Here is a 57,495-nt window from a genome sequence, read left to right on the forward strand (position 1 = left end):
CGACATTGTTCTCTCACGAGGTTTCGAGGCTCGTCGCTTGCGCTCCTCGCACCTCAACCGGCGGGGGGGCTCGCACCTCAACCGGCGGGGGGGTGGGCTCGCACCTTCAACCGGCGAGAGGGGGTTCGCACCTCAACCGGCGAGAGGGGGCTCGACCGACGGGCCAGTGCGTCAGTCTGGAAGATACAGTGCGAGGAGTTCGGCCAGCCGCGCGCCGACGGCGCGATCGTCGGTCAGCGGCGCGACGATCGCGGCCTGCGCGGCCTCGGGCAGCGGCAGTCCCGCCTCCGTCAGCCGGGCGGCAGCGATCAGCACGCGCGTCGAGGACACCTCGCGGATACCGGGCACATCGAGGCGCCGGATCGCCTGGGCGAACCGGACCAGGTCGGCCGCCACCTGACGGCTCGTCCCGCTTTCGGCCGTGACGATGCCGATCTCCACCTCCTCACTCGGATAGTCGAATTCGATGCCGACCATCCGCTGCCGGGTCGAGTCCTTCAGGTCCTTGAGGACACTCTGGTAGCCGGGGTTGTACGACACGACGAGGCAGAAACCGGGTGCGGCGGTGAGTGTTTCACCGAGCCTCTCGATGGGCAGTTCCCGACGGTGGTCGGCGAGCGGGTGCAGCACCACGGTGGTGTCCTGACGCGCCTCCACCACCTCGTCGAGATAGCAGATCGCACCGGTACGCACCGCCCGTGTCAGCGGACCGTCCACCCACTCGGTGTCGCCACCGCGCAGCAGGTACCGCCCGACGAGGTCGGCGGTGGTCAGGTCGTCGTGGCAGGCGACGGTGATGAGCGGGCGGCCCAGGTCATGTGCCATCGCCTCGACGAATCGCGTCTTCCCGCATCCTGTCGGCCCTTTGAGGAGGACCGGAAGCTGTTGCGCGTAGGCTGCTTTGAACACCCTTTCCTCATTGCCGACGGGCTGATAGTACGGACGTTCACTGGTCATCGAGATGATGATCCTTTCTGGTACTCGGCGGATTTCAGTGCCGAACGAAACAGCCGGGTGATGACGGGTGCCAGCAGATCGGGCCGGGGCACCGCGGCGTGGGCGGCGGTGCCGAAAACCTCCCGCAGGTCGCCGGAACCCGTCGTGGCGCCGACGGTCAGGCACAGACATCCAGTGCCCTGCGACCGGACCTCGGCGAGTGCCCGGCGTACGTCCTGCGCGCCGTAACCCAGGTCGTAGCCGTGATCGAACGCCAGGCCGTCGGAGACGACGACGAGCAGCCGCCGGGTGGTTCCGGCGTGAGCGTCGATGATGGCGGCGCCGTGCCGGATCGCCGCGCCGAGCCGGGAGTAGCCGCTCGGGGCGAGCGCGTCGAGTCGGCCCAGCATCGGCAGGTCGCTGCGTTCGTCGAAGGTCTTGCAGGCGTGAATCCGGACGTCCCGCCGGCCCTGCGACGAGTAGGTGTACACGGCCACCCGGTCCCCGAGCCGGTGCATGGTGGTGGCCAGCGCCGCGACGGCGGCGCGCTGATGCTCGTGCACCCGGATGCGGCCCACCCCGAGTTCGGCGGCCGACCCCGAGATGTCAAGAAGGATCAGCGCCGACAGGTCACGGCGGCAGCGGACGGTGGCGAGGTAGAAGGTGTCGCCGGGGTCGGTCCCGGCCAGTACGTCCACCCGGCTCTCGACGGCGGCATCGATGTCGATGTCGTCTCCGTACCGTTGCCGGTGCCGGGTGTCGATTCCGGCCCCAAGCCGCGATAGTGGCCGCTGCAATCCCAGATCCGCTGCCGTCGAGTCGGTTCCGTGAATGTCGTCGGCGGCGATCTCGCGCACCGTGCACCAGTCCGGGCGGTGGCGGCCGAGGCGGGCATCCCATTCGGGATACCGGAACGTCATACCGCGGGGGCCGTCATCGGCTCCGGCGGTGCCCGCGGTGGCGGCATCGGGGCTGGTGGACAGTCGGCGGGCCGCCGGGTTGGGTGCGCCGCCGCGCGAGGTGGAGTCGCCGCCGATCGGTCCGTCGGTCGTGACCCGACCCGAACCGCGGATGAGCTTGCGCATCAGGCGGGCACCGAATGAGCTCCCCGGACCGTCGAGAATCAGATCCGGGGTCTCGGGAATGTCCTGATCGGGACGCTGTGGGGACGACTGTTCGCCGGCGCTTCCGACCCCACCGTCGTCCTGGTTGTGCGCCCGCCCACCGGATCGCTCTGTTGTCTCAGCGGATTCGTTACGTCGGACCATGGTGAGAACGTCGCGGGGACGCAGTTCCCCCATCGCGAAAGCCGCCTCGGGAATCGGGCCACGGGATCGAGCACGCTCGAGCGACTCGGCCGATGATCGAGCATGAGATTCGGCAATGACCATGTGCTGCAACGAGCGCGGCAGCAGGTGGCCGAGTCCGGCGACCGCGCGCGGCCCCTCGATGGCGAGGTACCGCGCGCGGATGCGGGACTTGCGCAGCAGGGGCCGCATCAGGTCCGCCGACAGGCTGCCCGAACCGATCAGCGCCGCCTGCACCACCACCGTCTCGACGAGGACGGCCGGGTCCAGGTCCGGGTCGACGGTGATGGTATGGCCGTCCGACCAGGCCGGCTCACCCGCCGGGCCCGCGACCACCTCGACGGCCCGGCCCGCGAGCGCCGAGGCGATCAGCCCGTACCGGGCGGGATCTGTTGCGCCCGGTACGGACTCACCGGACAGATGCACTATCCGTCCGTCCGGCACCGGTCGGATTCGACGGTTACCGACGTCGGCCGACCATCGGGCTGCCCGATCTGCCAATCGCTGGCCTTACCCGGCGTAAACGGTCCCTGTGCACCCTGGGATTCGTAATAGCCCTTGGGGTCCCACGTCTTGGCCTCCGGATACGGCCACGGACAGGCAACGGTGTCCGCGGCACCCGTGGCGCGGACGAGCCAGAACACGGAGCTGAAGGTCATCATCGCGGTCGTGATCGTCACCAGCATCACCAGGAACGTGGCTAGCGTGGGTCGCTTCGCGTGCAACCGGAATCGCTGGGCGATCTTCTCCGCCTGCGACTTTCCGGTGTCATCGCGGTAGAGCAGCACCGACGCCGGGATCATGATGATGGTGATCAGCACACTGGCCATCAGCATCGGGAACTGGCTGTTCTTGCCGACGTCAATGGAACCGAACTCGATGACGTGGGAGTAGGTGAGGAACTGGGTCCGGGTCAGCAGAACCTCTTGTGCCGCATCCCAGACCGCGCCGATGACGAAGGTCATCAGTGCGATGGAGATCAGCGGATGACGCCACACGAACGCGTCGGGGCCGCGGCGGCGCTGAATCGCCTTGAGCAGCGGCATCGCCAGGAAGTACGGCAGCAGCACATACGGGGCGTAGATGACCGATGTCAGCGGCATGATGATCGGAGAGATATTGAGCCACGGTATATCTCGCGGGAAGTGCCACAGATCGGGGTTGTAGACCAGGCCGATCATCCAGTTGTTGATCGGATCCCACCAGAACAGGGTGGAGGAGACCAGGACCATCAGGATCGTGGGATGACCGGGGTGCCGCCGCCACACCAGCGCCGACACCACAATCGTGATGGCCAGCAGGACTGCGCCGAGGACCTGCCCCCAGAACACGAAGTCGATGGCCGACCACAGCGGTTCCACGGGCGGCGGCTTACCGGCTCCGTCCGGGTTCACGTTGTCGGGCGAGGCCGGCCCGTTGCGCTGCGCGGTCGCCAGGATCAGGACGGTCAGCGCCAGGAACAGGACCCAGCCGGTGATGGCCTTCCACGACAGCGGTTTACGCCCACCGCCCGAGGGGATCGGTGGTGGCGCCCCCGATGCGGGCGGTTCGATGATCTCCGGCGTCGACTCGTGACTCTTCGATGTTGTCATGCCACTCCCGCTGGTCGCGATCTGGTAATGCTCGGGCGTTCGCTCGGCCCGGCAGGTGATGTGTCGGCGATCACTCGCCTCGGCAGCGAGTGTAGACCAGTATGTTCAGAAAGTGAACTATTCAGATTTCGCAGTAGTACTATCGCTGTCGTGAGCGACATCATCGATCCGGCCGACACCGACATGATCGCGTTCCTCGGCGCCGCCTTCGACGTGCAGCGTGTCGTGGCAGGCCTGTTGCTGCCCGTCGCCCGGCAGCATCAGCTCACCGAACGCACGCTGACCATCATCGTCCTCGTCCACGCCGGCCTGGACCGGCCCAGTCTGCTGGTCGACTTCCTGAGCGTGTTGCCGAGCACGATGAGCTCCGACGTCGACAAACTGGTGCGCGCCGGACTGATCCGCCGAGTCCCGTCCCCGGACGACCGTCGCGTCACCCGGCTGGAGGTGACGCAGGCAGGTATCGACCTGGAGCAACGGGTACTGAAGGAACTGCACACCCATTTCAGCGCGCGGGTCGCCGGGGTGTCGGTCGAGGAGTTGCGTACCTGCGTCAGCACCCTGCAGAAGATCAGCGGCGGCCCGCACCCCGACCTGCCCGATGAGATCTGCCGACCCTACGCAGATTAGGGCGCCAATCCGTACACCCGCACGTCGGCGGCCTTGACCACTAGTTCCACCGACAGACCCGGCACCAGACCGAGGTCGGCGACCGCGGCCCAGGTGACCTCCGCGGCCACCGATTGCCCGCCCACATCGCAGCGCACCAGGGCATGCTCACCGCGCGGTGCGACATCGACGATGGTGCCGCGCAACACCGTTCGCGGTGATCCGGGCGCGGCACGCAGATATACGGCCACCGCTCGCGGTGAGAACGCCGCCGCGCCCCGCTCCCCGATCACCATCGGCGCGGACGCGGTGCCGCTGACCCGTTGACCGGACTCGCCGACGACCCCGACCGGATCATCGGCGCTGTCCACGGTTCCGGTGAACAGATTCAGCCCCGACAGGGTGGCGGTGAACCGGCTTGCCGGACTGGTCAACACCTCCCTGGTCGGCCCGGACTCGACGACCACTCCGCCGTCGAGCACCAGCACGTCGTCGGCAAGACTCACCGCGTCGACGAGGTCGTGCGTGACCATGACGGTGATGCGGGTGCGGTCGGCCAGGATGGACCGCAGCAGCGCCCGCAGCCTGCCGGCCACATCCACGTCGAGTGCCCGGAAAGGTTCGTCCAGCAACAGAATCCGTGGCTGCGCGGCGAGCGCCCGCGCGATCGCCACCCGCTGCGCCTGCCCACCGGACAACTGGCCCGGCTTCCGGTCGGCGAGTTCGGCCACCTCGGTGGCCGCCATCCACTTGTCCACCCGGTTCGCGACCTCGGCCCGGGACAGATGCCGCGCCGACGGCGCGAACGCGATATTCGACCGCACACTCAGATGCGGGAACAGCCCCGCGTCCTGCGACAGCATCCCCACCCCCCGCCGGTGCGCCGGCATCGTCGTGTGACTGTCCCGAAACACCCTCTCGCCCAGCGCGATCCGGCTCCCCTCATCTCCTGGCAGCAGCCCGGCGAGCACCCGCAGCAGCGTCGTCTTGCCCGCCCCGTTCGGCCCCACCACAGCCGTCGTACTCCCCGCCGCGAACCGTCGCTCAACCCGCAACGGCGGCACCATATTCCGGATATCAACCTCGAGATCACCCACCACGCACCCCCGCTCCCTCCGCCAGTTGAGGCGCGAGCAGTACCGGCGCTCCCGTCGCCAGTTGAGGCGCGAGCAGTACCGGCGCTCCCGTCGCCAGTTGAGGCGCGAGCAGTACCGGCGCTCCCGTCGCCAGTTGAGTCGCGAGCAGTACCGGCGCTCCCGTCGCCAGTTGAGTCGCGAGCAGTACCGGCGCTCCCGTCGCCGGTTGAGGTGCGAGGAGCGCTAGCGACGAGCCTCGAAACCCCGCAACAGAACAATGTCGTCTCACCGGGTTTCGAGGCTCCTCGCCCAGCGGCTCGTCACACCTCAACCAGCGACGGGATCGGTCATCCACGTGGGGACACCTTTCCGCGGCGGCTGTGCACCCCGACCACCACGATCAGCGAGATCAACACCAGCACAAGGGACATCGGGATGGCCTGTTGCGGGTCGTCGATGGCGGCGACGTAGATGGCCAGGGGCGCGGTCTGGGTGATGCCGGGCGCGTTGCCGGCGAAGGTGATGGTGGCGCCGAACTCGCCGAGCGCCCGCGCGAACGACAACACCAGACCGGCCAGCACCGACGGGGCGATCAACGGGACGGTCACCTTCCACAGCACCCGCGTGGGCGAGGCCCCCAGTGTCGCCGCCACCTCCTCATATCTGGTGCCCGCCGTCCGCAACGCACCCTCGACGCTGATCACCAGAAAAGGCAGCGCCACAAAGGTTTGCGCCAGAACCACGGCCGTCGTCGTGAAGGCGATGTCTATCCCGGCCTCCCGCATCGGCGAACCGAGAATGCCGAGTCTGCCGAACGTGTACAGCAGCGCGAGACCCCCCACCACCGGTGGCAGCACCAGCGGCAGCAGTACGAGGGACCGGACGATCCGCACCACCGGCCCGTCGTGGCGCGAAAAGATCACGGCCATCGGCACTCCCAGCACCACGCACAGCACGGTGGTGGCGGCCGCGGTCTGCAGCGACAGCCGCAACGCATCCCGTGACGACTGCGACGTCACCTGCTCGGCAAAGGTGTCCCACGGGGTCTTCAGCACCAGCGCGAGCGGCGGGAGCACGATGACGGTGAACCCCACCGCCGCGATGAGATACACCCACCACGGTGCGGGCGGCCGAAGGCCCCGCAGCCGCGTCACGGCTTGCCGAATCCCGCGTCCCGCAGGATCTTCTGGCCCGCCGCACCGGTGACGAGTTCCACGAACTCCTTACCGAGCGCCTCGTTGGCCGCCCCGGACACCGTCGCGATCGGGTACTTGTTGACCACCTCCGCGAACGCCGGGTCGGTCACCGTCGCCACCTTGTCGCCTGCCGACTCGGCGTCGGTGACGTACACGAGCCCGGCGTCGGCCTGCCCACTGGTGACCTTGGTGAGCACCGCCGTCACCGACTGCTCCTCTGATGCGGCCTTGACGGTGACGCCGGTGTTCTTCTCGACGGCGTCGGTCGCGTTCCCGCACGGCTGCGCCGACTGGCAGACCACGGTGGTGACTCCGGCCTTGTTCAGATCGGCAATGGAGGCAATGCCTTTCGGGTTGCCGGGCGCGGTGACGATGACGAGTGTGTTGGTGGCGAAGATCGTCGGGCCGGTTGCCTGGTCGCCGAGCTTGTCCATGTTCTTCTCGTCGGCGGAGGCGAACACGTCGGCGGGGGCGCCCTGCTTGATCTGGTTGACCAGCGTCGACGACCCGTCGAACGACAGCGACACCGTCACCCCGGCGTGCTGCTTCTCGAACTCGCCGGCGATCGCGGTGAAGGTGTTCTTCAGCGACGCCGCCGCGGACACGTTGAGAGTCACCGGACCCGATGGTGCGGCACTCGACGACGACGCGTCGTCCCCGTCGCCGGACGAGCATCCCGCCACGGTCAGCACCGCAGCCACGACTGTCACGGCGAGCCGCTTCCTCATCGTTGTTCTCCTTTGACCTCGACGATCACTGTCGTCGCCTTGACCACGGCTGTGGCGACACTGCCCGGCTCCAGCCCGAGTTCCCGTACCGCGTCCGAACTCATCAGCGAGGTCACCTCGAACGGGCCGCACTGCAGGGTCACCTGCGCCATCACCGCGTCGGTCCGCACGTCGGTGACCAGCCCGGTGAACCGGTTGCGGGCCGACCGCAGTACCCCGGCGCCGTCGTCGGCCGGTTCCTGCGCCCGCCTGCGGGCCAGTTCGGCGAGCGCCGCACCGTCGACGGTGGTGACGCCCTCGCCGCCGGTGGCGGGCAACTCGCCCGCGGTGATCCAGCGCCGCACGGTGTCGTCGCTGACGCCGAGCAGCGCCGCAGCCTCACTGATCCTGATCCGGGACATACCGGTCACTTTATCCGTATTCACGGAACATGAAGGAGTTAATATCCGATCATGCGGGTTTCCGCCTTCGCACAGTGCATGAAGGCATGAGTGAGCAGCCGATGCCAGGGGCGTTCGGCCCGGAAAATAGGTCGCGGGATGTCCGCTATGCGGCCTACCGTTGATGCCCATGAACAGCCCATCCCGATCGACCTTCGCCATCGAAGCCGACAACCTGGTGAAACGGTTCGGCGACTTCACCGCGGTGAACGGCGTCAGCTTCGCCGTCCCCGAGGGTTCGGTCCTCGGGCTGCTCGGCCCGAACGGCGCCGGCAAGACGACCATCGTCCGCATGCTGGCCACACTGTCCCCGCCCACCAGCGGTTCCGCCCGGATCGCCGGTTACGACGTCGAACGCGAACCCGACCGGGTCCGTCGCAGCATGGGCCTGACCGGCCAGGCCGCGACCGTCGACGAATACCTGACCGGCCGCGAGAACATCCGGCTCATCGGCGGCCTGTACGGCATCGGCCGCAGCGACCTCGCGCGCCGCTCCGACGAACTGCTCGAGCAGTTCTCCCTCACCGACGCCGGCGACAAACAGGCCCGCTCCTATTCGGGCGGCATGCGCAGGCGCCTGGACCTGGCGGTCAGCCTGATCGCCGCCCCACCGGTGCTGTTCCTCGATGAACCCACCACCGGCCTCGATCCGCGCAGCCGCAATGAGCTCTGGGACGTGTTGCGCGCCTTGGTCAACGACGGCACCACCCTGTTGCTCACCACGCAGTACCTGGAGGAGGCCGACCAGCTCGCCGACGACATCGTCGTCATCGACAAGGGTGAGGTGATCGCGCACGGCACCCCGCTGCAGCTCAAGGAGCAGGCGGGGGCGGCCAGTCTCGAACTCACGGTGACCGACGCCGACGACATCGATGCCGCCGCGGCACTGCTCCGCAAGACCGGCAGCGAGGTGTTCGTCGACCGCAATGCCCGCCGCATCACCACCCCGGCGGGCGGTCTCGGCGACCTCACCCGCGTGGCCGGCTGGCTCGACGAGAGCAACATCGCCGTCGACGATCTGGGGCTGGCCCGGCCGAGCCTCGACGACGTGTTCCTTGCCCTGACCGGCCACCGCGCCGAAGACGAAAACACTACCGACACAAACGAATCGGAACTCGCCGCGAGCGGGTCCGGTTCTGGGGAGAAGTCACGATGACCAGCGAATCCACCACCGCCGCAGCGGTCTCGGACCGAACTGTGAACCGGCCCGAGATCCGGCCGACGAGTCTGTGGCGACAGTCCGGACTCATGGTGTGGCGCAACCTGATCTACACCAAACGCATGCCCGAGATGCTCTCGGACGTCACCATCCAGCCGATCATGTTCGTGTTGCTGTTCGCGTTCGTGTTCGGCGCCGCCATCGACGTCCCCGGCGCGTCGTACAAGGAATTCCTGCTGCCCGGCATCATGGGGCAGACCATGATGTTCACCGCATTCATCGTGGCCTCCGGCCTGACCGGCGACCTGGAGAAGGGCATCATCGACCGGTTCCGGTCACTGCCGATCCAGCGCTCGTCGGTGCTGGTGGGGCGGGCGCTGGCGAGTCTGCTGCACTCCTCGATCGGTATCGTCGTGATGGCCGTGACCGGTCTGCTCATCGGCTGGCGGATCCGCACCAACCTCATCGACGGAATCGTCGGATTCGCGCTGGTGCTGCTGTTCGGGTTCGGCATGATTTGGTTCGGCATCCTCGTCGGCTCGTGGCTGCGCACCATCGAAGCGGTCAACGGGTTCTTGTTCTCCACGCTGTTCCCGCTGAGCTTCCTGTCGAATGCGTTCGTGCCCACCGAACCGATGCCCAACTGGCTGGAGACGATCGCCGAATGGAACCCGATGTCCTCGCTCGTGCAGGCTTTGCGGGTGTCGTGGGGCAACGGCCCGGAGATGCCCGATGCCGCTCTGCCGCTGCAACATCCGGTACTGTCGACGGTCATCTGGTCGCTGGCGCTGACCGCGGTCTTCGCCCCGTTCGCGCTGCGCGCCTATACCCGCCGCACGTCCGACTGAACGGGCGCGCCGGTCAGCTCGTGGCGATGGAGATGTAGTAGCTGAAGCCGTGACCGCCCGGGCCGACGCAGCTGAACGACCCGTGAAATCCTGTGCTGCAACTGGATCCGGCGTAGGACACCTTGGATCCGGAGGTCGCCCCGGATCCGCTGGGCACCCCTACCTTGTCGATGGACGGGTTGCCTCCGGGCAGGGTGAACGGTGTACCGATTCCCAGTCCTGGATGCGCGGGCAGCCACGGGCTGTCGATCAGGATCTGCCGCACCCCGAACGGGAGGTAGATGCTCACCTTCCCGATCCCGAGGGACTGCTGCACGGGGACCGACCCGTTCAGGTCGCATCCCACGTTTCCCGAGGGTGCGATCGCACAATTGAATCCGGCCGCCGAGAAGTAGACAGGGCCTCGGGGCGCGGCGTCGGCCACTCCCGCGCCGGCGACGGCGGCGCCTCCCGCCAGAGCCACCGCCGCCGCACCCGCCACCATTCGCCGAACTCTCATCGATGACCTCATGTCCACTCCCATCGCCTCTGCCCCTCGCTGGTTGAGGCGCGAAGAGCCGCTAGGCGATGAGCCTCGAAACCCGGCGAGTCGACAACGTCCGGTCACCAGGTACGTCGGAATCTCAGACCTCTGTGTTACAGGTCATACCGGCCGACCTACCTCAGGCGGTGAGAGCGATTGCCTCGAGCGGATCGGTGTAGATGGCGTCGAGCGACACCGCGCCGGCGGCCTGCTGCTGCACCGTGGTGCCCGACCGGGACACCCGCACGTCGCGACGTTCGGCGACGGACGTCTCCCGGACCGCCTTGGCGAGGGTCGGCAGCGTTGCCGGGTAGTCGGTGAACGCCTGCCCACCGAGGATGATGTGGTCGGGGTTGAAGATGTCGGCGATCAGCGCGACGGTCCGGCCGAGCACCTCGGCACGCTCTTCGAGCAGTGCGCGGGCGGTGGGATCGCCACCCCGGGCCAGTTCGTGTACCTGCTCGACGTCGTGGACGTCGAGACCGTTGGCGACGGCGGCGTCGACGATGCCGGTGTCGGAGGCCGTGTCTTCGAGGCGTCCGGTGCGGCGCGGGTCGAGCAGCCGGGTGCCGCCGACCGGGAAGTGCCCGATGACCGGCGGTCCGGCGGCCGGGGTATGCACGGTGCCGTCGACGCTGAACGCGATGCCCACCATTTCGCGGGCGTAGAAGTACAGGAAGCTGGAGCGCTTGTCGTCGGGGTTGACGACCAGTTCGGCGGCGGCCATCGCCTCCACGTGCGAGGCCACCGACACGGGCAGCCCGAGTGATTCGGCGATCACCCGGCCGACGGGCGCGCCCTCCCAGCCGAGACGCGGATGGTCGACGATGCCACCCTCACCGACCCTGCCGCCCATCGCGACGCCCGCCCACAGGACGCGGCGCCCGGCCCAACGGCCGACGAAGCGTCGGGCGCTGGCTCCGATGGCCTGCAGCGTCTGCTCCGGGTTCTCGGCGGTGGGGGTGGCGATCTGAATGGCACCGACGACCCGATGCAGCAGGTCGTAGGTGGTGATGGCGGTGACCTTATAGCCGATGTGGATACCGACGGTCAGGAAGTCGGTGACATTCAGTTCGAACGGCAGGCGCGGCCGGCCGATGGCGCCGGCCGGTGCCAGATCGGCGCGTTCGCGGATGAGTCCGGCCTTGAGCAGGGCACCGACCTGCCGGTTGACGGTCGAGATCGACAGCCCGGTCTGTGCGGCGGCGTCGTCGCGGAACACCGGACCCGACAGGCGGGCGGCGCGCAGCACGAGCGCGGCCGGTTTGCTGGGAAGCTGCAGCTGAGGCGTCGCGATATGAATCTGGCCTGCCCCCCTTCCCGGAACCGCCCCGTCGGCGAGCGCACGCCGCAGGGGTGTGCTCGATTGTCCCGCATCGCGGGGCGTGGCGGTACGCGGGCGCGCCGGACTCGATCCGTACGCGAGGGGGCGGGTCTGCCGGGGGGTGCGCGGCAGGGTGGTGAAGCTCTCAACGGTACTGGCGCGATCAAGGGTTGCGGTCATGGCTGTGGTGTCCTTGCTGAAGGGCCACACCTGCGCGGTCAACGACGATGTTCACACCGATGGGTGCGGGCACGGTTGAGCGGGCGCCGGCGGGCGAATGTACTGACGGGAGTGCGCGGTAGCGCGCAGGGCGGGACGATCAGTGCATTCGACAGCAACACAGCGGGCGGACCAACGGCAGCCGACAGCCCATGGCGACGGTCACGGCGGTGACATCGCGGGTGGGGTGGCTACGGCTCGTCATGGACCACAAGCTAGCACGCGCCCGGCCCCGATGTATCCCCCCGTTCCCGCCGCGAACGCGGCACGGGGTTTGACGCCGGCTGGGTGGAAATAGGCTTTCACCGGCCCTGTTACCCCCGGGCAAAGGGGCTGTCCCCCTTTGCGTTCACCCTGAACTTAACCGGCCGTGCTTTCCAGAATCCCGTCGATGTCAGGGCGGGTGACGGTAAGAAGCGCGATCACGATCCCGATGACCACCCCGATCAGGGTGTCGAGCACCCGGTCGACGGCGATCGACGGATCGAGTCCGACGCTCAGCGCCGTCATCATCAGCGCCATCGGCGTCACGACGGCCGAGGTGATGGCATAGTTCCAGGGCGCGCAGATCTCGGCGATGATCTGCAGAACGATGATCGCGACGATCGCTCCCCACTGTCCGAGCGGCAACGCCAGCAGCGCCGCGGCGATCACGCCGCCCACGACGTTCCCGACCAGCCGCGCGATCCCCCGCTGCACCGTCCGGTGGTAGCGGATCCCCTGCATCGCGGCCACCGCACCCATCGACGCCCACAGCGGATGCGACAACCCGATCGCCACCGCAACCGCACCACTGATCCCCGACGCCACCACGATCCGCAGGGCGGTATGCACCTGATCGGCGTGCGGCCGACGCGTCAGACACGTCCACACGGACTCATAGGCCACCTGCGTCGCGGCCGGACCCCCTTCCTTGACCCCCGAAACAGCCCCTCCCGGACCACCCTCCTTGACCCCCGAGACATCCCCTTCCGGACCAACCTTCTTGATCCCTGACTCCGAAGCGCCAGAGGAGCGACCAACCTTCTTGATCCCTGAGGCCGAAGCACCAGAGGAGCGACCAATCATCTTGATCCCTGAGGCCGAAGCGACGGAGGAGCGAGGGTCACGAAGGGTCCGGCGAGCCGACAGCCATGACGCCACCACCCCCAACCCCCGCCGAACAACCCCCACAATCCACGGCGACATCGAGGCCGCAACCCCGCACACCACCCCGATCACCGTCGCCACCGCAACCCGACCCACATCCCCGAAGTCCTGCGCGAACCCCACCGACCCGGTCGCCCCGAACACGAACACCACCGCCCCCGGCCCGGTGACGTGCAGCGCCCCGATCAGCAACGACGCCACCCCACCGAGCAGTGACAGCACGGCGATCTCGGTCCAGATGCTCGCGGACATCGCACCGAGCACCGCCCCGCACACCAGCGAGACGACGAGCCCCACCCCCATCACGACCAGCCGACCGAACCGCACCCGGTACGGGTCGGGCCGGCAGAACGCGGACACCAGCGCCCCGAGCGCGGCGAATCCGGCGAGCGAGAACTGCCCGAGCAGCCCACCCACCACGAGCACCACCCCCACCGCGGCCCCCACCCGCAGCGGAACACCGAGCGACGCCTTGGACAGGTCGACCCGCAACGTGTCGGCCAGCGCCGACGGGTGCGCAAGGTTGCGTGCCGCGAACCATCGCGGCCGAGGGATATGGATGTCCATGAGAAGATACTTTACCACTATTTCACCAGTGAACTAGTTTTGTTCTAGACTGGCCTGGTGAACACAGCGTCCGGGGACATGGTCGACCAGATCCAGGCGGAGTGGGCCTCGACCTACCCCGAACTCGACTCGATCCCCGTCGGCGTGTTCGGCCGCATCACCCACATCGCGACCCTCATCGAACATCGCATCGACCGCATGCTGGCGGCCCACGACATCAGCCGGTCCGAACTCGACATCCTGGGCGCCCTCGCCCGCGCCGACCGTCCGCTGCGGGCCTCGGAGGTGGTCTCGACGACGGCGCTCAGCGGCGCGTCGATCACCAAACTCAGCGACGCCCTCGTCCGCCGCGGCCTGCTGCGCCGCGATCGTTCCTCCCGCGACGGCCGCGTCGTCCTGCTGGTCCTGACCGACGAGGGACGCGCGTTGGTCGATGAGGTGATGCCGCTGCGGATCGCCGAGGAGGGCCGCCTGCTGGCCGAACTCTCCGAGGTCGACCAGGCCACGCTCGTCGACCTGTTGCGCCGGGTGAGTGCCCTGCTCAGCGACTGATCCGGCTCCGGAACCATCCGGTCCGGAGTTTCCGAAACCCCGTTGACCAGCATCTTCTCCGAAGTTACCGGAAATTTGCTTGGTTAAATATCCGGTTCGTTGTGCAATGGTTTCGTCCACAACACGAGGGGTTGAACGACCATGGCACCACAGGCCACACAACACCGCACGACCACGCCGGGAAAGTCGGCACTCGCCGGCGACCTGCTCGTCTTCGGCATGGTGATCGCCCTCGTCGCGATCACCCTCATCTTCGTGATCGCGATCGGCGGCACCCCGGCGTAGTCCGCAACAGACGATCTGTCCGGAATCCAGGTGCCGCAATCTCGGCACCTGGATTCCGTTTTGTGTGCTTACCCTCAGCTGGGGTCGTACACAGCCAACGCCAGTTGTTCGGCGACGGCCTGAACATTGCGGTCGTGACTGACCACCACAAGGTCGTCGACACCCGACCTGACCGCCGACGCGAGGTGTATCGCATCAAGGGTCTTCACGTGAGGGCCGATGGCCTCGGCCGCGATCAGCACCGCGTGGTCGAGCCGCATGATGCCGACGTAGTCCAAGATCAGGTCCCGCTCGCGCACGTCATGGCCCTCCCGGCGCAGCACCCTGGTCAACTGCGTCTGCAGGAGCCGGGACGAGATGATGCGGTGGGACGCGTTCTCGACGGTGTCGTCGAACCACCCCTGCGCCGACGGTGAGTCGCCGAAGAGGATCTTCACCGCCATAGATGTATCGAGGTAGAAGGTCGTCACCAATCGCCCTTCATCTCGTCGACGAGCTGGTCAACGGATTCGGCGGTAGTGAGCGGCGTGCGAGGGATGTCGCGGGTACGGGCACCGCTCGTCTTCTTCGGCGGCGCGATCATCGGAGCCGCGCTGGGCACGATGACACCGATCTCCTCGCCCCGTTCGGTGAGCGCGTACGGCTCCCCGTTCTTGACGTCCTGGATCATCTGCGACGGATTCTGCCGCAGTTGCCGCACCCCGATGGTCTTCATCCACCCACGGTACTCCGATGATCTACATAGATCTACATATTTGGATCGCTACAGTAGCCGATGTCGACCACCCTCAGTTCGGCCACGGCCACAGCCGACACGTCGACCCGGAAACGACGCGCATCGAGGTCGACGACTGCACGAATGGATGACCTTCCGAAAGTGGAAGCCCACGCCGGGGGACAGCAGGTGACCGACGATGCAGGATTCCTGAAGGCAGTCTCAATGCCGCTCAGTCGATGATCTGCTCGACAGAGCCGGCTCCCCGCACCAGCCGGATGCTCCACTCACCGATCTGCTCGGTGGTCGCATGCTCGATCCGACCCCGGACCTCTGCATCGAGCTCGCCGAACTTGAGGGTAAGCATGTCGATCAGCAAGCTTGCGCGACCCGAAGCAATCCCCTGCACGATTCCCCGGGCCTCACCGCGAGCCTCACCTTGGGCGATGAGCTGATCTGCTGTTGTCATGGCAACCTCCTCCGCAACGGGTCCGACCGTTGCAGCGAACCGAACCAGCACGTCGACCGGCGTGACACTGACTCTTAAAATGTAGCTGAATACGCCGACCAGCCTCTGGCGGTCGATTTCTGACAGATCCTCGATCCAGTCCTTCAACCACCGCGTGACGTCTGGGTCATCAGTGGCGTTCGCGAACAATGCGAATGCCACCCGGGCGGTGCTGGTCAGTGGACGCGCACGCAACGCAGCTGCGTCGACCTCCGTCAGATCGTCCAACAGAAACCTGAAGCGTGGGATCAGGTCACGTGCAGCCTCGCCCAGACCGTCATCGATATCAAGCAGCCCTGCGATGTCGGTGACCGCCGACCATCGACGGCGCCCCTGATAGATCACCAGCGGCACGATCAGCGGCAACGGGCGCCGGCCGGATGATGCTGCGTGTCGCGCCAGGTGCCGTTCCCAGATACGCACCATGTAGACAAGCATCCGAAACGCCATCAGCGGATCTGGGCTGCTCTGGTGCTCGATCAGCACATACAGATACGCATCCCGTCCGCTGACCGTGGTTGCGAACAACACGTCGGTCTGGCGATGCCTGAGTACCTCATCGACGAAGGTGCCCTCCTGCAACACCAGGCCGTCAAGGTCGATCCTCGCAGCCAAGTCCTGCGGCAGAACCGATCTCAGCTCTGATCCCGCATGCTCCGGATCGCTGAATACGAGACGAAACAGTCCGTCGTGTGGCTGTCCCCCGGCGGACGCCTCCCCATCGGTCGCCATCGCCACACCATAACGACGGCCTCCGGCAACGTCACGGACGGAATCCACAGCGGGAGTCCGACGCCGGGACACGGCACCTCAGATTCCGAGGCGTTGGTGCCCTCACCGTTCACGGGTTCCCCCGGGATCGGTGAGGCTGACCGGCATGACCAGGGTGATCAGGCCGCCGTCGTTGGCCGAACGCACCGTGACCGGCCGGTCGGGGGTGCGCAGGTCGAGGAGGAGGTCGTCGCCGAGGGTGGTGGTCACGGCGGGATACAGGGTGGTGACGGCGAAGGCGATCGCCATGGGCGGACCGGCCACGGTCGCGGGGAGGATCGTGGGCGATGCGTCGCCACCGGCCGGGGCCACCGACAGGGCTGACTCTCCGATCGTGATCGTGATGTGTTCGCTGTCAAGGGTTTCCAGCAGCCGACGAAGGCCGGTTCCCGAGATGATCACCGACGTCGCCGGATCTGACAGCCCTGACAGCATGAGCCGGTAGTCGGGGTACGGCTCTGTTGTTGTCCGGCAATGCAATCGGCTGTCACCGCCAGTGAGGGTCAGCCCGGCCGCCGAATGATCCAGTTCAAGTGTCGGGCAGCGCCGGATAGTCGCCAGTCCCGCACGCAGGTCGTCGACCGATACCGTTGCGGCCCAACCGGTGTCCCCGGTAGCCGCGACGGCCAGGGTACGTATCGCCAACCTGACGCGATCGGTCGCCACGAGCGTGAGAGTTCCGGTTGCGCAGTCAGATTCGATGCGAACCGTGTTCAGGATGGCGTGGTTGCGGTCATCGACGGTTGCGGTGAGAACCTGATCGACGGCCGCGGCGAACACCGGACCACGCACGCGGACCGGTACGTCGCGATGCGCTCCGGCAAGGTCGGCGATGATGGCGGCACCACGGTCGCGGGCCAGCGTGGTGTCGTCGGACAGTTGCCTCAAATGGTCGTCGACAAGCCTGGCGGCCTCGGCCGGTTCGGCGTCGAGGATCTGTGCGACAGCACTGAGCGGGGTACCGATCTCGCGCAGCCTGCGCAGCAACCGTGCCTGGCCGACCTGCCCGGGTGCGTACCGCCGATAGCCGGAGACCCCGTCGACGTCGGCCGGCGGCAACAGGCCCGAGTCCGCGTAGAAGCGCAACGCGCTCGCCGTCAGGCCCGTCGCGCGAGCGAACTCGCCGATGGTCATCAGAGATGGTTCCAGATCAGTCATGGCCACATCCTCAGGTCTCACCCAACGCGAAGGTCAAGCCCGGCAGTTGCAACCGCCCCGGGCGGCAGGCAATAGGGTGACGGGTATGGGTGCTATCTATATCGTCCGCCACGGACAGGCCGATCCGAGTGCGTATGGCGTGGCCGAAGCCGCCGACAGCTCGGCGCCGATCGGCAGTCTCACCGACACCGGGGTGATGCAGGCCAAGATGAGCGGGGCGTTGCTGTCGTCGCTGATCCCGAAGGTCGACGCCGCGTTCACCGGGACGCTGCCGCGCCAGCAGCAGACGATCGCCGCCGTGCTCGACAGCTTTCCGGGGGCGCCCGCGCCGGTGGTCGAGGCCGGCTGGGACGAGTACGAGATCCCCGACTTCGGCAGTGCCGCGACCATCGACGACTTCCGTGACGGTGCCGCCTATCAGCGGATGCTCGACGCACGGCTCGGCGAGTGGATCGACGGCTCACTCGTCCTCCCGGACGGCAGCACCCACGAGACGTACGCCGACTATCGGGACCGCATCCGCAACGCGGCCCGCGCCGCCCACGCCGCCGCCGGTTCCGGACAGAACGTGCTGGTCGCGTCGTCGGCGGGCACGATCGGCGCGCTGATCGCGGAGCTGTGGCAGGTGCCCGACGCCCGCTGGCCGGTGCTGGCGCGGACGATGGTGAACGCGTCGGTGACCAAACTGATCGCGGGCCGCAGCGGCCTGTCGGTGGTGTCGTTCAACGAGCACGCCCACCTCGCCGACCGCGACGGCGGCATCGCCACCTTCCGGTAGCCGCTTACCTCGCCGACTGACGCAGGCGCCGGCGCCAACATACAAACCTCAGTGTTACTATCATCAATGTTAGTAACTTGGAGGTTAGTATGTTTGTCGGACGGAGCGCGCAACTGGCCCGGCTGGGCGGACTCCTGCGGCACGTACGCGACGACGGGGACGCCAAACCCGGGAAAGCACTACTCATCCGTGGCCGGCGGCGCGTCGGCAAATCACGGCTGGTGGAGGAGTTCGTCGAGCACATCGACGTCCCTCACCTGTTCTTTGCCGCGACGGGACGACCGGTGCGCGACGAGCTCAGGCTGTTCGCCGAGGAGGTCGTGGCATCCGATCTGCCCGGAGCCGCGGTCTTCGACGGCGTCGAACTCGCGAGTTGGGACGCGGCGTTTCGACTTCTGGCCTCAGCACTACCAGACGACGGCAGCGTCGTCGTCCTCGATGAGGTCCCCTATCTGATCGCCGCAGATGACGGGTTCGAAGGAACCCTGCAACGGGCATTCGACCGTGAATTGGCCCGCAAACGCGTCCTGCTCATCGGCATCGGCTCCGATCTGGCGATGATGGAAGCACTCAACGAGTACGGTCGGCCATTCCACCAGCGCGCCACCGAAATGGTCGTCCCCCCGCTGACTCCCGCCGAGGTGGCCGAGATCCTCGACCTTCCGGCTGCGGATGCCTTTGACGCGCAACTGATCACCGGCGGGCTCCCGCTGATCTGCAACGAGTGGCCGGCCGGTATGCCACTGATGGATTACCTCGATCAGGCGCTGCGCGACCCGACGTCCGCACTGTTGGTCTCGGGCGAACGATCGCTGGCCGCCGAGTTCCCGTCCGACGCACAGCCGCGTACCGTCCTGGCAGCGATCGGCAGCGGGGAACGCACGTTCACCAATATCGGTCGCGCCGCGGGCAATACGCCGCAAGCCTCACTCAACCGCTCGCTGGCCATATTGCTGGCCAAGAGAATCGTCGCGGCCGATGAGCCGCTCTCGACGAAGTCCGGAGCGAGGGACAAGCGATATCGGATCGCGGACCCTTACCTCCGGTTCTGGCTCTCATTCCTCGGACCACACCTCGACGAAATCGAGCGTGGACGGGGCGACCGTGTCCACGCACGTATCCGCAACTCCTGGACATCGTGGCGGGGGCGTGCGATCGAGCCCACCATCCGCGACGCTCTGGAACGCCTGGTGCCCACCGTCATACTCGATGAGTACGATGCTCCCGGCGTGGTCGGCGGCTACTGGACACGCACCAACAACCCGGAGATCGACATCGTTGTCGGCGACCGCACCCCGAACACCAAGCGCATCATCGCTCTCGGCTCCATCAAGTGGCTGGAGAACGCACCCTTCGACCGCCACGACCTCGGTGCGCTACAAGCGCACCGTACTCAGCTTCCGGGCGCTGCGGTCGACGCCCCGCTCATCGCGGTCGCACGATCAGGGTGCACCGTCGTGGGCGTCACCCACTTCACACCGGAGGAACTGATCACCGCCTACTAGCCGAGTTGCCGGAGGCCGTTGGCGATGAATTCGGCGGTGGCCTCTGCGGCTCGCTCGGCACCGTCGGAGGCCGCACCGGCGAGGGCTCGGTGGGTGATGCCCTCGCCGATCACGCCGAGTTTCAGGTTGGCCAGGGCGAGGTAGAAGTCCCAGTCGCCCAGGTCGATTCCGGCGAGTTCGGCGTAGCGGGAGGCGATGGCGTCGGCCGACGGGTAGCGGTCGCTGGTCCAGGCGGCGTCGAAACCGAGGACGGTGTCGAAGACCGGGGTGCGGTAGACGCACATCAGCGCGATGTCGGTGAGCGGGTCACCGAGCGTGGACATCTCCCAGTCCACCACGGCCCGAACGGTTCCCGGATCGCCCTTGGCGAGGATGGTGTTGTCGACGCGGAAGTCGCCGTGCACGATGGTGTTTCGCGACTCGGCGGGCACCCGCTCCGACAGCGCGGCCACCAGGGTGTCGAGATCGGGAAGGTCGCGAGTCTTCACATGCCCCCACTGCCGGGCCCACAGCTTCACCTGACGACCCGCGAAACCCTCAGGCCTGCCGAAGGATTCGAGACCCACCGAGGCGTAGTCGACGGCGTGCAGCGACGCCAGCGTCGAGACGAGCGCCTCACAGTTGCGGGCCACGTCGTCGTCGGAGAGCGCGGCGAGATCCTGCGCCGAACGCACCACCAGACCGTCGACATACTCGACGACGGTGAACGGCGCCCCGATCACCTCACCCTCGGGGTCGACGGCGACGGTGGTGGCCACCGGCACCGACGTGCCCTGCAGGGCGTGGGTGACGGCCCATTCGCGGTTCATGTCGTGTGCCGACGGGGTGAGTCCACCGGTCGGCGGACGGCGCACCACCCAATTCGACTTGCCGTCGGACACACCGAAAGTCAGGTTGGACTTACCGCCGCTGATGAGGTCGACGGTCAGCTCGCCGGCGACGTCGACGCCCTGGTCGACGAGGAAGGCGCGCAGCTTGGCCGCGTCGAGAGCGGGGTGACTCATGCGCCCGCCCCCTTCGCCTGCTGCGCCTTGCGCCACCGGCCGACGGTGCGCCGGGCGATGGCCCAGCGATGCACCTCGGACGGGCCGTCGTAGATGCGGAACGGCCGCAGTTCGGCCTGCAACCGGGCCAGCGGCAGATCCTCGGACACCCCGAGCCCGCCGCACATCTGGATACTGCGATCGACGATCCTCAGATATGCCTCGGCGGCAAAGGTTTTGGCGATCGACGTCTCGTTGGAGGCGTGCCGGCCGGCGTCGAGTTCGTGGCAGGCCCTGATCAGCAGCGCCCGCGCGGCGGCGAGGTCGATCTCGTTGTCGGCGATCATCTGCTGGATCATGCCGAGGTCGGCGAGCTTGCCGCCGAAACCCTCACGCTGCGCGACATACTCGACGGCCACGTCCTGGCAGCGCACCGCCGACCCCATCCAGCGCATCACATGCGTCATACGGGCGGGCCCGAGCCGCACCTGCGCATACCGGTAACCCTCGTCCACCTCGCCGAGGATGTCCTCGTCGGGAACGAACACGTCACGGAAGCTGACCTCGCAGTGCCCGCCGATCATCGCCTTGTCGGTGGTGTGGATGTGCCGCTGCACGGTGATGCCGGGGGTGTCGGCGGGCGCCAGGAACATCGTCGCGCCGCCGCGGTCGCCGGGCGATCCGGCGGTGCGGGCCATGATGATGAAGAATCCGGCACCGTCGGCGCCGGTGATGAATCGCTTGTCGCCGTTGATCTTCCATCCGCCGTCGACCTTGACGGCCTGGGTGCGCAGCGCGTCGGGATCCGATCCCGCACCCGGCGACGGTTCGGTCATGGCGAACGCCGAGCGGACGATGCCGCGGGCGAGCGGTTCGAGGTAGAGGGTGCGCTGGCGGTCGTCGGCGATGTGGGCGAGCATGTGCACGTTGCCCTCGTCGGGGGCGCCGATGTGCAGGGCGACCGGCCCGAACGTCGAATAGCCCGCGGCCTCGAACACCGGCGCCCGGTCGGACATGGTGAGGCCGAGCCCGCCGAACTCGACGGGTGCGTGCGGGGCGAACACCCCCGCCTCACGGGCGGCGTCGTTCAGTCTGCGGCGTAGATCGTCGCCGCCGGCGGCGGTGACATCGCCGTGGAATTCGTTCTCGACCGGCAGCACGTGCTCGCGGACGAAGGCCGACGTCTTGTCGACGAGGTCGGTGACGGACGTGTCGTAGGTCAGGTCTACAGGCAACGGGCTACTCCTGGTACAGCATCCAGACCGAGCGATCGCTCGGTGATTTGTTACACCATGCCAGGCCGCCGCCGGAACGTCAACGACGAACGCTCAGTCCCCTGTGTACTCCACCAGACAGCGCGCCATGTGCAGATTGCGCCGGATCAGCTCGTCCGCGGCCACCTCGCCGTCGACGTTGAACCAGGTGGACACCCCGACACACATCGTGGCCACCGCCCGCGCGGCGTCCTTGGGATACCGGGTGGCGAAGTCCCCGGACTCGACGCCGGCGAACACGATCTCGTCGACCATCCGTTGCTGCCGGTCCCGGTACCCGATATAGGTCGGCTTGTAACCGGCGTCGAGGCTGCGGATCTCGGTGGACCCGACGAAAGCCTGCGCCTGACGGTACATGTGGAACCGCAGCAGCGACTCGACGACGGCGTCGAAGCGGGCGACCGGCTGGTCCCCCGCCTCTGCGACGGCCTGTTCGGAGCGCGTGAGCAGGTCCGTCATCGTCCGTTCCAGCAGACCCTGCAGCAGCGACTGCTTGGACGGGTAATGGTGATACAGGCCCGGCACCGACAGGTTGGCGCGGGAGGCGATCTCCCGCACCGACGTGCCGTGGTAGCCGTGTTCGGCGAAGGTGTCCAGCGCAGCGGCCAGCGGAACGGGCAATTCGGTCGCTCCGTAGTCCCGCCAGCCTGCCGGTTCGGTCACGGCCACGTCCCGATCGTCGGTGCCCAGATCTTCCTTACCCGGTCCGTCAATCGTGCTGCTCATGCGTACAAACATAGACGCAACCGACGCGCCGACCGAACACTAGCTCTGTTCCCGGGCCTTTCGGAACCAACCCGTTACACCTCCGACAGGGCACTCCGATCCAGGTCGGTGACCGCTGTGTGCCCCGACAGACCCAGCGTGAGGTCGAGCTCGGCGATGATGTTGGTGACCACATCCCGCGCACCATCGGCGCCGTCGATCGCCAGGCCATACATGTGCGGGCGGCCGATGCACGCGGCGTCGGCACCGAGGGCGAGCGCCTTGAAAACATCGGCACCCGTATGGATTCCGGAGTCCACGAGCACCTTGATACGGCCGTCGACGACGGGCGCGATGGCGGCGAGCGCGTCGACGGCGCCGATGGATCCGTCGACCTGACGACCCCCGTGGTTGGACACGATGATGCCGTCGACCCCTGTGTCGATCGCCTGGCGCGCGTCGTCGGGATGCAGGATGCCCTTGAGGACGATCGGCAGATCGGTGCGCTCGCGCAGCCCGGCGATGTCGTCCCAGTTGAGCGACGGCCGCGAGTAGATCGACAGGAACGTCTGCACCGACTCCATCGACTCGGGCGCGGTCAGGTTCTTGAGGAAAGGTCCGGGGATGTTGCGGGCAATCGAGACGAGCGTCCGGATCGCACCCGGCGTGACCTCGGGTTTCTGCTTGTCGACCACCGCCTTGAGCCGCCTGGCGACGATGTCGCGGAACGTGGGGTCGGAGGTGTACTGGTCGATGCCCTCGGCACGGGCGAACGGCAACGACCCCAGGTTCAGGTCCTGCGGCCGCCAGCCGAGCATCGTGGTGTCGAGGGTGACGGCGATCGCCGAGGCCCCCATCGCCTTGGCCCGGGCGAGGAAACTGTCGACCAGATCCTCATCGACCGACCAGTACAGCTGGAACCAGCGCGGGGATCCGGGGCGGATCCGGTCCATTTCCGCCGCAACATCTTCCATCGGCGCGCTGCCCTGGTTGGAGAAGATGTACGGCACCCCGAGCTGGGCCGCGGCCCGGCCGATGAGCACGTCGGCGCGCCTGCGCACCAGCGCACCGGCACCGACCGGGGAGAACAGCACCGGCGCGGGCAGCGTGTCACCGAACAGTTCGATGCCGGTGTTGCGCACCGACACATCACGCAGCACCCGCGGCACGATCACCCGCCGGTCGAGCGCCGCCCGGTTGGCGGTCATCGTCGTCCCCTCGCCCGCACCACCGGCGATATAGGCCCACGCCCGCTCGCTCATCGCCTTGCGGGCGCGGCGCTCGAGTTCGGCATGATCGGTGGGCACCTTGGGCTTCCGGCCGTGAATCCCGTTGACGTAGATATCGTTCTGCCGAATGCGCCCCACACCGGGCGATGCCTGCTCTGCCATCGTGCCATCGTATCGCCGGGCCATCACCGGGTCATCGGATCCGCAGTCCCTGGCACCGGCCGGCAACAGGTGCTGCTCGGGCGGCAGAACTACTGTCGGCGACGGATCCGCTGTCGGCTACGGAACCGTTAGGGACTGCAGAACTGTTTGGCCGCCACCTGGCCACCGACCAATGTCCGCTTGCCGTCCGGCGAGATGAACGGACTGTCGTCCCAGTACAGGGCCAGACATCCACCATCGGTCACCATCCTCCCGGCACGCTTCAGAGCCTTCGGCGCCACCTTCGCGAGGGAACTGTACGGTTTCGGAGCGATGGCCGCGGCCACCGGAAGGATGCCAGAGTCACGCACGAAGGCGGTCTGAGTACGGGTGAGCAGTGTCGCATGGTCCCACACATGACTGTTCAGCGGATGCGGTTTGCCGGACTCATCATTTCCGGGATACCAGCGAACATTCGCATACTGAGTGGGAAAGGATTTCGGCTTTTCGGCAAAGGAAACCCTCACCCAGCCATTCTCGGCGTTCAGCGCCTGTGTGGGTGCGGCCACCGCCGTAGCCGCACCCACACAGACCCCGAAAGCACACACCAGCGAACTCGCCGCGCCAAGAATTCTCTGTCGGTTGACCGATCTCATCGAACGTACCCTTTCATTCATCAGGTGGTTACGCATAACACCCGGACTTTGCAAAAACCTGTACGAATGCCTGACGCTGACGTCCGTCCGGCGCTGTGAATGGCTCGTCCTGCCAAAAGAGCGCCAAGCATCCACCCGCGTTGATCAGCGAGGCACCGAGCGGCAGCACGAACCTGGCCATACCGGCAAGCTCACTGTATGGCTTGGGCGCTACCTGCTGTACCACCGGCAGCACCCCCGAGTCGCGCGCCAGAACCGTCTGCGTGTGGGTCAGCACAGTCACGTGATCCCAGACGATCGAATTCCAGGGCGAAGGCTTCCCCGAAGAATCCGAACTCGGCGCCATACCCCGGTCGGCGAGAATCGTCGGAAATGGATCGTCTTTCATTGTTTTCTGCTCCGGAGCTGCCGCTGCCGGCGATGCCGAACCCACGACCACACCCACCGCGGCAGCCACCGAGCTCAATGCCACCGCCAGTGTGCGAGACCTACCGATACTCATAGCAAAGAATCCTCTCGTCCACGGTCGGGTACGACGGTCACGTACTCGATTGCCGCGATCAGAGAACTCTAAGCCGCAGAGTTTCGATGGTCTCCGCAAGGAACGAACAGACCCGAATCTTGACCCGTTGGGGCTACGTCTATTTCATAGCCGTACGAACGTCAACCGGGCACCGGAAGAATCAACACCATTCCCATGGCGAACATTTTCAATTCAATGACGGCACGGGCGGCAGACCGGCCGGCATGAAAGTAGTCCGGACTCGCCACCCGTCGTATCGCCGCCTCAGACTGTCGCGATGAGCATTGCTCCCATCGCGAACATCACCGCCGCGACAACCGCGTCGAGAAGCCGCCAGGCCCGCGCCGACGCGAAGAACCGGGACAGTTTGCCCGCACCGTAGCCGAGGGCACAGAACCAGACGATGCTGGCGACGCAGCAGCCGATGGCGAACGCCCACTTGGCGTTTCCGTGACTGTTGGCGATGGCGCCGAGGGTGAGCACGGTGTCGAGGTAGACGTGCGGGTTGAGCCAGGTGAGCGCGAGCGCCGTCGCGATCGCGGCCCAGCGACTCGCCGCACCGGTCTCCTCCGCGCCCGCCTCCAGGGTCTCGGTGCCGCGCAGCGCCCGCCGCGCGGCCAGCACCCCGAGGGCCAGCACGTACGCGCCGCCGGCGAGCTTGGCGAACGTGACCGCACCGGGATGGGCAGCCACCAACGCGCCGAGACCGGCCACCCCTGCGACGATGAGCACGACGTCGGAGACCGCACATACCGCCACCACCGCCGGTACGTGTTCGCGGCGCACCCCCTGGCGGAGTACGAACACGTTCTGCGGGCCGATGGCGATGATGAGCCCGGCCCCGGTGAGCAGGCCGGCGAGGGCAGTAAGGAAGTACGTCGTCACGTCCACCAACGCTAGGCACAGCACACTCTGAAAGACAGCGAATGTTTCTTACGAATGATTAGCTGTACTTATGTTGGAGTTCGGGCAGGACAGTCTGCTCACCCTCGCCGCTGTGGTCCGCGAAGGCACCTTCGACGCCGCCGCCGAGGCACTGCACATCACGCCGTCGGCGGTCAGCCAGCGCATCAAGGCACTCGAGGCGCAGGTCGGGCGGGTGGTGGTGCGGCGAACCAAGCCGGTGACAGCCACCGCCGACGGTCAGGTCCTGGTGCGGCTCGCCCGGCAGTGGGAGTTGCTGACGGCCGAAGCGCACACCGAACTACTCGGCGGCACGGGCGAGCGGGTGCACCTGCCGATCGCCGCGAACGCGGACTCGCTGGCCACCTGGCTGCTGCCGGTCCTGGCCGACTTGCACCGCGACCACGCCGTCGCCGTGGAGGTGATGCGCGACGACGAGTCCCGCAATGCCGATTTCCTGCGGTCGGGCGAGGTTCTGGGCGCGATCACCTCCGCACCCGCCGATATCCGCGGCTGCACCGTCGTGAGTCTCGGAGCGATGCGCTACCTGCCCGTCGCCACCCCTGACTACGTCCAGCGGTACTTCCCGGGCGGCGTCGACGAGCGATCGCTGCGGCAGGCACCTGTCATCCGCTTCGACCGCAGCGACGACATCCAGTGGGCCGCGATCGCCGACACGGTGGGCGGGCATGTCAACCCGCCCACCGTGTACATCCCGGCGTCGACCGAGTTCAACCGTGCCGTCGAACTCGGAATCGGCTGGGGCACGGTACCTTCCGAGCAAGCCACGCCCGCGCTCGCGGACGGCCGGCTGGTCCGGCTGCCGATGAGACCCGTCGACGTGCCCCTGTTCTGGCAGTACTGGAAGCTCAGTTCGCCTGTGCTGCAATCACTGACAGACCTCATGGTCGCCGCGCGCGGCGACTGACACCTCGATGCCCGGCTCGTCGCGCAGTGGGTGTTCGATCTCGTCGCGCCACAACCGGGCCGCCAAGTAGAACACCAGCGCGCACGGCACGGGCAACAGTCCCGCCAGGATGAACGTCGCCGGGTAACCGATCGCGTGGCTGACCGGGGCGACGATCGCCATCGACACCGGCAGCAGCGCCACCGACACGAAGAAGTCCAGGCTCGCCACCCGTCCCAGCAGGTGCGGCGGCACGCGACGTTGCAGCAGCGTCCCCCAGATCACCATCGGGCCGTCGAACAGCACACCGAGTACGAATGCGGCGGCCACGAACATCCAGGTACGGTCGGCGAACGCCATGATGACGAGCGGAACGCTGGACACACCCCAGACACCGAGCATCAGCGTCAGGTAGCGGCGCGGCATCGGGATCGACGCGAATGTCAGCGAGGCGATCGCGGCGCCCGCACCGAACGCCATCAGCACCAGCGAATGGTCACCGGCGTCGCCACCGGCCCGGTCGCGGAGCGCGAACGGCACCAGCACCTCGATCGGTCCCATCGTCGCCAGCACCAGGACGGTGGCGAAGAACAACGTGGCCCACAGCCACGGGGTGCGTAGCATGTACCGCACACCCTCGGCGATGTCGGAGACCGCTGCCCGCGCCCCGAAGCTGTCGGCACTCCCCACCGGTTCACGTCGGTGGGTCACCGGTCCCATGGCTACGTAACACCAACCCGACAGCGCCGACGCGATGCCGGCGAGGACGACAGCCTGCCCCGGAGCTGCCATACCGATGACGACACCGGCGATCATCGGGCCCGCCGCCTGATTGAACACGGGCCGCATGAAACCTTCGACGCCATTTGCGGCCTGCAGGTGTGCGGCCTCGACGACATTGGGCAGCAGCGCCGAGTACGCCGGGTAGTACATGCCGGTGGTGATACCGCTGAGCAGGGCCGCGAACAGCAGATGCCCGAACGTGAGGACCCCGGCCATCGCCGCCACCCCCACCGACGCGAACGCCACCAGTTTGGTGGCCTCCAGGCCGATCGTGATCAGCCGCTGCGACACCCGGTCGGCCAGCACACCTCCGGCCAGGGACGACACCAGCATGCCGACGGCGGTGGTGGCCGAGACCAGCGACACCTGCGCCGGACCCCCGCCGAGGTCGATGACCTGCCAGACCACGGCGATCAGCCAGATCCCGTCGCCGAACAACGCCAGCGCCAGGCCCGCGGCCAGCCACCGGTACTGCCGCGTCCCGAACGGGCGCAGCACCTTGGGTAGGTCGGCCTGCGAAGTCATTGGTCGAGTGTGGCCCACCACCGGCCCCGATGACCAACGATTTTCGCCGCTCTCCTCCTCGCTGGTTGAGGTGTGACGAGCCGCCAGGCGAGGAGCCTCGAAACCCGGTGAGACGACATTGTCCGCTTGCGAGGTTTCGAGGCTCGTCGCTTGCGCTCCTCACACCTCAACCAGCGATGGGAGTCAACTGGCGCGGCGGCTCGTCCGTTTCGCGGGCGCCTTCTTTTCCGGTTCCTCCGGCGCCTCATCGGGTTCGCGTTGCGGGGCCCGGTCCTTGACCGAGGCGCGCAGGGCGGCGAGCAGATCGGCGACCTCCGAATCGTCGTCGGTGTCCGCTTCCTCGATTTCCGGGAACGCCTCGCCGCCTTCGGATTTGGCCTCGATCAATTTGCTGAGCTCGTGCTGGTATTTGTCCTCGAACCGGCTCGGATCGAAATCGGTGGCCATCGTCTCGATGAGCGAGGCCGCCATGTCCAATTCCTGGGGACGCAATTCCACGTCGGTGTCGAGGAACTTGAATTCGGGGGGCCGCACCTCGTCGGGCCACAGCAGGGTTTGCAGCGTCATGACGCCGTCGATGATCCGCACCACCGCGAGCCGGGTGCGGTTGCGCAGGGTGAATTCGGCGACGGCCAGCCGGTCGGTCTGCTCGAGCGCCTTGGCCAGCAGCGTGTACGCCTTCGGCGATTTCGACGCCGGTTCGAGGTAGTACGGTTTGTCGAAATAGATCGGGTCGACCTGCTCGCGCGGCACGAACTCCAGAATCGAGATCTCCGGGGACCGGTTCACCGGCAGCGTCGCCAGGTCTTCTTTGGTGACGATCACCGTCTCCCCCGAGTCGGCCTCGTAGGCGTTGGCGATTTTCGCGTAGTCGACCTCAGTGTCGGTGCCTTCGCGGACGCGGCGGTACCGGATTCGGGTGCCGTCGGCGGAATCGACCTGATGCGATTTGCGGTCGTGGCTTTCCGTGGCCGAGTACACCTTGACCGGAACATTCACCAGACCAAAGCTGAGATCGCCCTTCCAGATCGAGCGCATGTCGGCCATTGTGCCACCAGAGTCAATGGTCTGTCGCCCGATATGCCCTGCCCGAAAGGCGCACAATGGACCTCATGGCGGGCGACACCCTCGATATCGACGGCCGCACAATCGCTGTCACCAACCTGGCCAAGGTGCTGTATCCGCTGGTCCCGCCCGACGTCGCCGGAACCCGCAAGTTCGAGGTCATCGACTACTACAACCGCATCGCCGACGTGCTGCTGCCGCATGTGCGGGGCCGCATCATCACCCGCAAACGCTGGCCCGGCGGGGTCGGGTCGGCCGCGTTCTTCGAAAAGCATCTGCCGGAGGGCGCGCCGGCGTGGCTGCCGCGGTACACCGTCGAACACAGTCAGCGGTCCATCACCTACGCGATGGCCGACGACCGCGCGGCGCTGGTGTGGCTGGCGCAGATGGCGGCGCTCGAACTGCACGTCCCCCAGTGGCGGGTCCCCGTCGCCGATGAGCCGATCACGGCGACCCGGCTGGTCCTCGACCTCGATCCCGGCCCGGGGGTGCCGCTGCACGAATGCGCGCAGGTCGCGCTGCTGATCCGGCAGATGCTCGACGCCGCGGGTCTGCGGTCGTTTCCGGTGACCAGCGGCGGCAAGGGCATCCACGTGTACGCCCGTCTCGACCGTCCGGTGTCGCCGGATTCGGCGCGCACGGTGGCCAAACAGATCGCGACCGGTCTGGCGGCGGCCTATCCCGACACCATCACGGCGTCGATGGCGAAGAATGTGCGCGAGCACCGGGTGTTCATCGACTGGAGCCAGAACAGCGGATCCAAGACGACGCTCGCGCCGTACTCGTTGCGCGGCCGGGAGCGGCCGTGGGTGGCGGCACCGCGTACCTGGTCCGAGTTGTCGGAGCCGGACCTGCGGCAGTTGCTGTACACCGAGGTGCTGGACCGGGTCGAGGAGTCCGGGGATCTGCTGGCGGGACTGGACGAGCCGTTGCCGTCTCACGGGGTTTCGAGGCTCGTCGCTGACGCTCCTCACACCTCAACCGGCGAAGGGGACGCCGGGAAAGGGGAAATTGGCGAACGGGGTACCGGCGAAGTGAACAGCTCACCGACGTCGGTCGACGACAACACCCCACCCCCGCCGGTTGAGGTGCGAGGAACGAGCCTCGAAACCTCGCAGGCCGAGAATGTCGCCGATCTGTCGGAGTACCGGAGCAAACGCGACGAGACGAAGACACCCGAGCCCTTCGGTGACGACACCCACCGGCGGACCGCGCGCGAGGGACCGATCTTCGTGATCCAGGAACATCACGCCCGGCGGCTGCACTACGACTTCCGGCTCGAACACGACGGGGTGCTGGTGTCGTGGGCGGTGCCGAAGAATCTGCCGACCGATCACGACCAGAACCGGCTGGCCGTGCAGACCGAGGACCATCCGCTCGACTACGCCGAGTTCTCCGGCGACATCCCGGCAGGCGAATACGGCGGCGGGCATGTGGAGATCTGGGACAGCGGCACCTACGAGCTGGAGAAGTGGCGGGACAAGGAGATCATCGTCCGACTGCGCGGACGCAAACTCCAGGGCCGGTACGTGCTGATCAAGACCGGTGAGAAGAACTGGCTCGCCCATCTGATGCACGACGAACCGCGCCCCATCAAGGCCGACCTGCGTGATCCGCGGCCGATGCTGGCCGTCGACGAACCAATCGACGGACTCGACGCCCGCGACTGGGCGTTCGAGGGCAAATGGGACGGGTACCGGGTGCTGGTGCGGTCGGTGGGCGGCGAGTTCCGGCTGTCGTCGCGGTCGGGTCTGGACATGACCGCCGACTTCCCGGAGTTGCGCGGCATCGTCGACGAACTCGGGCTGCTCGATGTGGTGCTCGACGGTGAGGTGGTGGCGATCGACTCGTCGGGCCGCACCAATTTCACGATCCTCGCCTCGCGGAGCACGACCGCCGAACCGTACCGGCTGCGGTTGCTGCTGTTCGACGTCCTGTATCTGAACGGCAAGCAACTGCTCGACGTGCCCTGGTCCCAGCGCCGGCAGTTGCTGGAGGAACTGGCGCCGCTGTTCCGGTCGTCGCCGTATACGGAGGTGCCGGCGCTGCTGGACGGGTCCGGTGCCGACGCCGTCGCGCACAGCCGCGAACACAACTACGAAGGTGTGGTCGCCAAGCTGCGTACCTCCGTCTACCAGCAGGGACGCCGGTCGACGCAATGGCGCAAACACAAGAACTGGAACGACATCGAGGTGGTGATCGGCGGCTGGCGCCCGGGCCGGGGCAACCGCGCCGACACCATCGGGTCGCTGCTGCTCGGGCTGCCGGAGGAGACGGGCCTGCGATACGTCGGCCGCGTCGGGACGGGTTTCACCGACGCCCAGCTGCGGGTCCTCGCCGACGAGCTGAAACCCCTGGAGATCCGGATGTGCCCGTTCATCGACTCGATCGACCGGCCCGTCGCGTCGACGGCGACGTGGGTGCTGCCGAAGCTGGTCGGCGAGGTGCGGTTCATGGACTGGACGTCGACGGGGCATCTGCGGCATCCGAGCTGGCGTGGCATCCGGCGCGACAAACTGCCCGGCGATCTGTAGCGCCGCAAACCATATCGTCCCGCGTAACCACCGATGTGCTTTGGCGAAGTCGGAGGACTAGGGTGTCTGGGGTGTCCGGCGTGTTCGTGGTCGCCCACATCAGCGACCTGCATTTCGACGGCTCGGAGTATCACCGCAGCCGCGTCGAAGCAGTGCTGCGCTACATCAATGCACGTGCCGACGGGATCGATGCTCTCCTGATCACCGGCGACCTCGTCGACCGGGGGACGGCGGCCGAGTACGACGACGCGTTCGGCACGATCCACAGCCCGCTGCCGACGCTCATCACCATCGGCAATCATGATGACCGCGAACACTACAACGACCGGTTTCGCCAGGATCCCGGGCGGGCGCACGCCAATTCGGCGCTCACCGTGAACGGGGTGCAGTTGCTGCTGGTCGATTCGTCCATTCCCGGCCGGGCCCCCGGCTACATCGACGACGCCGACCTCGACTGGCTCGAGGCGCAGTTGCACGACGCCGAGCCGGGTACCCCGGCGCTGATCGCCTTCCACCACCCGCCGGTCGATGTGCACATGCCGTACATGGACACCATCCGGCAGACCGGGGAGGAGCGCCTCGCCGAACTCGTCGACCGCTACCCGAATATCGTGGCGTTCCTGTGCGGCCACATCCATTCGGCCGCCGTCACCACCTTCGCCGGCCGGCCGCTGTGCATCGCGCCCGGTGTCGCCTCCACCCTGAACCTGCCGTTCGAGGGGTCGGGTGTGCTCAACGAGGGGCAGCCGCCGGGCATCGCGTTCCACCTGATCGGCGACGACAACCGCATCGTCACCCACTTCCGCGCGGTCATCAACTGACCCTTGCCGCCGACGTGGTTGCGTCATGCCGTCGTCTCACCGGACCCTTCGAGACCCTCACTCGTACCTCACATCGGCCTCAGGGATCAAGAAGTGGGGTCACGACGATACTGCCGAGGCGACCGGTCATCGTGATCCCTGAGGCCGAAGCGACGGAGGAGCGAGGGTCACGAAGGGTCCGGCGACGTACGTGCATGACGAAACCACCTCAAAACCCATGCACCACTAAGTAAGTGAGGCCATCGCGGTGTTGGCGGCACCCGGGGAGAAGTAGTTGAGCACCGGCAGGACTGCGGCAAGCGGCGCCGGGGCCACCGATTCGGGGCGGTGGGTGATCGCGCGGACGATCCAGCGACCGGCCTCCTCCACGTCGAGAGCCGGCGCGTCGGCGTATTCGGCTGTGGGGGCGATCATCTCGGTGCGGACCAGCGGGAAGTAGACGTTGGTGACGCGCACCCCGGGGTGTGGGTTCTCCGCGTTGAGGCTGCGGCCGAAGATGCTCAGCGCGTTCTTCGACGCCGCGTACGCCGAGAACCTCGGGAACGTTCCCGACAGCAGCCCCCAGGTGCACACGTTCACGAACTGCCCCTGCCCGCGCTCGACCATGCCCGGCAGCAGACCGAGCGTAAGCTGTACCGGCGCAAAGTAATTGAGCTGCATGGTGCGCTGGAAGTCGTGCAGGCGATCGGTCGAGTCGACGATCTTGCGCCGGATGGAGCGGCCGGCGTTGTTCACCAGCACGTCCACGTCCAGACCGTTCAGGTCGTCGACAAGTCCGGCGATCGAGGACTCGTCCGACAGATCGCACACCCGGTAGTCGGCGCCGATGTGCCGGGCCAGCGTCGACAGTTCGTCCTCGCGCCGGGCCACCATGATCACCTGCGCCCCGCGGCCGGCCAGGTCGATGGCGGCGGCGCGGCCGATGCCCGCCGACGCGCCGGTGACCACCACCCGCAGTCCGGCGACGTCGCGGCCGGAGCCGTCGATGCGGTTCATCACCGCGTCGGGCAGCCAGGTCCGTCGCTGCATCGCTCCGGCCACCGCCTGCGCGATCCGTTCCTGCACGCCCATGGCATCTTCCTTCCGAACGCCGGCCCCGGCATTCAGGCTAGTTGACGGAATGTTCGGAAGTGGTTGCGGCATGCGTCGAAAGGTCACCGGACCCAACGCGTCCCTGGTCAGCGGGAGATGCCGAATTCTTTGATCTTGCGGTAGATGGTGGCTCGGGAGATACCGAGGGCTTCGGCGGCGGCGGCCTTGGAATAGCCGTTCTCTTCAAGGCTTTTGACGATTTCGTCGCGTTCGAGGGATTCAATGCGGGTGAGTTTGCGGCGGCTGACCGCGCGGCAGGAGGGAGGCAGGTCGGAGACCGCGATCACGCCGGATCGCTTGCGGCTGAGCACTTCCCGCAGGGTCTGGCGGAGTTCTGCGACGTTGCCGGGCCAGCTGCACCGGCTGAGCTGGCGCATCGCCTCAGGGCTGACGCGCAGGTCGGCACCGCGGCCGAGCTGACGCAGCAGGGTGGGCACCAGTTCGTCGAGGTCCTCGATGCGGTGCCGGAGCGCCGGGATGGGCACGGTGTGGGTGAACAGCGGCAACAGGACCGCCGCGGCGAACGAGTCGGGGTGGGAGCCGGTGACGGTCGCCCCGACCCAGCCGTCCTCGGGGCGCCGGGCCAGGATCTCGGCGATGTCGGTGAGCTGGTCGTCTGCGAGCTTGTCGACGTCGGTGAGGACGACGCTGAATCCTGCGGCGTCGACCTCGGCGGCGAGGTCGTCGATCACCGCCGGGTCGGCCAGACCGGCGGCGGAGAAGACCCGCACCGTACCGCCGCCGCGTCGCGCGGCCGCGCTCAGCGAGGTGGTGCGGCCCGACCCGGCCTCGCCGGAGACCACCACCCATTCGCCGCCGTCGACGTACCGGGCGATGCGGTCGCACGCCTGCTGCCACGACGAACTCCGTCCCGCGACACCGGGCAGCGAGGTGGTCCGCCCGCCCTGCCTGGCCCGTACCACCGGTTCGGCGACGTCAAGCAGGTGCACCCCGAACACTGCCATCCCGGCCTCGGGGTCGCAGAACTCGGTGATCGGGGACAGCCGCACCGCTCCGCCGCCGGGCAGCGTCGCCACCCGCAGGCCACCGAGTCCGGTGAGCGTCTGGTCGACGGCGAGTTCGATGAGCGCGCTCTGGTCGCCCGGGTCGATGCGTTCGCGCAGGCGCTGATTCATCAGCAGCACGTCACCCGACAGCGCGATCACCATCAGCTGCGGCGACCGCCGGCAGGTGGCCAGGTAGGCCCCGACCACGCGGGCCTCGTCGGCGCTGGCCAGTTCGAGCAGCCGGCGTTCGACCTGCGCGGAGGCCGACTTGGCCAGCGACAGCAGCGTCGCGCCGCCCTCCTCCACCCAGCCGGTGAGGTCGAGCGCACCCACCACCGCCCCCGACACCGGATGCGTGATGGGCGCTCCCGCGCACGAGAGGGAGCCGAAGCACTCGGCGTAGTGTTCGGAGCCGCGCACCAGCGTCGCGGTGCGGCTTTCCAGCGCGGTGCCGATGCCGTTGGTGCCGGCGTGTTCCTCGCTGTAGCTGTAGCCGGGGGCCAGGCACACGTCGTCGAGGGTGCTGCGCAGTTTCCGGTGTCCGGCCGCGCGCATCAGCACCACCCCGTCGGGCGAGGTGAGGATGACGCTCACCGGGTCGGTGCCCATGTCGGCGGCGATCTGCTCGATCACCGGGCGCGCCGCCATCACCAGCGGCGACTCCAGGTTGGGTTCGCGGACGAACGGCAGATCGAGCCGGTCGGCGTGCACGTTGAAATCTCGCGACCTGCGCCACGAGGTGGAGATGGTGGAGCGCACACCGTCATCGATCAATTCGTCGACCAAGAATTTCTCGCGGGCAACGGCGATCGATGACGGTGTGCGGCTCTGGGAGTTGGGCTGAACTCTCACAGATCGACACACTCCTGCGTGCGATAGACTCGTCTGTGATGTGGACTACACATCACCGTAATTGTAACGAGTTACCGCCCGGTTCAGTAGATGTTCGACGGACGAACCATCCCTTCGGCCAGGTCGCCGAAACCGGGTGCCATGATCGCGCCCGGATTCACCGGAACCTCTTCCACCACAGCGGTTTCCGTGGTGATGAGCAGCGCCGCGATCGACGCCGAACTCTCCAGCGCGGTGCGCGTCACCTTGCACGGATCGATGACGCCCTCGTCGAACATGTCGCCGTATTTTCCGGTCAGCGCGTTGAATCCGTGACCGATCGGCAGACCGCTGACGATCTTGACGACCTCGTCACCGTCGTAGCCGGCATTGGTGGCGATCCACCGCAGCGGTTCGGCCAGCGAGGCCCGCACCACCCCGATGCCGACAGCCACATCCCCGTCGGCTTCGAGTGATTCCAGCGCCCGGTGCGCCTGCGCGAGAGCCGTGCCGCCGCCGGACACCACCCCGGCCTCGACGGCCGCGCGCGTCGCCGCCAGCGCGTCCTCGACCCGCAGCATGCGTTCCTTGAGTTCGACGCTGGTGACACCGCCGACCCGGATCACCGCGACCCGGCCGGTGAGCCGCGCCATCCGCAGTTCCAGGATGTCGCGGTCGGCGTCGATGCGGGCCCGGCCCAGTTGCGCCTCCAGCTGGGCGACGCGGGCGTCGACGAGCCGCTGGTCACCGCGCCCGCCGACGAGGGTCGTCGAGTTCTCGGTGACGGTGGCCCGCGCACACGAACCGAGATGCTCGATCGACACCTCGTGCAGTTCGATGCCGGTGTCCTTGGCGATGACGTGCCCGCCGAGCGCGATCGCCAGATCCTCCAGTTCGGCCACGCGCCGGTGCCCGAAGCCGGGCGCCCGCACCACCACCGACCGCATGGTGCCGTGCATGTTGCCGCCGACCAGCAGTTGCAGGGCCGCACCGTCGACGTCCTCGGCCAGCACCAGCAGCGGCCGGTCGGCACGTTTGGCCACCTCGATGGTGGGCATGAGCTCCTGCACCGACGAGATCTTCTTGTTGGTGAGCAGCACCACCGGGTTCTCCAGCACCGCCTCCATGCGTTCGGGGTCGGTCACCATGTAGCCGGAGGTGTAGCCGTGATCGAACTCGATGCCGTCGACGACCTCCACCCCGAGCCCCAGGGTGTCGCCCTCCTCGGTGGTGACCACGCCGGTCTTGCCGACGTACTCGACGGCGTCGGCGATGACCGTGCCGATCCGGTCGTCGTCGCCCGCGGCGAGGGTGGCGATGCGCTCGAGGTCGGAGCGGCCGGAGACGTCGGCGGCCTGGTCGTCGAGGGCGGCGAGCACCGCGCCCACCGCCTGCTCGATGCCGCGCCGCACCCGCATCGGATTGGCGCCCTGATCGACGGCGCGCAGCCCTTCCCGGACCATCGCCTGCGCCAGCACGGTGGCGGTGGTGGTGCCGTCGCCCACCGCACCGTTGGTTTTCATGGCGACCTCTTTGACCAGCTGGGCGCCCATGTTGGCGAAGGGTTCGGCGAGCTGGATCTCACGGGCGATGGTGACGCCGTCGTTGGTGATGGTGGGCGGGCCGGTGAGTTTCTCCAGCACCGCGTTGCGGCCCTTCGGTCCGAGGGTCACCTTCACCGCGTCGGCCAGGGCGTTGACGCCCCGTTCGATCCGGGCTCGCGCATCGGCGTTGTAACGCAACTCTTTCGCCACGGTCTTACACCTTTCGGGTCTGTCTTTCGGGTTGGGCTGGAGGACTGGGTTGTTCGGTCAGGGGATGAGGATGGCGCGGCCACGGACCCGGCCGGCATCCAGATCGTCGAGTGCCTGCTGGAACTCGTCGAGCCGGTAGGTGGTGGTGTGCAGGGTGACCTTCCCTTGTGCGGCAAGGATCATCAGTTCGTTCAGGTCGTTGTAGGAACCGACCAGGTTGCCGATGAAGTTGATCTCGGTGGAGATGATGTCGATGGTGGGCACGTTGATGTTCTCGCCGTAGCCGACGACGAAGTAGTTGCCCGCCTGCCGCAGCATCGCCACGCCTTCCGCGGTGGCCCCGCCTTCACCGACGAAGTCCAGAACCGCGTGCGCCCCTTTGCCTCCGGTGAGATCGAGGACCTGCTGCACCTGGGTGCCGTCGGCGACGATGCCGATATCGGCACCGATCTCGACGGCCAGGCCGACGGCGGCCGGGTTGCGGTCAAGCACCACCAGCGTCACCCCGCTGATCGCCTTGAGCACCTGAATCCCGATGTGCCCCAGGCCACCCGCGCCCATGATGACGCAGTACTGGCCGGGCCTGGTCACCCGCGCCACCTTCGCGGCGGCGTGATAGGCGGTCAGGCCGGCGTCGGCGAGGGCGGCCACGTCGGCCGGTTCGAGCGAATCGTCGATCTTCACCACCGACCGCGCCGTGGTGCGCAGGTACTCGGCATAGCCGCCGTTGGTGTTGATGCCGGGGAATTCGCTGTTCTCGCAATGCACGTCGTCGCCGTCGCGGCAGGCGGTACACAGGCCGCAGGTGATCAGCGGATGCAGGATCACCTTGTCCCCGACGGCCACATTGGTCACCGCGTCGCCGACGGCGTGGACCCAGCCGGCGTTCTCGTGGCCGATGGTGTACGGCAGACTCACCCCGCTCTTGGCCTCCCACTGGCCTTCGAGGATGTGAATGTCGGTGCGGCACACGCCCGCACCGCCGATCTTGACGATCACGTCCAGCGGTCCGGTGATAGTCGGTTCGGGGATCTCGGTGAGCTGCAGCTTGTCGTGGTAGCCCACCACCTGAACGGCTTTCATGGTTGCGTCCCTTTCGATCTCGTGGTGGTCGATCTCGTGTCTGTGATGAGCGGTCCCGACGTGCCGTCGCACTCGGCGTCGTCGGCGTACCGGGTGGCCAGCAGGCCGCGGCAGAAATGGGCGTTGCCCTCCATCGAGATCCGCACCGACCGCGCGAACCGCAGCCGCAGCGGGATCTGGTCGTCGGGAAGCCGTTCGCCGTCGTCGCCGACGAGGACCCGGCTGTTGCGGCACAGGCTCAGCCCGAGATTGGCGCGGCGGCGCATCAGCGCACCACGTTTCAGCCCGGGCGGCAGATCCCGCAACAGCACCTCACCGATGTGTTCGACGGTGGTCAGGCCCAGCGCCAGCATCTCGGACAGGGACCGTTCTATCGCGGCGGTGTGCGCCTTGACGATGAAGATGTCCCGGAGTTCGTCGAGGCTGTCCTCGGCCTCCTCCCCGAAGGTGCCCTTATAGCCGGCGGCCGCGGCGAGGCCGGCGTTGATCTTGTCGCTGTCGTGATGGTCGTCGAGGAAGACGTGCACCTCACCGATCCCCTCGACCCGCTCCAACGCATCCTGGGCGTCCGAGGCCATCAGGTACGCGAAGTTCGGTGAGCAGAACGACGTCGGCAGCCGCAGATGCACGCTGACCCCGGCGTCATCGACGTGGATCGACCGGACGAAGTTCAGGTCGGTGATCGGTTCGTCGAGTTCGGGGTCGAGCACCGTGCCCAGCGCGTCGAGGATGGTCGCCACCGCTGGTCCGGCGGTGGCGACCTCCTCCAGCCGCTCGAAGACGGCGGTCATGCGTGCACCGGTTCTCGCTCGGTGCCCGCTGCATCGGGAACCTCTACCGCCGGAGGATAATCCGGCAGCCGAAGCTCCTCCGGAACCTGAATATGCGGGTACAGCGCAGCCGCGTTCAGGCCCAGGATCTTCTTCTTCTGATCGGTGGTGATCGGCGCGTATTCGGTCATGTCGTCCGGGATCTGGAAGTCGACGAACCGCTCGACGAGCCACTTGGGCGTCCACAGCGCGTAGTCGCTGGCGAACAGGATCTTGTCCTCACCGATCCAGTACAGGAGTTCGCCGATGATCTGCGCGAAGTACCGCGGCCGGGTGTGGATGAACGGAATGGCCACCGCCAGACCGCCGTACACGTTCGACTCCTGGGTGGCGATCCAGCAGAAATCCTCCAGCCGGGGCAGCCCGACATGCTCGATGATGAAGTTGAGATCGGTGTAGTCGGTGGCCACCTTGTCCACATCGGCGACGTCGAAGGCATCCCGGTCCAGGGGCCGGATGGTGGGGCCCTTGTGCACGTGAATGTTCTTGATACCCAGGTTGAGGCATTCCTCCAGGTACCGCCGGCTCCACGCGTCGTCGAGTTTGTAGCCCCGCGAATTGCCGTGCCACTCGGCGGTATACAGCTTGATGCCGGTGAGGTTCATCGACTCGGCGTCCTTGCGCAGCTGCACCAGACCCTCCTCGCCGTCGCGCGGGTCGTAGGCGTGGTTGTAGGTGAGCTTGTCCGGGTTCTGCCGCACCAGTTCCAGGGACTGCGGCACCTGCGCGAACCCGTTGATGTAGAAGTCACGCAGGAGCGTCGACTGGAAGATCGCGTGATCGGCCGGGCCGTCTTCGAACAGATCCTTCATCAGGCGCTGTTCGCCGTAGTAGCAATAGGTTTCGTAGTCCCACACCTCCTCCTCGGGGCTGAGGTTGCGGTGGTAGTCGTAGAAGCAGTCGATGAACTGCTTGCCGTGGATGTTGCGGCGGTTACGCACCCGGCCGTCCCACAGATGCACGTGCGCGTCAACGATGAAGTACTTCTCGCCGTCCTTCTCGTACATGGTGTGCTCGCTTTCAGTTCGCCGCGGTCAGGTCGAAGCCGATGAATTCGGCCGCATCTTCGGGGCTGGCGAAGAGCATGGTGCGGTCGTCGAGATGCACCATCCGGCCGTAGTGGGTGGAGCTGATCTCCTCGAAGATCGAGCCGTCGAACTCCTGCCCGAGCGCCTCGGTCAGTTCGTCGTAGTCGAAGTCGAGCCGGTTGACGCCGTCGACGCGGATCATCGACGGGTACTCGGTGAGTTCGACGCCGTCCTTGGCGCCCATGACGTCGGCGACGACGCGGCCGACGGGGGTGTTCATCAGGGTGACACCGCACATGTTGGAGAATTCGGTGTCGGATCCGAAGTGCATGCTCACTGGTTCAACTCCTCGGGAATGGTGACCTCGATGTCGGACAGGACATCGGAGAACTTGGCTTTGGCGGCGTCGAGACTGACGGCGAAGGTGATCGACTTGTCGGCCGGCTGCGACCAGATCGGTTGCAGCGCACGGGCCGCCGCCAGGCAGCGCGGCACCCACTCGGACATCCAGGTGGCAAACAGCGCCTTGTTGGCCTCGCCGTGCTGCTCGTCGCGCGAGAGCATCCGGAACAGTGCCCGCGAATAGTTCAGGTCGCGGTCGTAGTCGTGTTCGCCGGTGCCGACGATGGTGGGCGTGATGTAGTCGCCGTTGCGCGCGGACACCTGCATCACCAGTTCCGACCGGAACAGCGAGCCGACGAGCTGCTCGAACACGATGTTGGTGGCGAACAGCAGTTCGCACCAGTCGCCGATCGCGGTGAGGCGTTCCACCGCCTCGCGGGTGGGCTGCCATTCGGGTGCCGACTGCCAGATCTCCTTGTGCGCCGAGCCGTCGAACTCCTCCTCGGCATCGGACAGGTCGAGATTGAACAGCGCCAGATCCTGTGCGAAGCGCAGCTTGTGGGCGGCGTTCACGGCGACGGCGTTGTTGATCATGTTGGTGGGCGCCGACCGCTGGATGGAGGTGAACACGTGCAGGCCCATCCCGGATTCGGCGTGCATCCAGGCACCGAGGTTGTTCTGGATGAACTTGAGCCAGGCCGAGTTCCAGCCGTCGTAGGCGCGGGCGCGTTTGGCGTTCTCCAGGCACAGGCTCACCTGGTGCACCACCGCCGACGAGTTGCGGTAGATGGTCTGTTCCCACTCCTCGTTGGGGTCGAGGAAGGCGTGCCAGTTACTGGATTTGGCGGCGGTCCACTCCTGCGGATACCCGCCGGGGCCGTTGCCGAAACCGTAAATCCAGCCCTGCGTGAGATGCCGGTCGGGATCGGGCTGCACGTCGACGGTGACGTCCTCGTACATCGTGGCCCGCTTCTTGGCCGGCTGATAGTAGCTGTACCTGCGGGAGGTGCTGGACGGAAAACTCTTGGCGCCCGCCTCCGCATCGGTGAATTCTATTGAGGGAAAACTGCGTTCGCGTGGAGCGGTCGGTGCTGACATGCGCTGTCTCCTGATTCGAGAGTTGACCTTCAGTCGAAGGCCGGGCTGGTGAAACTGTCGTAGAAAATCTGGTCCCGGGGCAGGCAGGCGTCGGCGGCCAGCGCGAGAGCGGCGTCGACCATCGGCGGCGGCCCGCAGAAGTACACCTCGGTGCGGCCGAGCTCCGGTTCGGCCGCGCGGACGATGTCGGTGACATTGCCGCCCGCCACCCGCACCCCGTCGGGTGCGCCGTCCATGGACGACGACAGGCAGGCGGTGAACGTGAAGTCCGCCAACCGGTCACCGAGGTCGGCGATCTCGTCGAGGTAGAACAGGTCGGCGGCGGTGCGCGCCCCGTAGTAGAAGTGCACGCTGCGATTCAGGCCGGTCTCGGCCGCGTGCCGCAGCAGTGACAGCAGCGGGGCCATACCCGCACCGCCACCGATGCACACGATCGGCAGGACGTGCCCGTCGCGCAGGGTGCACGACCCGTACGGACCGGTGATGTTCAGTTCGTCGCCCGCCGCCAGCTTGTCCTCCAGCATTCCGGCGAACACCCCGCCCGGGTACTTCTTGATGAGGAACTCGAGCTTGTCGGGGGTCGACTGAGTGGTGGCGATCGAAAATGACCGGGTGTCTTCGGAATCGGGCAGATGCAGGTCGACGTACTGCCCCGGTTTGAACTCGAAGGTCTCCGGTTCGACGACGTCGAGCCGCAGCGACACGATGTCGGCGGTCACCGGCTCGATGGCGCTGATCCGGGTGCGGACGTCCTGAATGGGGGCGCCGCCGAGCAACTCGTCCTCGTCGAAGTTGAGCAGCTCGATCTCGCAGTCGCTGTAGGCGTATGTGCGGCACAGCAATACGTAGCCTTCGGCTTCTTCGGCCTCGTTGCAGGCGAAGGTCGAATAGTTCTCCATCTGCACGTCGCCGTCGAGCATGTACGACTTGCAGGCCGAGCACCGGCCCTCGCGGCACCCGTGCATCAGGTGGATGCCCTGCCGGAACGCGGCGTCGAGGATCGTCTCGTTCTCGTCGACCTCCATCTCGATGTCGACGGGGTCGAAGCTGATGCGATGTGTGTCTCCCACAGCATCTCCTGACAGAAGGTTTGGGCTGGACCGGGCCGGTGGATGATGCGCGGGCGAAACGCACACCATCCACCGCCCGGGGATCTCTGTCGAGCGGGGGATCAGACCGTCACGGCGCCATTGGGATTGGTGCGGTAGGCCGCGATGTGGGCCTCGCGTTCGTCGTCCGACATCTCGTTCAGCAGCACATTCGGGCTGTTGAAGACGTTGCCGCGGACATCGTCGAGCGTCCACATCTTGTCCGGGTCGAGATCCAGATGCGGCTGCGGGATGAGCGTCTTGCCGTCGTCGCGGACATAGCCGAGATTCTCGATGATGTCGGCCAGATCCTTGCCGTGGTGCAGGGTCTCCCATTCGCGGAACCCGGTGAGACGTCCCATGTTCGGGGTTTCCCGGCCCTCGTATTCGCTGCGGAAGGCCACCGCGTCGGTCCAATGGCAGGTTTCCGAGCAGTAGGTGCGCCACTGGCCGTCGACCTTGTCCACCACGGTGTCCTCACGGATGAGGCAGGGCACCATGCACGTCCAGCAGCGGTGCGGGTACTCGTAGTCGACGTTCTCGAACGCGATCGGCTTGTTGCGGCCCGGGTAGCGCAGCCGGTTGTAGTTCTCCCACCACTTGCCGAACTTGTTGTACCAGCCCGGGTACTTCTCCTCGAACCACTCGAAGTCCTTGTCGGTCATCGGGTCGATGCGCCAGTAGTTGACCGGCCAGCCGGTGGCGAAGAAGCGGGCCACCTCGTGCACGTAGTGCTTGTTGGTGATGCGGTTCCACGCCTCCTCGACCAGGTCGTGCGGGATGGTCAGGCCGTACTTCTCCAGCGGGAGAAGGTAACTGCGGTAGTAGTCGTCGTAGATCCAGCGCCGCCACATCTCGGCGTAGCTTTCCCGGTCCTTGCGGCGGTCCTTGGTGCCGTACTCGATGAAGGTGCCGATCGCGGCGTCGACGACGCAATGGTTGTTCCACCAGGCGTAGCGCAGATCCCGTTCCAGCAGTGGACGATTACGCTCGTCAGCCAACGCCATCAGCAGGATCGAGTAGCCGTTGGAGATGTGCCGCGACTCGTCGGACTGCACCGAGTGGAACACCGTCGGCAGCAGGTAGTCGCCGTTGGCGGCGGCCTCATCGGGCATGGCCACGAACAGGGTGTTGGTGAACGCGGTCTCGGCGACCACGGTGAGGTAGATGTTGGCGGCGGTGATGGCGTCGCCGGTGATGAACCCTTCACCGAACTGCCGGCCGATGGTGCCGGCGTAGTTGTTGGCGAACGCCTTCTCGGTGATGTCGAACCCGGCCGGGTCGATGTAGTTGTTCATGTACAGCTTCTTGAGGTTCATCTGGATCGTCGAATGACGAACCTCGTCGATCATCTGCACGGCCAGGCCGTTGTGGATCTCGGGGTTGGGGACGGCGTCGATGGCCATCGGCATCGCGCGGGCCGCCGAGATCTCCGGGAACGGGATGATCGACAGGAACAGCTTCTGCCATTCGAGCCAGCGTTCCTGCACCTGGCGGAACATGTTGCCGCGGATGGCGCCGTCCATGGCGCCGTAGACGCGGTTGTCCTTCTCCTCCTCCATCGGGAAGTACGACCGCATGATCTGCTTCAGCGGGTCCTTCTTGGGTGCCTTCTCGAACGTGTAGTCGGTGCCGAATCGGGTCGCCGGGGTGGCGAAGGTGGGCTCCCACGACAGTTCGGTGATCTTCGCATGTGCTTTGGTCAAGCTCTGCCTGCTCAATGTGCGCCTCCTGATCGAAGGCCGACGCTCGTGCCGGCCGGTGGGCTGTAGCACCACCGATACAACAGGGTGATCCGCATCACAGGCGTCTCACTGTGAGACAACCCGACGGGAACCCGCTGCCTACCGTTCCAGCGTCGAAAGGTGAGCCTAACCTGGTCTTTTGCCGGTCAGGCGACGCCGTTGAGCCTGGCCACCTCGGTGAACAGGTCGCCGATCGCGTAGTTGTCGACGGCCACGAAGTTCGGTATCTGCCTGCGTTCGGTGCGGCATTTCGTCAGCCTCGGGCCCAGGACGGCCGACGAGTTGACGGTGTGCGCGTCCTTGATCCGGGAGGCGAAATTGCTCAGCCAGTGATTGATCAGCAGCAGCGGGGCGTCGGCCGCGCCGCGATTGGGCCGGCAATTGAAGTCGGCGACCTTCTTGAACTCGTACGGGGTCTCCTGCACCCAGAGGTCCGAGGGCAGCACCCACGGGCGCTGTGTGCCGCCGCCGGTGTTCTCGTGGATCCACACCAGGCGTTTGCCGGAGTCGATCATCTCCCCCAGCGTCGGCCACGGCCTGCCGAGCGTCGGGGTGTACAGCATGTCGTACATTCCGGCCGATTTCAGCAGGGACTCAACGTCTTCGGGAGACACCTTATCCTGCACCATGAAGGTGATCACCTCGCGCGGATGATCGCGCATCCAGTCCTTGACCCGCACCATCAGCGGCAGCCATTCGGTGGCGCCGAGTTCGCAGAGTTCATGGCACAGATAGGGTTTCACCGAACCCACCGGCTCCAGATTGAACGAGTCGCGCACTCGCAGCGCGCTGCGCACCACATCCTTGCCGTACGTCTTCTCCGCCGCGGCCAGCGCCTCGGCCCGGCTCGCCTGCGTATTGGCCACCGTCGGTGGACGATTGGACATCTGTCCGTACCAGCTGTCGACAAGGAACACCCGGATGCCGTCGCGGATCTGGCCCATCACGCCGGTGGGTTGTTCGCCGATAAACCAGCCCGCACCGTCGGCCGCGGACATCGAATTGTGTGTCGCGGGGAAGGCGACCTCGTTGTACGGGCGGTCGCACAGTTCGCGATATCCGTTGCACGCATGCGGATCTGAACCCTTGGCCGCCACGGTGGCCAGGTCCCGGTCCTTCGGCCAGGCCAGGTAGGCCACCGAGGCGACCACCAGCGACACCACCGTGAGCGCGGCCAGCGGCACGGTGACCTTCTCCAGGTGTAGCTTCTTCTCCGCCGACCGCAGCCAGCTGATACCCGCCGCGATCAGATCGCGTCCGCCCCAACCGATCAGACCCAGCCCGAGGGCACTGCCGAGGACGGCGAGCACCGTCAACGGCCGCAGCACGGTCAGGATGCCGACGACCACCACCACCGCACCCCGTGCGGCCAGTGCCGTGCGGGTGGCCCGGCGAGGACGGATCATCCACTGCCACAGGTCCAGCCATTCCTGCTTGGTGTCCGGGATCGAGCGGACCCCGACCATCGCCAGCCCGAGCAGCCCGACGACCAGCGACAGCGCCGCGATGATCCACAGCCGGCCGTCGATCTCGTGCCACGCGGCCACCGTCAGCGCGCCCTTGATGTCGTCGGTGGGGATCAGCACCGAGGCGAGCGTGGCGCCCAGGATGACGCCGACGACGATGCCGCCCAGCCACAGGAACGCGCGGCCGAAGGTGCGCGAGACCTGCTCCCAGGTGCGCGCCCGCAGCAGCGCCGACCCCAGCAACAGCAGCAATGCCAGAACCGGCATCAGCCAGGCGGTGACCCGCACCCGGTGCACCGTCGACACGATCTTCTTGTCCAGGCCCGACGCCCCGATCTGCGACAGCGTGACGTCCATATCGTCGGGCAGTTTGGCGGCGGCGTCGGGGGCGATGGTCTTGAGCGCGGCGATCGCGACCGCCCCGATGTCGGCGATCCGCAGGATCGGCAGCGCCGTGTCGCCGGTGGTCATCGCCCGGTGCAGCGGCACCGCGGCCGAGCGCACCACCGGCCCCGCCGCCGGCGAGGAGATCACCGACGACGACACCGACTCCACCAGCGGCCGCAACGCCACCAGGTCGGGCGCCGCCTCCAGCAGCCGGTCCGACACCTCCAGCCCCACCACCCGCGCGACGTCGGGGTCCTGCCGCACCGAGTCGACGTGCCCGGCGAACCGCTCGGAGTCGATCACCTCCCGGTTCAGCAGCCCGGCGAACAACCCCAGCACCAGGCACGCCGTGCCAAGAACGAACAGGATCCGCGCCGCGACCATACGCATGCCGCCCATTCAAACACCCCGAACGGCGCAAACCCCACCGATAGTCCCCGGCATCGCAATAATTGTCGTGCCGGGGCGTATCGGTGGGGTTTGTGTCTGACGCTGCGAACTACAGCGCCTTGAGTTCCTCGATCACGCTGTCGACGGACTTCTTGGCGTCACCGAACAGCATCGAGGTGCGTTCACCGAAGAACAGCGGGTTCTCGATACCCGCGTAACCCGAGCTCATACCGCGCTTGAGCACGATCACCGAGCGGGCCTCGTCGACGTTGAGGATCGGCATGCCGTGGATCGGCGAGCTCGGATCGTTGCGGGCGGCCGGGTTGGTGACGTCGTTGGCGCCGATGACGATGGCGACGTCGGTACGGCTGAACTCGCCGTTGATGTCGTCCATCTCCTTCATCGCGTCGTAGGCGACGTCGGCCTCGGCGAGCAGCACGTTCATGTGACCGGGCATCCGGCCGGCAACGGGATGGATCGCGTACTTGACCTCGACACCCTTGGCCTCGAGCAACGACGCCATCTCCTTGACCGCGTGCTGCGCCTGGGCGACGGCCAGACCGTAACCGGGCACCACGATGACCTGGTTGGCGTACGACATCTGGATCGCGGCGTCGGCGGCCGAGGTGGCCTTGACCGTGCCACCGGCGGCACCGACCGGTCCACCGGCGGCGGCGTCGCCACCACCGAACGAGCCGAACACGATGGCCGGGATCGACCGGTTCATCGCCTTGGCCATCAGGTTGGTCAGGATCGAACCGGACGCGCCGACGATCATGCCGGCCACGATGAGCGCGGTGTTGTCCAGGGCGATACCGGCGGCAGCGGCGGACAGACCGGTCATCGCGTTGAGCAGCGAGATCACCACGGGCATGTCGGCGCCACCGATCGGCAGCACCACGAACAGGCCCATCACGCCGGCGGCGATCAGCAGGCCGACCATGAACCAGATCGCCGATCCGTCACCGGAGGCGGCTTTGACGCCCATGAAGACGGCCAGGACCAGCGAGACGATGAGCAGCACGATGTTGGCGAGCTGGAAGAGCTTGGCGTTGGCGACGGAGAACTTCTCCAGCCCCTTCGGCATGATCTCCTGCAGCTTGGTGAACGCCACCAGCGAACCCCAGAACGAGATCGAACCGATGATCGCGGCGATCAGCGAACCGACCACCATCGGCGAGGCGGGCACCACACCGTGGAACTCCTTGAAGCCGTCGGTCTCGATGAACTCGGCCCACGCGATGAGCGCGACGGTACCGCCACCCACACCGTTAAACAGCGCGACCAACTGCGGCATCGCCGTCATCTTGGTCTTGAGGGCAGGCGGGATGCCGAGGGCCACACCGATGATCAGGCCGGCGGCGATGAGGATCCAGTTGATCGCGGGAACGTCGTCGCGTCCGTGTGACCCGGCCTCGGCGACGGCGCCCTGGTTCCAGACGAACAGCAGCGTCGCGGCCACGGCCAGGCCCATGCCGACGGCGGCGATCCAGTTGCCGCGGACGGCGGTCTTGGGGCCGGTCAAGCCCATCAGACCGTAGATGAACAGCGAGAAAGCGGCGATGTACAGCGCCATCACCACATACGAGATCGTCTCGCTGGGGTCGTGGGTGCCCTGTGCGAGCAGGAGAACGTCGTTCACTTGGCGGCCTCCTTCTTACCCTTGAACATGCCGAGCATGCGGTCGGTGACGGCGAAGCCGCCGATCACGTTGAGCGTGCCGAACACCAGCGCGACGAACGCGATGATGCGCACACCCCAGCCGGCGTCGGCCGGGAGCTGGCCGAGCACCACGAGCGCGCCGAGCACGACGATGCCGTGGATGGCGTTGGTGCCCGACATCAGCGGGGTGTGCAGGGTGTTGGGAACCTTGGAGATGACGGCGAACCCGACGAACCCGGCCAGGACCAGGATCGCGAGATTCGCCAGAAGCCCGGTGTACATCAGGCGGAGGCCTCCTCACGGGTGACACACGCCGCGGCGAGCACCTCGTCGTCGAAATCGGGGGTGATGGCGCCGTTCTCACCGAGCATCAGCTCGATCAGGGCCAGCAGGTTTTTCGAGTACAGCTCACTCGAATGCTCCGGCATCGTGGCCGGCAGGTTGAGCGGCGAGGCGATGGTGACGTCATGCTTGACGACAGTCTGCCCCGGCTCGGTCAGCTCGCAGTTGCCACCGGTCTCACCGGCGAGGTCGATGACGACGCTGCCGGCCTTCATGCCCTCGACGGCACCGGCGGTCACCAGGCGCGGTGCGGGACGGCCCGGCACCAGCGCGGTGGTGATGACGACGTCGAAGCCCTTGATGGCGTCTTCGAGCGCCTGCTGCTGCTGGGCGCGCTCCTCGTCGGTGAGCTCACGGGCGTACCCGCCCTCACCGGCGGCCTCGATACCGAGGTCGAGCCACTGCGCACCCACCGAACGGACCTGCTCGGCCACCTCGGGACGCACGTCGTAGCCGGTGGTGCGGGCGCCGAGACGCTTGGCGGTGGCCAGCGCCTGCAGACCCGCCACACCCACGCCGAGGACCAGCACGGTGGCCGGTTTGACGGTGCCCGCGGCGGTGGTGAGCATCGGGAAGAACCGGGTGGACTCCTCGGCCGCGAGGATGACGGACTTGTAGCCCGACACGTTGCCCTGCGAGCTGAGCGCGTCCATCACCTGTGCGCGCGAGATACGCGGGATCGCCTCCACGGCGTACGCCTCGACGCCGGCGGCCTTGAGCGCGCCGATCTTGTTGTCCGCGTTGCGCGGGGCCAAGAAGCCGATCAGCTTCTGGCCGCTGCGCAGCTTGGCGATCTCGTCGTCGGACGGCGGGGCGACCCGCAGCACGACGTCGGCCGAATACGGGTCACCGATGGTGGCACCCGCATCGACATACTGACTGTCCGGAATCAACGCATCGATTCCGGCTCCGGACTCGACGATGACGTCGACTCCCTTGCCCACGAGCGAAGCGACCACCTTGGGGACCAGCGCCACGCGGCGCTCCCCGTCGGCCGTTTCGCGCACGACACCCACACTCATATTTCTTTCACCTTGTCTGGATTCACATTCGTCGTCTGATTCACCATCGCCGCTGGTTCACATCCCGGCGATCGCATCGACAACCGATGCGTGGAACGACGGAAAGGGGTGGTGTCGTCCCGGTCACAAAACTAGGCAAGAACATAGCATGGGCTAAGTGCCGCAAGACAATGCGGTAAGCTAGCTCACTTTCCCTTGACTAAGGGACATTTGGCACTGTTCAGCGCACGACGTAGCTGCGTGAATGCAGTCCGGTGGCACCGTCCGGCACCGGGTCGGCCTCCTTCTCCGTCTGCACCTCGCCGTCCTTGCCCACCGCCCGGCATTCGACACGGTGCCGGCCGGGGGTCGCGGGCCAGGTGAACCGCCACAATCGCCAGGTGTCGTCGCTGTAGTCGGCGGCGAGCCGCGCCTGCTGCCACGGACCGTCGTCGATGCGCACCTGCACCGCGGCGATCCCCGTGTGCTGCATCCAGGCCGTCCCGGCCAGCACGATGTCACCGGCGTCCTGCTCGGTCTTGGTGGGCCTGTCGATGCGGGAGGCGAGCTTGATCGGGCCTTTCGCCGACCAGCCACGATCGGTCCAGTACGCGGTGGCCTTGTCGAAGGTGGTCAGTTCCCAGTCGACGACCCATTTGGTGGCCGAGACGTAGCCGTACAGGCCGGGGATCACCTGCCGCACCGGATACCCGTGTTCCAGCGGCAGCGGGCCGCCGTTCATCCCGACGGCCAGCAGCGCGTCGCGGCCGTCGGCGATGGCGGCGACCGGGGTGCCCGCGGTCCAGCCGTCGGCGCTGGTCGACAGCAGCATGTCGGCGCCCGGCCGCACCCCGGCGCGGTTGAGCAATTCGCGCATCGGGACGCCGAGCCAGCGGGCGTTGCTGATCAGGTCACCGCCGACGCCGTTGGAGACGCAGGTCAGGGTGACCAGGCGTTCGGTCATCGGGATCGCCAGCAGCTCGTCCCAGCCGATCGTGAACTCGTGCTCGACCAGGCCGTGCACCCGCAACCGCCAGGTGTCGGTGGACAGCGTCGGCACCACGAGCGCGGTGTCGATCCGGTAGAAGTCGGCGTTGTCGGTGATGAAATGGTTTGCGCCGCTGAGATTTCCCAGGTCGGCGGCGGCGGGGACCGGGCGTGCGGGGTCGGCGGGCGTGGGGAGCAGCAGCCGGGCACGTTCGGCGACGGCGTGCGCGGTATCGGCGAGCAGGGTGCGCGCCAGCGCCGCTGCGGCGGCCGCTGTCACCGCAACCGCACCGGCCGTCAGCACGAATCTCCTGGTCAGCGGGGTGCCGCCGGCCACGTGCGGGGTGTCGGCCAGACCGACCAGGAGCCGCAGCACGAGCACCCCGACTACGCCGGCCACGATCGACGGCCAGGCGTACGACACCGACGCCGCGGGCCTGCCGAGCGCCGCGACCAGCCCGGCGATCGCGAACACCGCGATGACCACGGACCCGGCGGGCCTGCGCCTGCGTTCGAGCGGACCGACGAACGCGGCGAACAGTGCGATCACCACCCCCATCCCGATGAACAGGGCGTGCTTGTCCGAGGTGCCGAAGGTCTCGATCGCCCATTCCCGTACGCCCGACGGCATGTGGTCGACGAGTGTCGATCCGACCGCGACGTACGGTGACGACCCGCTGCCGGTGGCCGCTGCGACGAGTTCACCCGCGGCCAGTGCGGCGCCGACCGCGAGCAGCCCGGAGACGGTGTCGAGTCCGTCGCGAGAGGTGCCCATTCATCCTTCATACGCCTGGTCGGGCGGGGCCCGGGAGACTCTTACAGTCCCGTAATCAGTGAACCGGACACCTGTCCAGAATTGGTTCTAGAACAAGTTCTAGTTTCGGGTTACGCTCTACGTCATGGCAGGTAGCACAGAGATTCCCCAGACCGTCGCCCTCGCCGACGTTCCGCAGTTCTCCGATGAGGTCGACGTCCTGGTCGTCGGCCTGGGCATGGCCGGCGGCTGCGCCGCGGTCGAGGCGGCGAGCCACGACGCCCACGTCCTCGTCCTCGAGCGCGCGGCCGTCGCCGGTGGCACCACCTCGCTCGCGGGCGGCCACTTCTACCTCGGCGGCGGCACCGCCGTACAGGAGGCCACCGGGCACGCCGACTCGGCCGAGGAGATGGAGAAGTACCTCAACGCCGTGTCGGCCGACCCCGATCCCGAAAAAATCCACGTCTACTGCCGGGACAGCGTCGAGCACTTCAACTGGCTCGAAGGACTGGGGTTCAGCTTCGAACGCAGCTACTACCCCAAGAAGGCCGTCATCCAGCCGCAGACGCAGGGCCTGATGTACACCGGCAACGAGAAGGTGTGGCCGTTCCGCGATCAGGCGGTGCCCGCACCGCGTGGCCACAAGGTGCCGGTGCCCGGCGACACCGGCGGCGCGTCGTTGGTGATCGAACTGCTGGTCAAGAAGCTGGCCGAGCTGGCCGTCGAGGTGCGGTACGAGACCGGCGCCCGGCAGCTCGTCGTCGATACCGACGGCCGCGTCGTCGGCGTGGCCTGGAAGTCGCCCGACGCCTCGGGGTTCATCCGCGCCAAGTCGGTGATCGTCACCGCGGGCGGCTTCGTCTCCAACTCGGAGATGGTGGCCGAGAACGTGCCTCTGATGGCGCAGAAGCCGTACCCGCTCGGCACCACCTACGACGACGGCCTCGGCCTGCGGATGGGCCGCTCGGTGGGCGCCCAGTTGCGCGGCATGGATCAGGCGTTCGTCACCGCACCCATCTACCCGCCGGCCAGCATGGTGATGGGCATCATCGTGAACAAGAACGGCGAGCGGTTCGTCACCGAGGATTCCTACCATTCCCGGACGTCGGGATTCGTGATGGATCAACCGGATTCGGCGGCTTTCCTGGTTATCGACGAAACCCATATGAGCCAGGAAAAGAACTACCTCGTGCCATTGATCGACGGCTGGGAATCAGTCGAAGAAATGGAAGAAGGACTCGGCATTCCGGCCGGAAAGCTCCGCGTCACCATCGACCGGTACAACGAATACGCCGCCAAGGGCGAGGATCCCGATTTCCACAAGGCACCCGAGTACCTGGCACCGCTGACCCAAGGACCTTGGGCCGCATACAATCTGAGCCTCGGCAAAGCGATGTACGCCGGCTTCACCATGGGCGGCATGGTCACCACCGTGGACGGTCAGGTGCGGCGCGAGGACGGTTCGGTCATCGAGGGGCTGTACGCGGCGGGGGCCTGCGCCTCCAATATCGCCGAGAACGGCAAGAATTACGCCAGCGGCACCCAGCTCGGTGAAGGGTCGTTCTTCGGACGCCGGGCCGGACGGCACGCGGCAGCGGCCGCCGCGGGCTGAGGGCTCCACAGACCCTGAAAACAACCGCCGTCCGGTACCCCGGTCAGGGTTCCGGGCGGCGGTTCGCTGTTTCTACCGACTACTGTCCGCGCAGTGCGGCGGCCAGCTTCGCCAGCGCCGAGGCCACCTCGTCGAGGGCGTCGCTGACGGCCTCGACGTTGGAGATCTCGCCGGCCCGGACCACGGTCTGCGCATCCGAGACCACCCGGGCGATCGCCGTCGCGGGCAGTTCGGGCAGCGGGGCCGGGGCCTTCGACTGGACCGGAACCGGCGGCTGGGCAGCGGGTGACGGGACCGGGAGCGGCGGCTGGGCCGGAACAGGCGCCGAGGCCTGGACCGCTTTCGCAGGGGCGTCCGGCGCCTGAGTCTTCGGCTCGGGACTCTGCGGCGCCGGTGTGCGGGGCGCCTGATCGTCGGTCTCGGGTGCCCGTCGACGGCCGCCACGACGGGTGATGCTGCCGCTGAGCTGCACGCCCGAATCGGTGGAACCATCGGCAGCCGAACCGGGGCGCACCGGATCTGATTGTGGTGCAACGGAACCCGATACCACGTGCGTGGGCGTCTCCGGCTTCGCGCCGGGTGCGGCGTTGTGCGCTGCGGGCCGGGCGTGCTGCCCGGTGACGAACTGCTGCCCCTGCCGTGGCTGCGGCGGCGTGGCCGGCTGTTGCGCGGCGGGCGATTGGGCAGGCTGCTGCGCGGCGGGCGGTTGCTGGGGCGGCGCGGGACGCGGCGGCTGCACGGGGTGCGCACCGGTCGGTTGCGGCCGTGGAAAGGCACCGGACGGGGGTGCCTGCCGGTTCGGCGGCGGCGCCTGACGTGGCATCGCACCGGTGCCGTGCGGAGCCGGACCGGCCATCCGGGGCATCGCCCCGGTCTGCGGCGGCCGGGGTCCGGGCTGCTGGGGCCCCTTCTGCTGGGGTCCCTGCTGCTGGGGCTGGTGTTGCTGCGGCGGCGGGGGCCTGCGGTCGACGCGGGACTCGGGCAACTGATGGCGCCGTCGTTCGAGTCCGTCCATCGACGCGCCTTCGACGACCGGCGGCTCCATGTTCGTCGAGCGGCGGCCACCGCGATAGCCCTCGCCCGGCCGCGGCCCGGACGGGCCGCCCGATCCGCCACCGGCCGGCCCGGCACCGCCAGGGGCGTTGCCGGCAGGACCGTTACCGCCCGGCCCGTGACCGATAGGTCCGGTACCGACCGATCCGCCCCCGCCCGGCCCCGCGCCCGCCTGGCCGTTACCCGAGGCGGCGGCGATGGCCGTCGGTGCGTGTCCGTTGCCCGTGGCATAGAAGTGCGGTCCGCCGTGCGCCTCGAAGAACAGGCAGTGCGCCCCCGAGGGCGACCGCACACTGCACGGATTACGTTCGATCAGCGACTGCGCCTGGGTGTCGAAGTCGTTCCATTCGAGCCAGAGCCTGCGGTCCGAACGCGGATGGTCGCTGGCGTCGGTGGCGTGGTTACCGGTGTGCCCGACGGCCAGCCGGCAATGCACGAGCCATTGCAGGTCGTTGGTCAGTCCGAGTCGCGCACGCTCTTCGGGGGTGCACACGACCGTCGACCAGCACCCGGCACCATTCATGAAGAGCTCCCATCACCACGCCTGACCCGAACCTCCGGTCCCGGTTCCCCCGTCCGTTCGCCGGGGCCACCGTCGCGGGCCCCCGCGTCTCCGGATCCCACACTTCCGGACCAACGGCCAGTGTATGGACACTCCTGTGTAGTCGCCACCACTCGCCCCCCAACAAGTCAGACCGAACACTGTGTACTTCGGACAGACGACACCCTAGCGCGACCGGCGCCGACAAAGAATCCGGCGGGCGCAGAAGGAGCCGAAGGGGTGACGCCCGGCCGTCAGCGCAGCGCCGGCTGCCCTCCCGCGGCCGTGAGGGACCGTTCCGGTGCGTCCCGGACCAGTTCGTCGCCGTCGAGCCGGAACACGTGCGAGACCGCGTCGCGCGAAGAGTCCGGATAGTCGAGGCGTACGTGCGATCCGCGGCTCTCGGTGCGTGCCGCCGCGGCCGCGACCACCGCCCGGGCGGCCAGCGTCAGGCCCGCGTCCTCCACCTCACGTGCGGTGCCCGGTCCGCCCGGCGCGGCCGGCGCGGCGTCGAGGATCCCGGCGGCGGCCGTCAGACCCGCGGCGTCGCGGCCGAGTGCGGCGTACCTGCTCATGGTGTCCTGCAGGATGGTGCGATCGAGCACCCGCGGCGCCGTCCCCGCCACGGCGCCGGCGGAGTCCGGCAGCGCCACGTCGCGGCGCGCCACCGCCAGCGCCGCCGACCTGCGGCCCACCACGAGACCCTCGAGCAGGCTGTTGGAGGCGAGGCGGTTACCGCCGTGCAGTCCGGTGCGGGCCGCCTCGCCCGCCACGAGCAGCCCGGGCACGCAGGTGGCCCCCGAGGTGTCGGTGACGACGCCGCCGCACAGGTAATGGGCGCCCGGCACCACCGGGATACGGCCCGACGACAGGTCGACGCCGGAGGCCACCAGGCCCGCGGTGACCGTCGGGAACCGCGACTCGAAGCCCCCGTCGGCGCCGCGCACCCCGGTGACGTCGAGGTAGACGCACGGATGCCCGGTCCGCAAGATCGCCGCCTGCACCGCGTTGGCGACGACGTCGCGGGGTGCGAGGTCACCGAGCGGATGCACACCCTCGGTGACCGACCGTCCGTCGACGTCGATGAGCCTGCCGCCCTCACCCCGGACCGCCTCGCTGATCAGCGTGCGCCTGCCGCGGGCAGCACCGCCCGCCCCGGCACCGTCGATGTACAGCATTGTCGGATGGAACTGGATGAACTCCAGATCGGCCACCTGCGCCCCGGCGCGCAACGCCAGCCCGATGCCGTCGGCGGTGGCCCCGGCCGGGTTGGTGGTGGCCGCGTACAGGTGCCCGGCACCGCCGGTGGCCAGCAGGATCGTCGGCGCGTACACGGCGTGTTCGGCGCCCTCGCGCAGGTAGCGCACACCCACCGCCCGGCCGTCGGCGAGCAGGACATCGGTGGCGACCGCGTCGTCGCGCACGTCGATCAGCCCACCGGGGCCGAGTTCGGTGGCGCGGGCCCCGAGCGCGCGCTGGATGGCCGCGCCGGTCGCGTCGCCGCCGGCATGGATGATGCGGCGCACCGAGTGCCCGCCCTCCCGGGTCCGCGAGAGCAGTCCCTCGGCCGTGCGGTCGAACTCCGCACCCCACTCCATCAGGCCCCAGACGGCGTCGTAGCCGTCGGCGAGGATCGGCCGGGCCGCGGCCGGATCGGTCAGTCCGGCGCCCGCGGCCAGAGTGTCGGTCAGGTGCAGGTCCACCGAGTCGGCCGGGTCACCGGGATCGAGCGGGTCGTCGACGGTGACGACGGCGACGCCACCCTGCGCGTAGAAGGTCGACGTCGACTGCTCGGCCCGGTCGGCCCGCCAGCGTGGTCCCTTGTTGAGGATGACGACGCTGCAGCCCGCCTCGGCTGCCCGGACAGCGGCGGTCAGGCCCGCGATCCCGGCCCCGACGACCACGAAATCAGCACGATCGGCGGCGCTCATCGGGCCTCCTCAGGTTCTCGGCTCAGGTTTTCGACTTACAGTCGAAAACTGTACTCCGCCCGGGGCCGCGCGAACAGTGCCTCAGCCGAGGAATCGCCGCACCATCTCGGGCCAGGCGGCCAGTTCATCCGGGGTGGACGCCACCCGCAGCCGCGCGTCGGGCAGGCACGCGGCCAGCGCCTCGCCGCTGCTCACCGGATGGCCCGGGTCGCCCGACCAGGCCAGGACCAGCACCGGAACACCGATCCGGGCCAGTTCCACCGCGCCGGGCGCGTCCGAGGCAGCCGCCCCGCGCAGCACCGACGGCAGCAGCGCGTCGTCGACCTCGATGGGCATTGCCGCGCGCGCCGCCCCGGCGAGGGCGGGCGTCGGGACATCACCGGCGAGCGCCTCCAGCGCAGCTTTCCCCGATCGTTCGGCGAGATCGGCCGCGGCCAGCCTGCCACGGGACTGCTCGGCCCGGGTCTCCCACATCGT

General features: G+C 67.5%; 52 protein-coding genes (1 of these 52 only partly in view). 11 read left to right on the top strand and 41 right to left on the bottom strand.

Going from position 1 to position 57,495, the window contains the following annotated elements:
• Positions 1-171 precede the first annotated feature (171 nt).
• Genes GOAMR_RS13930 through GOAMR_RS13940 form a run of 3 tightly spaced genes read right to left on the bottom strand, consistent with a single transcriptional unit; the run spans position 172 to position 3,835 of the window.
• Positions 172-957: a CbbQ/NirQ/NorQ/GpvN family protein gene (locus tag GOAMR_RS13930; RefSeq protein ID WP_005188843.1), complete on the bottom strand. Its 786-nt coding sequence runs from the start codon at positions 955-957 to the stop codon at positions 172-174.
• Positions 954-2,687: a nitric oxide reductase activation protein NorD gene (locus tag GOAMR_RS13935; protein ID WP_244427414.1), complete on the bottom strand. Its 1,734-nt coding sequence runs from the start codon at positions 2,685-2,687 to the stop codon at positions 954-956. Before GOAMR_RS13935 ends, GOAMR_RS13930 begins: the two co-directional genes overlap by 4 nt.
• Entirely contained in the window at positions 2,669-3,835 is a 1,167-nt protein-coding gene (locus GOAMR_RS13940; protein ID WP_005188848.1) for a spirocyclase AveC family protein, read from the bottom strand. Before GOAMR_RS13940 ends, GOAMR_RS13935 begins: the two co-directional genes overlap by 19 nt.
• 150 nt (positions 3,836-3,985) lie before the next feature.
• Between GOAMR_RS13940 and GOAMR_RS25190 the strand changes: the two genes are divergently transcribed.
• Positions 3,986-4,465: a MarR family winged helix-turn-helix transcriptional regulator gene (locus GOAMR_RS25190; protein WP_005188851.1), complete on the top strand. Its 480-nt coding sequence runs from the start codon at positions 3,986-3,988 to the stop codon at positions 4,463-4,465.
• Here GOAMR_RS25190 and GOAMR_RS13950 read toward each other — a convergent pair.
• The 4 genes from GOAMR_RS13950 to GOAMR_RS13965 all read right to left on the bottom strand — a co-directional run bounded on the left by GOAMR_RS13950 (position 4,462) and on the right by GOAMR_RS13965 (position 7,845).
• Positions 4,462-5,544, bottom strand: coding sequence for an ABC transporter ATP-binding protein (locus tag GOAMR_RS13950; protein ID WP_040515321.1), 1,083 nt, complete (start codon positions 5,542-5,544; stop codon positions 4,462-4,464). The genes GOAMR_RS25190 and GOAMR_RS13950 overlap by 4 nt on opposite strands.
• Positions 5,545-5,867: 323 nt before the next feature.
• Positions 5,868-6,674, bottom strand: coding sequence for an ABC transporter permease (locus tag GOAMR_RS13955; protein ID WP_138943738.1), 807 nt, complete (start codon positions 6,672-6,674; stop codon positions 5,868-5,870).
• Positions 6,671-7,444 (bottom strand): molybdate ABC transporter substrate-binding protein, encoded by a 774-nt coding sequence (gene modA / locus GOAMR_RS13960; RefSeq protein ID WP_005188860.1) that lies wholly within the window; start codon positions 7,442-7,444, stop codon positions 6,671-6,673. Before modA ends, GOAMR_RS13955 begins: the two co-directional genes overlap by 4 nt.
• On the bottom strand, positions 7,441-7,845 hold the full coding sequence (locus tag GOAMR_RS13965) for a TOBE domain-containing protein (RefSeq protein ID WP_040515358.1): 405 nt from the start codon (positions 7,843-7,845) through the stop codon (positions 7,441-7,443). Before GOAMR_RS13965 ends, modA begins: the two co-directional genes overlap by 4 nt.
• Before the next feature lie 169 nt (positions 7,846-8,014).
• Here GOAMR_RS13965 and GOAMR_RS13970 point away from each other — a divergent pair, with 169 nt between their 5' ends.
• Both GOAMR_RS13970 and GOAMR_RS13975 read left to right on the top strand, forming a co-directional pair.
• Positions 8,015-9,040 (top strand): ATP-binding cassette domain-containing protein, encoded by a 1,026-nt coding sequence (locus GOAMR_RS13970; protein ID WP_005188866.1) that lies wholly within the window; start codon positions 8,015-8,017, stop codon positions 9,038-9,040.
• A complete protein-coding gene (locus GOAMR_RS13975; protein ID WP_005188867.1) occupies positions 9,037-9,891 on the top strand; it encodes an ABC transporter permease in 855 nt (284 codons plus the stop codon). Before GOAMR_RS13970 ends, GOAMR_RS13975 begins: the two co-directional genes overlap by 4 nt.
• Positions 9,892-9,904: 13 nt before the next feature.
• Here GOAMR_RS13975 and GOAMR_RS13980 read toward each other — a convergent pair whose 3' ends face one another.
• From GOAMR_RS13980 to GOAMR_RS13990, 3 genes are all read right to left on the bottom strand, one after another.
• On the bottom strand, positions 9,905-10,390 hold the full coding sequence (locus tag GOAMR_RS13980) for a hypothetical protein (protein ID WP_138943739.1): 486 nt from the start codon (positions 10,388-10,390) through the stop codon (positions 9,905-9,907).
• 163 nt (positions 10,391-10,553) lie between these two features.
• Complete coding sequence (locus GOAMR_RS13985) at positions 10,554-11,918, bottom strand: ROK family transcriptional regulator (RefSeq protein WP_005188871.1); 1,365 nt, start codon at positions 11,916-11,918, stop codon at positions 10,554-10,556.
• A 399-nt stretch (positions 11,919-12,317) separates the two neighbouring features.
• Entirely contained in the window at positions 12,318-13,673 is a 1,356-nt protein-coding gene (locus tag GOAMR_RS13990) for an FUSC family protein (protein ID WP_005188874.1), read from the bottom strand.
• Positions 13,674-13,751: 78 nt separating this feature from the next.
• Between GOAMR_RS13990 and GOAMR_RS13995 the strand changes: the two genes are divergently transcribed.
• Complete coding sequence (locus tag GOAMR_RS13995; protein ID WP_005188880.1) at positions 13,752-14,225, top strand: MarR family winged helix-turn-helix transcriptional regulator; 474 nt, start codon at positions 13,752-13,754, stop codon at positions 14,223-14,225.
• Between the two features lie 141 nt (positions 14,226-14,366).
• Complete coding sequence (locus tag GOAMR_RS25195; protein WP_005188883.1) at positions 14,367-14,510, top strand: hypothetical protein; 144 nt, start codon at positions 14,367-14,369, stop codon at positions 14,508-14,510.
• Positions 14,511-14,584: 74 nt separating this feature from the next.
• Here the strand turns inward: GOAMR_RS25195 and GOAMR_RS14000 are convergent, their stop codons facing one another.
• The 4 genes from GOAMR_RS14000 to GOAMR_RS14015 form a co-directional block, all read right to left on the bottom strand.
• Positions 14,585-14,980: a PIN domain-containing protein gene (locus GOAMR_RS14000; RefSeq protein WP_211599627.1), complete on the bottom strand. Its 396-nt coding sequence runs from the start codon at positions 14,978-14,980 to the stop codon at positions 14,585-14,587.
• Positions 14,977-15,225 (bottom strand): type II toxin-antitoxin system Phd/YefM family antitoxin, encoded by a 249-nt coding sequence (locus tag GOAMR_RS14005; protein WP_005188885.1) that lies wholly within the window; start codon positions 15,223-15,225, stop codon positions 14,977-14,979. Before GOAMR_RS14005 ends, GOAMR_RS14000 begins: the two co-directional genes overlap by 4 nt.
• Before the next feature lie 232 nt (positions 15,226-15,457).
• Entirely contained in the window at positions 15,458-16,465 is a 1,008-nt protein-coding gene (locus GOAMR_RS14010) for an Rpn family recombination-promoting nuclease/putative transposase (RefSeq protein ID WP_005188888.1), read from the bottom strand.
• 102 nt (positions 16,466-16,567) lie between these two features.
• Positions 16,568-17,662, bottom strand: coding sequence for a MerR family transcriptional regulator (locus GOAMR_RS14015; RefSeq protein ID WP_005188891.1), 1,095 nt, complete (start codon positions 17,660-17,662; stop codon positions 16,568-16,570).
• An 85-nt stretch (positions 17,663-17,747) separates the two neighbouring features.
• On the opposite strand from GOAMR_RS14015, the gene GOAMR_RS14020 reads away from it, so the two are divergent.
• Entirely contained in the window at positions 17,748-18,440 is a 693-nt protein-coding gene (locus GOAMR_RS14020) for a histidine phosphatase family protein (RefSeq protein WP_005188894.1), read from the top strand.
• 89 nt (positions 18,441-18,529) lie between these two features.
• Complete coding sequence (locus tag GOAMR_RS14025; protein ID WP_005188897.1) at positions 18,530-19,945, top strand: ATP-binding protein; 1,416 nt, start codon at positions 18,530-18,532, stop codon at positions 19,943-19,945.
• Here the strand turns inward: GOAMR_RS14025 and GOAMR_RS14030 are convergent.
• The 7 genes from GOAMR_RS14030 to GOAMR_RS14060 all read right to left on the bottom strand — a co-directional run bounded on the left by GOAMR_RS14030 (position 19,942) and on the right by GOAMR_RS14060 (position 26,341).
• On the bottom strand, positions 19,942-20,949 hold the full coding sequence (locus GOAMR_RS14030) for a phosphotransferase family protein (RefSeq protein WP_005188900.1): 1,008 nt from the start codon (positions 20,947-20,949) through the stop codon (positions 19,942-19,944). The two genes, GOAMR_RS14025 and GOAMR_RS14030, sit on opposite strands and share 4 nt — an antisense overlap.
• Entirely contained in the window at positions 20,946-22,163 is a 1,218-nt protein-coding gene (locus GOAMR_RS14035) for an acyl-CoA dehydrogenase family protein (protein ID WP_005188903.1), read from the bottom strand. Before GOAMR_RS14035 ends, GOAMR_RS14030 begins: the two co-directional genes overlap by 4 nt.
• 93 nt (positions 22,164-22,256) lie before the next feature.
• Positions 22,257-22,928, bottom strand: coding sequence for a TetR/AcrR family transcriptional regulator (locus tag GOAMR_RS14040; protein ID WP_138943740.1), 672 nt, complete (start codon positions 22,926-22,928; stop codon positions 22,257-22,259).
• Positions 22,929-23,002: 74 nt separating this feature from the next.
• Positions 23,003-24,298 (bottom strand): alpha-hydroxy-acid oxidizing protein, encoded by a 1,296-nt coding sequence (locus GOAMR_RS14045; protein WP_005188909.1) that lies wholly within the window; start codon positions 24,296-24,298, stop codon positions 23,003-23,005.
• 128 nt (positions 24,299-24,426) lie between these two features.
• Complete coding sequence (locus tag GOAMR_RS24830; protein WP_138943741.1) at positions 24,427-24,846, bottom strand: hypothetical protein; 420 nt, start codon at positions 24,844-24,846, stop codon at positions 24,427-24,429.
• Between the two features lie 115 nt (positions 24,847-24,961).
• The gene (locus GOAMR_RS14055) at positions 24,962-25,435 is read right to left on the bottom strand and encodes a hypothetical protein (RefSeq protein WP_005188913.1); all 474 of its coding nucleotides are present in this window, start codon (positions 25,433-25,435) and stop codon (positions 24,962-24,964) included.
• 285 nt (positions 25,436-25,720) lie between these two features.
• Entirely contained in the window at positions 25,721-26,341 is a 621-nt protein-coding gene (locus tag GOAMR_RS14060; protein WP_040515364.1) for a LysE/ArgO family amino acid transporter, read from the bottom strand.
• Between the two features lie 73 nt (positions 26,342-26,414).
• Here GOAMR_RS14060 and GOAMR_RS14065 point away from each other — a divergent pair, with 73 nt between their 5' ends.
• Positions 26,415-27,287 carry a LysR family transcriptional regulator ArgP gene (locus tag GOAMR_RS14065; RefSeq protein ID WP_040515366.1) on the top strand — a complete coding sequence of 291 codons (873 nt, stop codon included), beginning with the start codon at positions 26,415-26,417 and terminating at the stop codon, positions 27,285-27,287.
• On the opposite strand, the gene GOAMR_RS14070 is transcribed toward GOAMR_RS14065, so the two are convergent.
• Positions 27,249-28,574, bottom strand: coding sequence for an MFS transporter (locus tag GOAMR_RS14070; RefSeq protein WP_005188922.1), 1,326 nt, complete (start codon positions 28,572-28,574; stop codon positions 27,249-27,251). The two genes, GOAMR_RS14065 and GOAMR_RS14070, sit on opposite strands and share 39 nt — an antisense overlap.
• Positions 28,575-28,757: 183 nt before the next feature.
• Positions 28,758-29,612, bottom strand: coding sequence for a non-homologous end joining protein Ku (gene ku, locus GOAMR_RS14075; RefSeq protein WP_138943742.1), 855 nt, complete (start codon positions 29,610-29,612; stop codon positions 28,758-28,760).
• 65 nt (positions 29,613-29,677) lie between these two features.
• Here ku and GOAMR_RS14080 point away from each other — a divergent pair, with 65 nt between their 5' ends.
• Entirely contained in the window at positions 29,678-32,173 is a 2,496-nt protein-coding gene (locus tag GOAMR_RS14080) for an ATP-dependent DNA ligase (protein WP_005188930.1), read from the top strand.
• Between the two features lie 80 nt (positions 32,174-32,253).
• A complete protein-coding gene (locus GOAMR_RS14085; RefSeq protein WP_040515367.1) occupies positions 32,254-32,994 on the top strand; it encodes a metallophosphoesterase in 741 nt (246 codons plus the stop codon).
• A gap of 225 nt (positions 32,995-33,219) precedes the next feature.
• Here GOAMR_RS14085 and GOAMR_RS14090 read toward each other — a convergent pair whose 3' ends face one another.
• From GOAMR_RS14090 to GOAMR_RS14160, 15 genes are all read right to left on the bottom strand, one after another.
• Complete coding sequence (locus GOAMR_RS14090) at positions 33,220-34,065, bottom strand: SDR family NAD(P)-dependent oxidoreductase (RefSeq protein WP_005188936.1); 846 nt, start codon at positions 34,063-34,065, stop codon at positions 33,220-33,222.
• Between the two features lie 107 nt (positions 34,066-34,172).
• Positions 34,173-35,945 (bottom strand): sigma-54-dependent Fis family transcriptional regulator, encoded by a 1,773-nt coding sequence (locus tag GOAMR_RS14095; protein WP_040515330.1) that lies wholly within the window; start codon positions 35,943-35,945, stop codon positions 34,173-34,175.
• A gap of 83 nt (positions 35,946-36,028) precedes the next feature.
• Positions 36,029-37,678 (bottom strand): chaperonin GroEL, encoded by a 1,650-nt coding sequence (gene groL / locus GOAMR_RS14100; RefSeq protein WP_005188941.1) that lies wholly within the window; start codon positions 37,676-37,678, stop codon positions 36,029-36,031.
• Between the two features lie 57 nt (positions 37,679-37,735).
• A complete protein-coding gene (locus tag GOAMR_RS14105) occupies positions 37,736-38,761 on the bottom strand; it encodes an NAD(P)-dependent alcohol dehydrogenase (RefSeq protein WP_005188944.1) in 1,026 nt (341 codons plus the stop codon).
• On the bottom strand, positions 38,758-39,552 hold the full coding sequence (locus GOAMR_RS14110) for an iron-sulfur cluster assembly protein (protein ID WP_005188951.1): 795 nt from the start codon (positions 39,550-39,552) through the stop codon (positions 38,758-38,760). The genes GOAMR_RS14105 and GOAMR_RS14110 overlap by 4 nt, the downstream gene beginning before the upstream one ends.
• The gene (locus GOAMR_RS14115; RefSeq protein WP_005188953.1) at positions 39,549-40,598 is read right to left on the bottom strand and encodes an amidohydrolase family protein; all 1,050 of its coding nucleotides are present in this window, start codon (positions 40,596-40,598) and stop codon (positions 39,549-39,551) included. Before GOAMR_RS14115 ends, GOAMR_RS14110 begins: the two co-directional genes overlap by 4 nt.
• A 13-nt stretch (positions 40,599-40,611) precedes the next feature.
• Entirely contained in the window at positions 40,612-40,950 is a 339-nt protein-coding gene (gene mimD, locus GOAMR_RS14120) for a propane 2-monooxygenase effector subunit MimD (RefSeq protein WP_005188955.1), read from the bottom strand.
• A 2-nt stretch (positions 40,951-40,952) separates the two neighbouring features.
• Positions 40,953-42,059, bottom strand: coding sequence for an aromatic/alkene monooxygenase hydroxylase subunit beta (locus GOAMR_RS14125; protein ID WP_005188957.1), 1,107 nt, complete (start codon positions 42,057-42,059; stop codon positions 40,953-40,955).
• A gap of 29 nt (positions 42,060-42,088) precedes the next feature.
• Positions 42,089-43,129, bottom strand: coding sequence for a 2Fe-2S iron-sulfur cluster-binding protein (locus tag GOAMR_RS14130; protein WP_005188962.1), 1,041 nt, complete (start codon positions 43,127-43,129; stop codon positions 42,089-42,091).
• A gap of 101 nt (positions 43,130-43,230) precedes the next feature.
• A complete protein-coding gene (locus tag GOAMR_RS14135; protein WP_040515332.1) occupies positions 43,231-44,868 on the bottom strand; it encodes an aromatic/alkene/methane monooxygenase hydroxylase/oxygenase subunit alpha in 1,638 nt (545 codons plus the stop codon).
• Positions 44,869-45,038: 170 nt separating this feature from the next.
• Positions 45,039-47,144 (bottom strand): phosphoinositide-specific phospholipase C-related protein, encoded by a 2,106-nt coding sequence (locus GOAMR_RS25200; protein ID WP_005188965.1) that lies wholly within the window; start codon positions 47,142-47,144, stop codon positions 45,039-45,041.
• Between the two features lie 100 nt (positions 47,145-47,244).
• Positions 47,245-48,711 carry an NAD(P)(+) transhydrogenase (Re/Si-specific) subunit beta gene (locus GOAMR_RS14145; RefSeq protein ID WP_083836966.1) on the bottom strand — a complete coding sequence of 489 codons (1,467 nt, stop codon included), beginning with the start codon at positions 48,709-48,711 and terminating at the stop codon, positions 47,245-47,247.
• Between the two features lie 62 nt (positions 48,712-48,773).
• Positions 48,774-49,079 (bottom strand): NAD(P) transhydrogenase subunit alpha part 2, encoded by a 306-nt coding sequence (locus GOAMR_RS14150; protein ID WP_005188973.1) that lies wholly within the window; start codon positions 49,077-49,079, stop codon positions 48,774-48,776.
• Complete coding sequence (locus GOAMR_RS14155; RefSeq protein ID WP_005188980.1) at positions 49,079-50,161, bottom strand: Re/Si-specific NAD(P)(+) transhydrogenase subunit alpha; 1,083 nt, start codon at positions 50,159-50,161, stop codon at positions 49,079-49,081. Before GOAMR_RS14155 ends, GOAMR_RS14150 begins: the two co-directional genes overlap by 1 nt.
• Positions 50,162-50,381: 220 nt before the next feature.
• Complete coding sequence (locus GOAMR_RS14160; RefSeq protein ID WP_005188984.1) at positions 50,382-51,902, bottom strand: molybdopterin-dependent oxidoreductase; 1,521 nt, start codon at positions 51,900-51,902, stop codon at positions 50,382-50,384.
• Between the two features lie 124 nt (positions 51,903-52,026).
• On the opposite strand from GOAMR_RS14160, the gene GOAMR_RS14165 reads away from it, so the two are divergent.
• A complete protein-coding gene (locus GOAMR_RS14165; protein ID WP_005188989.1) occupies positions 52,027-53,493 on the top strand; it encodes an FAD-binding protein in 1,467 nt (488 codons plus the stop codon).
• 79 nt (positions 53,494-53,572) lie between these two features.
• Here the strand turns inward: GOAMR_RS14165 and GOAMR_RS25610 are convergent, their stop codons facing one another.
• From GOAMR_RS25610 to GOAMR_RS14180, 3 genes are all read right to left on the bottom strand, one after another.
• Positions 53,573-55,069, bottom strand: coding sequence for a hypothetical protein (locus tag GOAMR_RS25610; protein WP_005189001.1), 1,497 nt, complete (start codon positions 55,067-55,069; stop codon positions 53,573-53,575).
• Positions 55,070-55,341: 272 nt separating this feature from the next.
• Positions 55,342-57,018: an L-aspartate oxidase gene (gene nadB, locus GOAMR_RS14175; protein ID WP_005189005.1), complete on the bottom strand. Its 1,677-nt coding sequence runs from the start codon at positions 57,016-57,018 to the stop codon at positions 55,342-55,344.
• Between the two features lie 81 nt (positions 57,019-57,099).
• A protein-coding gene (locus GOAMR_RS14180; RefSeq protein ID WP_244427417.1) for an alpha/beta fold hydrolase crosses the window boundary here: on the bottom strand, positions 57,100-57,495 show its final stretch. Its footprint extends 399 nt past the window's final position; the window shows 396 of its 795 coding nt (coding positions 400-795); its start codon lies beyond the right edge, outside the window; it ends in the stop codon at positions 57,100-57,102.

Origin of the sequence: Gordonia amarae NBRC 15530, assembly GCF_000241345.1 — a bacterium.
Taxonomy (GTDB): domain Bacteria; phylum Actinomycetota; class Actinomycetes; order Mycobacteriales; family Mycobacteriaceae; genus Gordonia; species Gordonia amarae.

What these genes read in the sequence shown, in the direction of transcription:
- GOAMR_RS25195 (WP_005188883.1), top strand. Translation starts at nt 14,367, where the DNA reads ATGGCACCACAGGCCACACAACACCGCACGACCACGCCGGGAAAGTCG.
- GOAMR_RS14015 (WP_005188891.1), bottom strand. Translation starts at nt 17,662, where the DNA reads ATGACTGATCTGGAACCATCTCTGATGACCATCGGCGAGTTCGCTCGC.
- GOAMR_RS13940 (WP_005188848.1), bottom strand. Translation starts at nt 3,835, where the DNA reads ATGACAACATCGAAGAGTCACGAGTCGACGCCGGAGATCATCGAACCG.
- GOAMR_RS14070 (WP_005188922.1), bottom strand. Translation starts at nt 28,574, where the DNA reads ATGACTTCGCAGGCCGACCTACCCAAGGTGCTGCGCCCGTTCGGGACG.
- GOAMR_RS14045 (WP_005188909.1), bottom strand. Translation starts at nt 24,298, where the DNA reads ATGGCAGAGCAGGCATCGCCCGGTGTGGGGCGCATTCGGCAGAACGAT.
- GOAMR_RS14005 (WP_005188885.1), bottom strand. Translation starts at nt 15,225, where the DNA reads ATGAAGACCATCGGGGTGCGGCAACTGCGGCAGAATCCGTCGCAGATG.
- GOAMR_RS14105 (WP_005188944.1), bottom strand. Translation starts at nt 38,761, where the DNA reads ATGAAAGCCGTTCAGGTGGTGGGCTACCACGACAAGCTGCAGCTCACC.
- GOAMR_RS14110 (WP_005188951.1), bottom strand. Translation starts at nt 39,552, where the DNA reads ATGACCGCCGTCTTCGAGCGGCTGGAGGAGGTCGCCACCGCCGGACCA.
- GOAMR_RS14025 (WP_005188897.1), top strand. Translation starts at nt 18,530, where the DNA reads ATGTTTGTCGGACGGAGCGCGCAACTGGCCCGGCTGGGCGGACTCCTG.
- GOAMR_RS13975 (WP_005188867.1), top strand. Translation starts at nt 9,037, where the DNA reads ATGACCAGCGAATCCACCACCGCCGCAGCGGTCTCGGACCGAACTGTG.
- GOAMR_RS14115 (WP_005188953.1), bottom strand. Translation starts at nt 40,598, where the DNA reads ATGTACGAGAAGGACGGCGAGAAGTACTTCATCGTTGACGCGCACGTG.
- GOAMR_RS14040 (WP_138943740.1), bottom strand. Translation starts at nt 22,928, where the DNA reads ATGAGCAGCACGATTGACGGACCGGGTAAGGAAGATCTGGGCACCGAC.
- GOAMR_RS14150 (WP_005188973.1), bottom strand. Translation starts at nt 49,079, where the DNA reads ATGTACACCGGGCTTCTGGCGAATCTCGCGATCCTGGTCCTGGCCGGG.
- GOAMR_RS14165 (WP_005188989.1), top strand. Translation starts at nt 52,027, where the DNA reads ATGGCAGGTAGCACAGAGATTCCCCAGACCGTCGCCCTCGCCGACGTT.
- GOAMR_RS14030 (WP_005188900.1), bottom strand. Translation starts at nt 20,949, where the DNA reads ATGAGTCACCCCGCTCTCGACGCGGCCAAGCTGCGCGCCTTCCTCGTC.
- GOAMR_RS14020 (WP_005188894.1), top strand. Translation starts at nt 17,748, where the DNA reads ATGGGTGCTATCTATATCGTCCGCCACGGACAGGCCGATCCGAGTGCG.
- GOAMR_RS14160 (WP_005188984.1), bottom strand. Translation starts at nt 51,902, where the DNA reads ATGGGCACCTCTCGCGACGGACTCGACACCGTCTCCGGGCTGCTCGCG.
- GOAMR_RS14090 (WP_005188936.1), bottom strand. Translation starts at nt 34,065, where the DNA reads ATGGGCGTGCAGGAACGGATCGCGCAGGCGGTGGCCGGAGCGATGCAG.
- GOAMR_RS13930 (WP_005188843.1), bottom strand. Translation starts at nt 957, where the DNA reads ATGACCAGTGAACGTCCGTACTATCAGCCCGTCGGCAATGAGGAAAGG.
- GOAMR_RS14010 (WP_005188888.1), bottom strand. Translation starts at nt 16,465, where the DNA reads ATGGCGACCGATGGGGAGGCGTCCGCCGGGGGACAGCCACACGACGGA.
- GOAMR_RS14055 (WP_005188913.1), bottom strand. Translation starts at nt 25,435, where the DNA reads ATGAGTATCGGTAGGTCTCGCACACTGGCGGTGGCATTGAGCTCGGTG.
- mimD (WP_005188955.1), bottom strand. Translation starts at nt 40,950, where the DNA reads ATGCACTTCGGATCCGACACCGAATTCTCCAACATGTGCGGTGTCACC.
- GOAMR_RS25200 (WP_005188965.1), bottom strand. Translation starts at nt 47,144, where the DNA reads ATGGGCGGCATGCGTATGGTCGCGGCGCGGATCCTGTTCGTTCTTGGC.
- GOAMR_RS13980 (WP_138943739.1), bottom strand. Translation starts at nt 10,390, where the DNA reads ATGAGAGTTCGGCGAATGGTGGCGGGTGCGGCGGCGGTGGCTCTGGCG.
- modA (WP_005188860.1), bottom strand. Translation starts at nt 7,444, where the DNA reads ATGAGGAAGCGGCTCGCCGTGACAGTCGTGGCTGCGGTGCTGACCGTG.
- GOAMR_RS13985 (WP_005188871.1), bottom strand. Translation starts at nt 11,918, where the DNA reads ATGACCGCAACCCTTGATCGCGCCAGTACCGTTGAGAGCTTCACCACC.
- GOAMR_RS13970 (WP_005188866.1), top strand. Translation starts at nt 8,015, where the DNA reads ATGAACAGCCCATCCCGATCGACCTTCGCCATCGAAGCCGACAACCTG.
- GOAMR_RS13990 (WP_005188874.1), bottom strand. Translation starts at nt 13,673, where the DNA reads ATGGACATCCATATCCCTCGGCCGCGATGGTTCGCGGCACGCAACCTT.
- GOAMR_RS13965 (WP_040515358.1), bottom strand. Translation starts at nt 7,845, where the DNA reads ATGTCCCGGATCAGGATCAGTGAGGCTGCGGCGCTGCTCGGCGTCAGC.
- ku (WP_138943742.1), bottom strand. Translation starts at nt 29,612, where the DNA reads ATGCGCTCGATCTGGAAGGGCGATCTCAGCTTTGGTCTGGTGAATGTT.
- GOAMR_RS13995 (WP_005188880.1), top strand. Translation starts at nt 13,752, where the DNA reads ATGGTCGACCAGATCCAGGCGGAGTGGGCCTCGACCTACCCCGAACTC.
- GOAMR_RS14125 (WP_005188957.1), bottom strand. Translation starts at nt 42,059, where the DNA reads ATGTCAGCACCGACCGCTCCACGCGAACGCAGTTTTCCCTCAATAGAA.
- nadB (WP_005189005.1), bottom strand. Translation starts at nt 57,018, where the DNA reads ATGAGCGCCGCCGATCGTGCTGATTTCGTGGTCGTCGGGGCCGGGATC.
- GOAMR_RS14080 (WP_005188930.1), top strand. Translation starts at nt 29,678, where the DNA reads ATGGACCTCATGGCGGGCGACACCCTCGATATCGACGGCCGCACAATC.
- GOAMR_RS14155 (WP_005188980.1), bottom strand. Translation starts at nt 50,161, where the DNA reads ATGAGTGTGGGTGTCGTGCGCGAAACGGCCGACGGGGAGCGCCGCGTG.
- GOAMR_RS25610 (WP_005189001.1), bottom strand. Translation starts at nt 55,069, where the DNA reads ATGAATGGTGCCGGGTGCTGGTCGACGGTCGTGTGCACCCCCGAAGAG.
- GOAMR_RS14145 (WP_083836966.1), bottom strand. Translation starts at nt 48,711, where the DNA reads ATGGCGCTGTACATCGCCGCTTTCTCGCTGTTCATCTACGGTCTGATG.